The sequence below is a fragment of the Neobacillus sp. 114 genome (assembly GCF_030127045.1).
Classification (GTDB): Bacteria; Bacillota; Bacilli; order Bacillales; family Cytobacillaceae; genus Neobacillus; species Neobacillus rhizophilus.
On the sequence record NZ_CP126144.1, the window covers coordinates 170001 to 227671 of the forward strand.

49 protein-coding genes, 7 tRNA genes, 1 pseudogene and 1 other annotated feature (1 of these 58 only partly in view) are annotated in these 57671 nt (G+C 41.6%); of the genes and pseudogenes, 41 read left to right on the forward strand and 16 right to left on the reverse strand.

The window, feature by feature from the left end:
- Positions 1 to 23: 23 nt before the first annotated feature.
- The 14 genes from QNN06_RS00940 to glmS all read left to right on the forward strand — a co-directional run bounded on the left by QNN06_RS00940 (position 24) and on the right by glmS (position 9519).
- A tRNA-Thr gene (locus tag QNN06_RS00940) sits at positions 24 to 96 on the forward strand.
- Positions 97 to 120: 24 nt separating this feature from the next.
- A tRNA-Glu gene (locus QNN06_RS00945) sits at positions 121 to 195 on the forward strand.
- Positions 196 to 201: 6 nt separating this feature from the next.
- A tRNA-Val gene (locus QNN06_RS00950) sits at positions 202 to 277 on the forward strand.
- A 9-nt stretch (positions 278 to 286) separates the two neighbouring features.
- Positions 287 to 362: transfer RNA gene (locus QNN06_RS00955), tRNA-Thr, on the forward strand.
- A gap of 8 nt (positions 363 to 370) precedes the next feature.
- Positions 371 to 455, forward strand: a tRNA-Tyr gene (locus QNN06_RS00960).
- Positions 456 to 500: 45 nt separating this feature from the next.
- Positions 501 to 575: transfer RNA gene (locus QNN06_RS00965), tRNA-Gln, on the forward strand.
- 73 nt (positions 576 to 648) lie between these two features.
- Positions 649 to 721: transfer RNA gene (locus tag QNN06_RS00970), tRNA-Lys, on the forward strand.
- Between the two features lie 623 nt (positions 722 to 1344).
- A complete protein-coding gene (rocF, locus tag QNN06_RS00975) occupies positions 1345 to 2244 on the forward strand; it encodes an arginase (protein WP_217037428.1) in 900 nt (299 codons plus the stop codon).
- Positions 2245 to 2506: 262 nt separating this feature from the next.
- The gene (sigW, locus tag QNN06_RS00980; protein ID WP_213120988.1) at positions 2507 to 3070 is read left to right on the forward strand and encodes an RNA polymerase sigma factor SigW; all 564 of its coding nucleotides are present in this window, start codon (positions 2507 to 2509) and stop codon (positions 3068 to 3070) included.
- Positions 3071 to 3089: 19 nt separating this feature from the next.
- The gene (locus QNN06_RS00985; RefSeq protein WP_213120987.1) at positions 3090 to 3713 is read left to right on the forward strand and encodes an anti-sigma factor family protein; all 624 of its coding nucleotides are present in this window, start codon (positions 3090 to 3092) and stop codon (positions 3711 to 3713) included.
- A 126-nt stretch (positions 3714 to 3839) separates the two neighbouring features.
- Positions 3840 to 4667 carry a diadenylate cyclase CdaA gene (gene cdaA, locus QNN06_RS00990; RefSeq protein WP_213120986.1) on the forward strand — a complete coding sequence of 276 codons (828 nt, stop codon included), beginning with the start codon at positions 3840 to 3842 and terminating at the stop codon, positions 4665 to 4667.
- Entirely contained in the window at positions 4660 to 5877 is a 1218-nt protein-coding gene (locus QNN06_RS00995) for a CdaR family protein (RefSeq protein ID WP_217037429.1), read from the forward strand. The genes cdaA and QNN06_RS00995 overlap by 8 nt, the downstream gene beginning before the upstream one ends.
- 36 nt (positions 5878 to 5913) lie before the next feature.
- Complete coding sequence (glmM, locus tag QNN06_RS01000; protein ID WP_213120984.1) at positions 5914 to 7266, forward strand: phosphoglucosamine mutase; 1353 nt, start codon at positions 5914 to 5916, stop codon at positions 7264 to 7266.
- Positions 7267 to 7716: 450 nt separating this feature from the next.
- Positions 7717 to 9519: a glutamine--fructose-6-phosphate transaminase (isomerizing) gene (gene glmS / locus QNN06_RS01005; protein WP_284036759.1), complete on the forward strand. Its 1803-nt coding sequence runs from the start codon at positions 7717 to 7719 to the stop codon at positions 9517 to 9519.
- A gap of 150 nt (positions 9520 to 9669) precedes the next feature.
- On the opposite strand, the gene QNN06_RS01010 is transcribed toward glmS, so the two are convergent.
- Positions 9670 to 9879, reverse strand: coding sequence for a hypothetical protein (locus QNN06_RS01010; RefSeq protein ID WP_284036760.1), 210 nt, complete (start codon positions 9877 to 9879; stop codon positions 9670 to 9672).
- Between the two features lie 227 nt (positions 9880 to 10106).
- On the opposite strand from QNN06_RS01010, the gene QNN06_RS01015 reads away from it, so the two are divergent.
- From QNN06_RS01015 to phoU, 6 genes are all read left to right on the forward strand, one after another.
- Positions 10107 to 11018 carry a phosphate ABC transporter substrate-binding protein gene (locus tag QNN06_RS01015; protein WP_284036761.1) on the forward strand — a complete coding sequence of 304 codons (912 nt, stop codon included), beginning with the start codon at positions 10107 to 10109 and terminating at the stop codon, positions 11016 to 11018.
- A 76-nt stretch (positions 11019 to 11094) separates the two neighbouring features.
- Complete coding sequence (gene pstC, locus QNN06_RS01020; RefSeq protein WP_284036762.1) at positions 11095 to 12015, forward strand: phosphate ABC transporter permease subunit PstC; 921 nt, start codon at positions 11095 to 11097, stop codon at positions 12013 to 12015.
- Positions 12015 to 12902: a phosphate ABC transporter permease PstA gene (gene pstA / locus QNN06_RS01025; protein WP_213120979.1), complete on the forward strand. Its 888-nt coding sequence runs from the start codon at positions 12015 to 12017 to the stop codon at positions 12900 to 12902. Before pstC ends, pstA begins: the two co-directional genes overlap by 1 nt.
- A 28-nt stretch (positions 12903 to 12930) precedes the next feature.
- Complete coding sequence (pstB, locus tag QNN06_RS01030) at positions 12931 to 13740, forward strand: phosphate ABC transporter ATP-binding protein PstB (protein ID WP_213120991.1); 810 nt, start codon at positions 12931 to 12933, stop codon at positions 13738 to 13740.
- A 12-nt stretch (positions 13741 to 13752) separates the two neighbouring features.
- The gene (gene pstB / locus QNN06_RS01035; protein ID WP_213148173.1) at positions 13753 to 14526 is read left to right on the forward strand and encodes a phosphate ABC transporter ATP-binding protein PstB; all 774 of its coding nucleotides are present in this window, start codon (positions 13753 to 13755) and stop codon (positions 14524 to 14526) included.
- Between the two features lie 14 nt (positions 14527 to 14540).
- The gene (gene phoU / locus QNN06_RS01040; RefSeq protein WP_284036763.1) at positions 14541 to 15200 is read left to right on the forward strand and encodes a phosphate signaling complex protein PhoU; all 660 of its coding nucleotides are present in this window, start codon (positions 14541 to 14543) and stop codon (positions 15198 to 15200) included.
- A gap of 26 nt (positions 15201 to 15226) precedes the next feature.
- On the opposite strand, the gene QNN06_RS01045 is transcribed toward phoU, so the two are convergent.
- Entirely contained in the window at positions 15227 to 15409 is a 183-nt protein-coding gene (locus tag QNN06_RS01045) for a hypothetical protein (RefSeq protein ID WP_213120976.1), read from the reverse strand.
- A gap of 667 nt (positions 15410 to 16076) precedes the next feature.
- On the opposite strand from QNN06_RS01045, the gene QNN06_RS01050 reads away from it, so the two are divergent.
- Both QNN06_RS01050 and QNN06_RS31315 read left to right on the forward strand, forming a co-directional pair.
- Positions 16077 to 17006, forward strand: coding sequence for a phosphate ABC transporter substrate-binding protein (locus QNN06_RS01050; protein WP_213120975.1), 930 nt, complete (start codon positions 16077 to 16079; stop codon positions 17004 to 17006).
- Positions 17007 to 17419: 413 nt separating this feature from the next.
- Positions 17420 to 17521, forward strand: a pseudogene (locus tag QNN06_RS31315) (hypothetical protein); the annotation flags it as partial.
- Between the two features lie 357 nt (positions 17522 to 17878).
- On the opposite strand, the gene QNN06_RS01060 reads toward QNN06_RS31315, so the two are convergent.
- The 4 genes from QNN06_RS01060 to QNN06_RS01075 form a co-directional block, all read right to left on the reverse strand.
- Entirely contained in the window at positions 17879 to 18790 is a 912-nt protein-coding gene (locus tag QNN06_RS01060) for an EAL domain-containing protein (protein WP_284036765.1), read from the reverse strand.
- Between the two features lie 206 nt (positions 18791 to 18996).
- Positions 18997 to 22122 carry an efflux RND transporter permease subunit gene (locus tag QNN06_RS01065; RefSeq protein WP_284036766.1) on the reverse strand — a complete coding sequence of 1042 codons (3126 nt, stop codon included), beginning with the start codon at positions 22120 to 22122 and terminating at the stop codon, positions 18997 to 18999.
- A gap of 136 nt (positions 22123 to 22258) precedes the next feature.
- The gene (locus QNN06_RS01070) at positions 22259 to 24619 is read right to left on the reverse strand and encodes an alkaline phosphatase family protein (RefSeq protein WP_213120972.1); all 2361 of its coding nucleotides are present in this window, start codon (positions 24617 to 24619) and stop codon (positions 22259 to 22261) included.
- A 237-nt stretch (positions 24620 to 24856) separates the two neighbouring features.
- Positions 24857 to 26761: a PhoX family protein gene (locus QNN06_RS01075; RefSeq protein ID WP_213120971.1), complete on the reverse strand. Its 1905-nt coding sequence runs from the start codon at positions 26759 to 26761 to the stop codon at positions 24857 to 24859.
- Between the two features lie 394 nt (positions 26762 to 27155).
- Between QNN06_RS01075 and QNN06_RS01080 the strand changes: the two genes are divergently transcribed.
- Complete coding sequence (locus QNN06_RS01080) at positions 27156 to 29612, forward strand: bifunctional YncE family protein/alkaline phosphatase family protein (protein WP_284036767.1); 2457 nt, start codon at positions 27156 to 27158, stop codon at positions 29610 to 29612.
- Between the two features lie 206 nt (positions 29613 to 29818).
- Here the strand turns inward: QNN06_RS01080 and pnpS are convergent, their stop codons facing one another.
- From pnpS to QNN06_RS01095, 3 genes are all read right to left on the reverse strand, one after another.
- A complete protein-coding gene (gene pnpS / locus QNN06_RS01085; protein ID WP_284036768.1) occupies positions 29819 to 31228 on the reverse strand; it encodes a two-component system histidine kinase PnpS in 1410 nt (469 codons plus the stop codon).
- Positions 31225 to 31944, reverse strand: coding sequence for a response regulator transcription factor (locus tag QNN06_RS01090; RefSeq protein ID WP_213120968.1), 720 nt, complete (start codon positions 31942 to 31944; stop codon positions 31225 to 31227). The genes pnpS and QNN06_RS01090 overlap by 4 nt, the downstream gene beginning before the upstream one ends.
- Before the next feature lie 185 nt (positions 31945 to 32129).
- Entirely contained in the window at positions 32130 to 32966 is an 837-nt protein-coding gene (locus tag QNN06_RS01095) for an alpha/beta hydrolase (RefSeq protein ID WP_217037435.1), read from the reverse strand.
- A 173-nt stretch (positions 32967 to 33139) separates the two neighbouring features.
- Between QNN06_RS01095 and QNN06_RS01100 the strand changes: the two genes are divergently transcribed.
- Complete coding sequence (locus QNN06_RS01100) at positions 33140 to 33742, forward strand: DedA family protein (protein ID WP_284036769.1); 603 nt, start codon at positions 33140 to 33142, stop codon at positions 33740 to 33742.
- 1018 nt (positions 33743 to 34760) lie between these two features.
- On the opposite strand, the gene QNN06_RS01105 is transcribed toward QNN06_RS01100, so the two are convergent.
- Positions 34761 to 35315 (reverse strand): nuclease-related domain-containing protein, encoded by a 555-nt coding sequence (locus QNN06_RS01105; RefSeq protein ID WP_284036770.1) that lies wholly within the window; start codon positions 35313 to 35315, stop codon positions 34761 to 34763.
- 214 nt (positions 35316 to 35529) lie between these two features.
- Between QNN06_RS01105 and QNN06_RS01110 the strand changes: the two genes are divergently transcribed.
- The 7 genes from QNN06_RS01110 to QNN06_RS01140 all read left to right on the forward strand — a co-directional run bounded on the left by QNN06_RS01110 (position 35530) and on the right by QNN06_RS01140 (position 43520).
- Positions 35530 to 36087, forward strand: coding sequence for a DJ-1/PfpI family protein (locus QNN06_RS01110; protein WP_213120965.1), 558 nt, complete (start codon positions 35530 to 35532; stop codon positions 36085 to 36087).
- Between the two features lie 168 nt (positions 36088 to 36255).
- On the forward strand, positions 36256 to 37320 hold the full coding sequence (gene pdhA / locus QNN06_RS01115; RefSeq protein ID WP_284036771.1) for a pyruvate dehydrogenase (acetyl-transferring) E1 component subunit alpha: 1065 nt from the start codon (positions 36256 to 36258) through the stop codon (positions 37318 to 37320).
- Positions 37320 to 38300: an alpha-ketoacid dehydrogenase subunit beta gene (locus tag QNN06_RS01120; protein WP_217037438.1), complete on the forward strand. Its 981-nt coding sequence runs from the start codon at positions 37320 to 37322 to the stop codon at positions 38298 to 38300. Before pdhA ends, QNN06_RS01120 begins: the two co-directional genes overlap by 1 nt.
- 29 nt (positions 38301 to 38329) lie before the next feature.
- Complete coding sequence (locus tag QNN06_RS01125; RefSeq protein WP_284036772.1) at positions 38330 to 39706, forward strand: dihydrolipoamide acetyltransferase family protein; 1377 nt, start codon at positions 38330 to 38332, stop codon at positions 39704 to 39706.
- Positions 39707 to 39801: 95 nt separating this feature from the next.
- Positions 39802 to 41199, forward strand: a complete 1398-nt coding sequence (locus QNN06_RS01130; RefSeq protein ID WP_284036773.1) for an FAD-binding oxidoreductase — start codon at positions 39802 to 39804, stop codon at positions 41197 to 41199.
- Between the two features lie 142 nt (positions 41200 to 41341).
- A complete protein-coding gene (locus tag QNN06_RS01135) occupies positions 41342 to 42253 on the forward strand; it encodes a class I SAM-dependent methyltransferase (protein WP_213120960.1) in 912 nt (303 codons plus the stop codon).
- Positions 42254 to 42329: 76 nt separating this feature from the next.
- On the forward strand, positions 42330 to 43520 hold the full coding sequence (locus tag QNN06_RS01140) for a M14 family metallopeptidase (protein ID WP_284036774.1): 1191 nt from the start codon (positions 42330 to 42332) through the stop codon (positions 43518 to 43520).
- 534 nt (positions 43521 to 44054) lie between these two features.
- On the opposite strand, the gene QNN06_RS01145 is transcribed toward QNN06_RS01140, so the two are convergent.
- The gene (locus QNN06_RS01145; protein WP_284036775.1) at positions 44055 to 44960 is read right to left on the reverse strand and encodes a nuclease-related domain-containing protein; all 906 of its coding nucleotides are present in this window, start codon (positions 44958 to 44960) and stop codon (positions 44055 to 44057) included.
- 384 nt (positions 44961 to 45344) lie between these two features.
- A complete protein-coding gene (locus QNN06_RS01150) occupies positions 45345 to 45926 on the reverse strand; it encodes an undecaprenyl-diphosphatase (RefSeq protein ID WP_213120957.1) in 582 nt (193 codons plus the stop codon).
- 170 nt (positions 45927 to 46096) lie between these two features.
- On the opposite strand from QNN06_RS01150, the gene QNN06_RS01155 reads away from it, so the two are divergent.
- The 3 genes from QNN06_RS01155 to QNN06_RS01165 all read left to right on the forward strand — a co-directional run bounded on the left by QNN06_RS01155 (position 46097) and on the right by QNN06_RS01165 (position 47951).
- On the forward strand, positions 46097 to 46963 hold the full coding sequence (locus QNN06_RS01155) for an SPFH domain-containing protein (protein WP_213120956.1): 867 nt from the start codon (positions 46097 to 46099) through the stop codon (positions 46961 to 46963).
- A gap of 12 nt (positions 46964 to 46975) precedes the next feature.
- Positions 46976 to 47158 (forward strand): type II toxin-antitoxin system antitoxin, encoded by a 183-nt coding sequence (locus QNN06_RS01160; RefSeq protein ID WP_213120955.1) that lies wholly within the window; start codon positions 46976 to 46978, stop codon positions 47156 to 47158.
- A gap of 214 nt (positions 47159 to 47372) precedes the next feature.
- On the forward strand, positions 47373 to 47951 hold the full coding sequence (locus QNN06_RS01165) for a TetR/AcrR family transcriptional regulator (RefSeq protein ID WP_213120954.1): 579 nt from the start codon (positions 47373 to 47375) through the stop codon (positions 47949 to 47951).
- Positions 47952 to 47994: 43 nt separating this feature from the next.
- Here the strand turns inward: QNN06_RS01165 and QNN06_RS01170 are convergent, their stop codons facing one another.
- Positions 47995 to 48246, reverse strand: coding sequence for an alpha/beta-type small acid-soluble spore protein (locus QNN06_RS01170; protein WP_213120953.1), 252 nt, complete (start codon positions 48244 to 48246; stop codon positions 47995 to 47997).
- Between the two features lie 112 nt (positions 48247 to 48358).
- Positions 48359 to 48575 (forward strand) — a binding site (T-box leader).
- Positions 48576 to 48628: 53 nt separating this feature from the next.
- On the opposite strand from QNN06_RS01170, the gene argS reads away from it, so the two are divergent.
- The 6 genes from argS (at position 48629) to QNN06_RS01200 (ending at position 53776) form a co-directional block, all read left to right on the forward strand.
- Positions 48629 to 50326, forward strand: coding sequence for an arginine--tRNA ligase (argS, locus tag QNN06_RS01175; RefSeq protein ID WP_284036776.1), 1698 nt, complete (start codon positions 48629 to 48631; stop codon positions 50324 to 50326).
- Positions 50327 to 50396: 70 nt separating this feature from the next.
- Positions 50397 to 50867: a DinB family protein gene (locus QNN06_RS01180; RefSeq protein ID WP_213120951.1), complete on the forward strand. Its 471-nt coding sequence runs from the start codon at positions 50397 to 50399 to the stop codon at positions 50865 to 50867.
- Between the two features lie 95 nt (positions 50868 to 50962).
- Positions 50963 to 52159, forward strand: coding sequence for an MFS transporter (locus tag QNN06_RS01185; RefSeq protein WP_217037445.1), 1197 nt, complete (start codon positions 50963 to 50965; stop codon positions 52157 to 52159).
- Positions 52160 to 52218: 59 nt separating this feature from the next.
- Positions 52219 to 52737, forward strand: coding sequence for a methylated-DNA--[protein]-cysteine S-methyltransferase (locus QNN06_RS01190; RefSeq protein WP_213120949.1), 519 nt, complete (start codon positions 52219 to 52221; stop codon positions 52735 to 52737).
- 383 nt (positions 52738 to 53120) lie between these two features.
- On the forward strand, positions 53121 to 53462 hold the full coding sequence (locus QNN06_RS01195; protein WP_217037446.1) for a DMT family transporter: 342 nt from the start codon (positions 53121 to 53123) through the stop codon (positions 53460 to 53462).
- Complete coding sequence (locus QNN06_RS01200) at positions 53462 to 53776, forward strand: DMT family transporter (protein ID WP_213120947.1); 315 nt, start codon at positions 53462 to 53464, stop codon at positions 53774 to 53776. The genes QNN06_RS01195 and QNN06_RS01200 overlap by 1 nt, the downstream gene beginning before the upstream one ends.
- Before the next feature lie 38 nt (positions 53777 to 53814).
- Here QNN06_RS01200 and uptA read toward each other — a convergent pair whose 3' ends face one another.
- From uptA to mgtE, 3 genes are all read right to left on the reverse strand, one after another.
- A complete protein-coding gene (gene uptA, locus QNN06_RS01205) occupies positions 53815 to 54408 on the reverse strand; it encodes an undecaprenyl phosphate transporter UptA (protein ID WP_213120946.1) in 594 nt (197 codons plus the stop codon).
- A 143-nt stretch (positions 54409 to 54551) separates the two neighbouring features.
- Positions 54552 to 55736 carry an FtsW/RodA/SpoVE family cell cycle protein gene (locus QNN06_RS01210; protein ID WP_217037447.1) on the reverse strand — a complete coding sequence of 395 codons (1185 nt, stop codon included), beginning with the start codon at positions 55734 to 55736 and terminating at the stop codon, positions 54552 to 54554.
- A gap of 221 nt (positions 55737 to 55957) precedes the next feature.
- Positions 55958 to 57316: a magnesium transporter gene (gene mgtE / locus QNN06_RS01215; protein ID WP_284036777.1), complete on the reverse strand. Its 1359-nt coding sequence runs from the start codon at positions 57314 to 57316 to the stop codon at positions 55958 to 55960.
- 275 nt (positions 57317 to 57591) lie between these two features.
- Between mgtE and QNN06_RS01220 the strand changes: the two genes are divergently transcribed.
- Positions 57592 to 57671 carry the 5' portion of a hypothetical protein gene (locus QNN06_RS01220; RefSeq protein ID WP_213120943.1) on the forward strand. 697 nt of this gene lie beyond the right edge of the window, so 80 of the gene's 777 nt are visible here — the first part of the coding sequence; the start codon lies at positions 57592 to 57594; the stop codon falls past the right edge of the window.

Genomic DNA, 57671 nt, shown 5'->3' on the forward strand with positions numbered 1-57671 from the left:
TTTTTACCAACAAAGATAGCTGTGCTTCCATAGCTCAGTAGGTAGAGCACTTCCATGGTAAGGAAGAGGTCAGCGGTTCGAGCCCGCTTGGAAGCTTACCTGATTTTTATAATAGAATATGGCCCCTTGGTCAAGCGGTTAAGACACCGCCCTTTCACGGCGGTAACACGGGTTCGAATCCCGTAGGGGTCACCATTTATTGGAGGATTAGCTCAGCTGGGAGAGCATCTGCCTTACAAGCAGAGGGTCGGCGGTTCGATCCCGTCATCCTCCACCATATTATTATGCCGGCTTAGCTCAATTGGTAGAGCAACTGACTTGTAATCAGTAGGTTGAGGGTTCAAGTCCTTTAGCCGGCACCACTTTTTGTGGAGGGGTAGCGAAGTGGCTAAACGCGGCGGACTGTAAATCCGCTCCCTCAGGGTTCGGCGGTTCGAATCCGTCCCCCTCCACCATTTATATTTTTTCGATATTTGGACAAGCTAGAAATATTACATTATTGGGCTATAGCCAAGCGGTAAGGCAACGGACTTTGACTCCGTCACTCGTAGGTTCGAATCCTGCTAGCCCAGCCAAATCAAAACATCCCTGAATTATCTTCAGAGGATTTTGCGAAAAGTACCGATAGGTAGTTTGAGCAATGATAGTGAGCCATTAGCTCAGTCGGTAGAGCATCTGACTTTTAATCAGAGGGTCGAAGGTTCGAGTCCTTCATGGCTCATAATTTTTACGAGAAACCCGGGATATTGCATCCTCGGGTTTTTATTTTTTTTAAATGACGGTTTATGAAGGACATTTTCTGTTATCCTGCATATCATTTTGTCCTTCATGGGCGTTATGAAGGACATTTGTCGTTATCCAGGATATCATTTTGTCCTTCATCGGGGTTATGAGGGACATTTTCCGTTTTCCGGCATATCATTTTGTCCTTCATCGGGGTCATGAAGGACATTTGTCGTTATCCAGGATATCATTTTGTCCTTCATCGGGGTTATGAGGGACATTTTCCGTTATCCAGGATATCATTTTGTCCTTCATCGGGGTTATGAGGGACATTTTCCGTTATCCAAGGTATCATTTTGTCCTTCATCGGGCTAATGAAGGCCATTCCCCAGTATCTAGGATTCCAAAATGTCCTTCATCAAGTGTATGAAGGGCATTTTTCGATATCAAGCTGTTGTTTTGTCCTTTATCCCATTTATTAAGAACACACGCACCAATTCCGCCAACATTTAAATGTCTCCATCCCCCCGCCCCGCGCATATATATACAAATTTCTGTCGAGTTGAGTCATCAATATGAAAGCGGTTAAAATAGAGGCATAGACAATTAGGAGGAGACATAATGAAAAAGAAACTTTCGATTATTGGAATGCCTATGGACTTGGGACAGATGCGCCGCGGGGTTGATATGGGACCAAGTGCCATTCGATATGCTGGTATCAACGAACGCCTAAAGCCATTATTTTCAGAAATCCATGACATGGGAGATATTCCAATTGGAAGACCAGAGGTTGTCGTCGATAAAGAATCCAATCTAAGAAACTTAGACCTGGTTGCAGAAAAAAATACTCTACTTTCAGAAAAGGTTGATGAGGCCGTTAATGAAGGCTGGTTCCCGCTTGTTCTTGGCGGTGATCATAGTATTGCCATCGGCACATTAGCAGGTGTGGCTAAGCATTATCAAAACCTTGGTGTCATCTGGTACGATGCCCATGGTGACCTGAATACAGCAGAAACAAGCCCATCCGGAAATATCCATGGCATGCCTCTTGCGGTCAGCATTGGCTTGGGGCACCCATTATTAACAAATATCGGCGGCTATGCACCAAAAGTAAAGCCTGAGAATGTCGTCATTATCGGAGCACGCTCCCTTGATGAAGGAGAACGGATTCTAATTAAAGAAAGAGGCATCAAGGTTTACACCATGCACGAAATCGATCGCCTGGGAATGGCAAAGGTGATGGAAGAAACAATCGCTTACCTCAAGGAAAGAACCGATGGTGTTCACCTATCGCTTGACCTCGATGGCCTAGATCCAAGCGAATGCCCAGGCGTTGGGACACCGGTAATGGGTGGAATCAGCTACCGCGAAAGCCATCTTGCTATGGAAATGCTCGAGGAATCAAAATTAATTACCTCCGCAGAATTTGTTGAGGTTAATCCTATTCTCGATGAAAAAAATAAAACCGCCTCCATCGCTGTCGGACTAATGGGGTCATTATTTGGCGAAAAACTTCTATAAAAACCACACAGCAGCTGCCGAAACAAGGGCAGCTGCTAATTTTTTTCTACAGCTGCAATTTTTACAATTCATTTATTATTCCTCCACAAAACGTTCATAATTCCAATGTAACATTACTATTAGCACCTCTATGAATTCTTTTAGCAATTTTTACTAATACTTTGTTAAAATTATAGGTATTGAGAACTTTTTTTACCTAAAACGAAACCTTTTTGCTAACGATACGTATATCGGGTAGCAGCATTGGAGCTGAGGTAATTTAATGGAAGCTATAGTAAAAAAGAGAATAAAACAAGTCATTAAAGGCGACCAAGACGCATTTGGGGAAATTGTTGAAATATATAAAAACAGTGTTTTTCAGCTTTGCTTTCGAATGCTTGGGAACCGGCATGAGGCTGAGGATGCAGCACAAGAAGCCTTCATCCGCGCCTATGTGAATATAAAATCCTTTAACCAAGATTTAAAGTTCTCCACGTGGCTTTTTCGAATTGCCACCAATCTTTGTATCGACCGGATGCGCAAAAAGAAACCGGACCATTATTTAGATGCAGAGGTGGCCGGTACGGAAGGGCTGTCGATGTATTCGCAGATTCCATCCAATACCGAACTGCCGGAAAAGGAATTAGAAAGCATGGAACTGCAGGAGACAGTTCAAAAGGAAATTTTAAAACTCCCCGAAAAATATCGGTCAGCTATCGTATTAAAATATATGGAGGATTTGTCCTTAAACGAAATAAGTGAAATTCTCGACCTTCCGGTTGGAACAGTCAAAACAAGAATTCACCGCGGACGGGAAGCGTTGAAACAACAATTAAGGTATGTGTAAAAAAAGAGGTGAAACAAGAATGTGTCCAGACCATATCATCGAACTCATGCACGAATACTTGGACGAAGAAATTGATTTAGAAAAGGAGAAGGTTTTACGACTACACCTCCAAAACTGCAAAGACTGTGAAACGATTTTTTACGAACTGAAGAAAACGATCGCTTTTGTCAAAAGCGTTTCAAATATGCAGGCCCCAGCCAATTTTACAGCCAATGTTTTGGCACGTCTGCCGAAAGAAAAGAAGAAGGTACTAATGACACGCTGGTTTAAGAATCACCCAATTCTGACGGCCGCATCCTTATTTGTTGTCTTAATGGGTGGCAGCCTGATGTCAACGTGGAATCATGAGCGGGAGTTCTCTGTGACAAAACAACGGAATTTAATTGTCAAAAACAACACGGTCATTGTCCCAAAGGGAGAAGTTGTCAAGGGGGACGTTGTCGTCCGAAATGGAACACTCAGAATAGAAGGAGAAATCCAGGGAGATGCGACTGTCATCAATGGGGAAAAGTACCTCGCTTCTGCGGGCCATGTTACGGGCGATATTGAGGTAGTAAACGAAGTGTTTGATTGGATCTGGTACCAGATGAAAAAAACAGCCAAAGACGTAGTAGGTGTTTTTGACCAGACGGAAACTAAATAAATGACAAATCACTCAAAATGGAGTGATTTGTTTTTTTAAACAGTAACATATAATAAGTACAAGTTTAGTTTGTGATATAATGTATTGGTTATATTGTTTTACTAGCAAATTTACGGAGGAAAAACCATGCCGTTTGCCGATTGGACATTCTGGAAGTATATATCGAGTACAATTGATATTGTCCTTGTCTGGTATGTCATTTATAAATTAATTAATATTATTAAAGGAACCAAAGCGGTTCAGCTTTTAAAAGGAATTTTTGTTATTCTGCTTGTGAAGGTCGCCAGTGATTTTTTCGGGCTGACCACCTTGAGTTGGATGATGGAGCAGGTCATTACCTACGGATTCCTGGCCATTATCATTATTTTTCAGCCAGAGCTTAGAAGGGCTCTTGAGCAGTTGGGAAGAGGCCGGTTTTTCTCCAGGTCAAACAATCCTGAAGATGAGGATCAGGAGAAAACAGTGGAAGCCATTATGAAAGCAACAGATTATATGGCGAAACGGAGGATTGGCGCCCTTATCTCGATTGAAAGAGAAACAGGGATGAGCGATTACATAGAAACCGGTATTGGATTAAATTCAAGAATTTCTTCTGAATTGCTGATCAATATCTTCATTCCGAATACACCGCTTCATGACGGCGCAGTCATTATCCAAAGAAATAATGTGGCGGCAGCGGCGTGTTATCTGCCTTTATCGGAAAGCCCCTTTATTTCAAAAGAATTGGGAACCCGGCATAGGGCGGCTTTAGGAATAAGCGAAGTGACGGACAGTATCACGGTTGTCGTATCGGAGGAAACGGGCGCCATCTCGCTTACCAAAAACGGTGAACTGCACCGTGATTTAAAAGCGGATGAATTTCGCGAAATACTGACAAATGAACTGCTGGATCAGCACAAAACAAAACAAGCTTCTTCAGCTCGTTGGAACTGGAGGGGAAAAAGCAATGGATAAATTAATGGATACCCCATGGTTTATAAAAATCTTGGCGCTTCTATTGGCGGTTTTGTTATACTCCTCGGTTCCGCATGCCGGGAAAGATGTTTATGTGCCTGGGGAGCAAACGAGTGAGACCATAAAAGATATTCCGGTAAAGATTTATTATGATACTGAAAATCTAGTCGTCACGGGAGTACCATATACAGTCGATGTGGACCTCAAAGGGCCGATCACGCATATTCAATCGGCCAAGGCTTTACGAAACTTTGAGGTTTATGTGGATTTAACAAATGCCAAAATAGGACGGCAGAAGGTGAATCTGAAGGTTAAGGATTTATCCGATAAATTGCAGGCTTCCATTAAGCCGAACTCCGTTTATGTAACCATACAGGAAAAAATAGCAAAGGAATTTAAGGTAGAGGCAGAGTATAACCCAGGCCAAATTGAAGATGGATATGCTGCAGGAACCCCAGCAGTGGAACCGAAAAGAGTGAAAATTACTGGAGCCAAAAGTGAAATCGATCGAATTACGTATGTTAAGGCTGTCATTGAGGAAAAAGAAAAACTGAAGGAAACCACAACAAAAACGGCTCGGATTCAGGTTCTTGATAAGGATTTAAATAAACTGGATGTAACGGTGGAACCGGAAACCGTTAAGGTCACACTTCCAATCAAAGAAACAGCTAAAACGGTACCTATCAATATAGTTAGAAAAGGTTCGCCGCCATCCGGCGTGACAATAGAATCCATCGACCTAGATACAGCGGAGGCTGTCATCACAGGGGATGAAGATATATTAAAAAATACCGAAAGTGTCAGGGTAGAAGTGGATGTTAGTAAAATAAATGATAATACGACATTGGATTTGCCTGTTATTATTTCAAATGGCATCTCGAAGGTAACCCCGCAAATGGTAAAAGCCACTGTAAAGGTGAGCAAGCAGGCGGAAACAACTGTATCCGGAGTGCCGCTTAAGATTAAAGGCTTGGGGCCTAATTTGAAAGCGGACATTACCGACCCGGCAAACAAAGTGATTAATTTAATCGTAAATGGGCCAAGCACTGCCCTAAGCGGTCTCAGACCTGAAGATTTTAACGCATATGTTGATCTCTCAAGCCTTCCGGAAGGAAATCATGAAGTGAATATTCATATTGATGGCCCGCCGAATGTTAATTATAAGCCTGATAAATCTACAGCAAAAATAACGATAACAAACAATGCTTAATTCGGAGCAATAGATATAGAAGGAGCGGATAATAGAATGGGAAAATATTTTGGAACCGACGGAGTACGTGGAGTCGCAAACAGCGAATTAACTCCGGAGCTGGCCTTTAAACTAGGCCGGTTTGGCGGATATGTGTTAACAAAAGAACATGCCCGTCCAAAGGTTTTAATTGGACGTGATACCCGGATTTCCGGGCATATGCTAGAAGGCGCCCTTGTCGCCGGTTTGCTTTCGATTGGAGCCGAAGTTATGCGCCTTGGTGTTATTTCCACACCAGGTGTTGCCTATTTGACTAAAGCTTTAGGTGCACAGGCAGGTGTTATGATTTCTGCCTCTCATAATCCTGTTGCAGATAACGGAATTAAATTTTTCGGCCCGGATGGTTTTAAACTATCCGATGAGCAGGAATTAGAAATTGAAGGTTTGATGGACCTGTCAGATGATCAGCTGCCGCGTCCGACAGGGGCCGACCTTGGTCTTGTCATGGACTATTTCGAAGGCGGACAAAAATACCTGCAATATTTAAAGAATACGGTGGACGAAGATTTTTCCGGTATCCACGTTGCCTTAGACTGCGCCCACGGTGCCACATCTTCATTGGCGATGCATTTGTTTGCTGATTTGGATGCAGATTTGTCGACGATGGGAGCAGCTCCTAATGGCTTAAATATTAATGCCGGTGTGGGTTCAACCCATCCGGAAGCGCTGGCTGCTTTGTTGAAGGAAAAAGGGGCGGACGTTGGTTTGGCCTTTGACGGCGACGGTGACCGCCTAATTGCGATTGATGAAAAAGGGAACATCGTTGATGGCGACCATATCCTTTATATCTGTGGAAAATACATGAAGGAACAGGGCCGATTAAAGCATAATACGATAGTTTCAACCGTCATGAGCAACCTTGGTTTTTATAAAGCAGTAGAAAGCCAAGCCATTCAAAGTGTCCCTACGGCAGTGGGTGACCGCTATGTTGTCGAGGAAATGAAGAAAAATAACTATAACCTTGGCGGTGAGCAATCCGGTCATATTATTTTCCTTGATTATAATACGACTGGTGATGGTTTATTAACAGGCCTGCAGTTAGTGAATATTATGAAAGCAACTCAAAAGAAGCTTTCAGAACTAGCGGCCGAAATGAAAAAATACCCGCAGAAACTTGTCAATATTAGGGTTACAGACAAACACCATGTAACCGATAATGAAAAGGTAAAAGAGATTATTGCACAGGTGGAAAGCGAAATGGCTGGAAACGGACGCATTCTTGTTCGTCCGTCAGGAACAGAACCGCTTGTCCGCGTAATGGCAGAGGCATCTTCAGAGGAGCTTTGCGAAGAATATGTGAACCGCATTGCAGCTGTTGTTAAGGCGGAAATGGGTTTAAACGAAGAATAAAATTCGCTATATGCATAAGGGAACATCTAATTTCCTTATGCATATTTTATTATGTATGGTTTAAATTTTGCCATAAAGTTTTAAGTTGACGAACCAATGCGTATCATGTACTATTAACTTGCTTTGTTTAATAAAGCAATGTTATTGGAAGGGGGGCAGCGGTAGGACAGTTGTTTTACAAAAGCGCCAGAACTAGCCGAAAGAGGGTTTGGCTAGTTGACGAGGTGGAGGATTATCGAAATGTTCGGCGGATACCTCCCGGTTGAAACGCACAACCGTCAATTTCTTCCTTAAAACACGGAGGCAACTCGGTGCACAAAGGGGAGAAAATGCACATACTAAAATAATGTTGAAAAAGGTATAGACAGATACCTATAAAAAACAGAGATAAGGGGGCAGGTACGCCTCCAAAGCTTCTTGCCCCCTATATCAGGGAGGAAAAGAATTAATATGTGCGGAATTGTTGGATATATTGGAAATCTAGATTCGAAAGAAATTTTACTAAAAGGCTTAGAAAAGCTTGAATATAGAGGCTATGATTCAGCAGGTATAGCTGTTAAAAACGAAGACGGGATTCAAATTTTTAAGGAAAAAGGCCGCATCGCTGACCTTCGTAGCATTGTCGATGAAGATGTATTGGCACACGTTGGAATTGGCCATACACGTTGGGCAACACACGGAGTTCCAAGCAGAGGAAATTCCCACCCGCATCAAAGCGCATCCGGCCGCTTTACGCTTGTTCATAACGGCGTCATCGAAAACTATGATCTGCTAAAGCACGAATATTTAGCGGATGTTTCTTTCAAAAGTGAAACCGATACAGAAGTCATTGTGCAGCTTGTCGAGAAGTTTGCAAACGAAAGCCTAAGCGTATTAGAGGCTTTCCGCAAAACATTGACACTTTTGCATGGCTCTTATGCACTAGCGCTTTTGGATGCAGAAGACAACAACACCATTTATGTAGCAAAAAATAAAAGCCCGCTGCTTGTCGGCCTAGGGGACGGCTTCAATGTAGTCGCAAGCGATGCCATGGCGATGCTCCAAGTAACCGATCAGTTTGTTGAATTAATGGATAAAGAAATCGTCATTGTAACAAAAGATGCTGTGACCATTCAAAACTTAGATGGAGAAGTCATCAGCCGTGCGCCATACACAGCCGAGCTTGATGCCAGCGATATTGAAAAGGGAACATACCCTCACTATATGTTGAAGGAAATTGATGAGCAGCCTGCTGTTGTTCGTAAAATCATTCAACATTATCAAGATGAGCAGGGCAAGCTTGTGATTGACCGCGACATCATTGATGCTGTAAACGCTTCGGACCGCGTATATATCATTGCTGCGGGGACTTCTTATCACGCTGGACTTGTGGGTAAGCAGTTCATTGAAAAAATCGCAAAGATTCCTGTTGAAGTCCATATCTCCAGCGAATTTGGCTACAATATGCCACTTTTATCTGAAAAGCCATTGTTTGTGTTCATTTCACAAAGCGGTGAGACTGCCGACAGCCGTGCCGTACTCGTTCAGGTAAAAGAAATGGGCTATCCAGCATTGACGATTACAAACGTGCCTGGATCGACATTATCACGTGAAGCGGATTATACTTTATTGCTGCATGCCGGTCCAGAAATTGCAGTAGCTTCGACTAAGGCTTATACAGCACAGCTGGCAGTTCTTGCGATTTTAGCCGATGTGACCGCGAAGAGCCGCAGTTTAGAAGTTAGCTTTGATCTGATTCATGAGCTTGGCTTAGTTGCTAATGCGATGGATGTTCTATGTGACTCTAAGGAAATACTAGAAGTCATTGCCCGTGAATTCTTCTCAGTCACACGGAATGCTTTCTTTATCGGCCGCGGCATTGACTTTTATGTTGGTTTGGAAGGTGCTTTGAAGCTTAAGGAAATTTCTTATATTCAAGCAGAGGGCTTTGCTGGCGGGGAGTTAAAGCATGGAACGATTGCCTTAATCGAGGAAGGTACTCCGGTCATTGCACTTGCCACTCAGGAAAGCGTGAATTTAAGCATTCGCGGCAATGTGAAGGAAGTTGTTGCCCGCGGCGCCAATCCATGCATTATCTCAATGAACGGACTTAACATGGACGAAGACAGCTTTGTCCTTCCAGAAGTGCACGAATTATTAACACCACTTATCTCTGTCATACCATTACAAATCCTTGCCTACTATGCAGCCCTGCACCGCGACTGCGACGTTGACAAACCACGTAACCTCGCGAAGTCGGTAACAGTGGAGTAAGGCATGGAGACGGTTCTATTGCTTCAGTTTTTGAAGCAAAAGAGCCGTCTTTTTTTGTATTTGGGCGTAACTTGATGCGGAGAAGGGTTTTACCGGTTTCCCCCCAAAAGGAGACAGAAGAACCGTCCCATACATTTGTTCTAACGCTTGCTATTTTTTTATGGGAGGATTGTTACTATCAACATGAAAAGGAAGAAGATTGTCTTCTTTTTCTCCATAGAATTGTTCCTGAATTTCTTGATTTGCCTTTTCTGTTTCGGAACTTACCTGAGAGTATCTTGCACTATAATCTTTAAATTTTTGACTTAAATATTGATTTACTTCCTTTGCCTCATTTTTGTTTTGTTCACCTTCGGACATGCTAATCCCTCTCTTACCTTTTAATTTATTTTCCCTTCTAATGTTCAATTTTTTGAAAAAATAAATTCACAGAACGCCAAGGAATATTTTAGGCCAAGTTCAGTAAAGGTTGCTTGCTCTGAAATTTATTTTTTTATCTTACTTAAATATTTATCTTTAGCAAAGGCATCATAAAAAAGAATGATGCAATTCCTAATACTAAACCTTATCCGGGAGGAATTTTTCAAATGAAAAGTTTAAAAAGAATCAGCCTATTGATGACAATTGTTGCTTTAATGATATTTGCAGCTGCGTGCGCCGGAGGAGCGAAAAAAGACACAACTAAAGATACCGGTGATAAAGCCGGAAAAGAACTTTCTGGTTCCTTGGTCGTTTCTGGCTCTTCTGCCATGCAGCCCCTTGTAGCGGCAGCGGCGGAAGAATTTATGGCTAATAATCCTAAAGTAGATATTCAAGTAAACGCTGGCGGATCTGGTACTGGTTTATCACAGGTTGCGGAAGGATCTGTTCAAATCGGAAACTCTGATGTTTTCGCGGAAGAAAAACAAGGGATTCCAGCTGACCAATTAGTGGATCATAAAGTTGCGGTTGTTGGAATCACTGCTGCAGTTAACCCAGGTGTCGGAATTAAAGACATTTCAAAAGAAAACCTTATTAAGGTTTTTACAGGCAAAATTACAAACTGGAAAGATGTTGGCGGTAAGGATCAAAAAATCGTATTAGTCAACCGCCCTGATGCTTCAGGTACTCGTGCAGTATTCAATAAATTTGCTCTTGATGGAGCAACACCTGCGGAAGGAATTACAGAAGATTCATCCAACACGGTTAAAAAAATTGTTAATGAAACCGCTGGTGCAGTTGGTTATTTAGCTTTCTCATACTTTACAGATGATAAAGTAACTCCACTATCTATAGATGGCGTTGAACCAACAGATGAAAATGTCCAATCAGGCAAATTTCCAGTTTGGGCGTACGAACACTCTTATACCAAGGGTGAACCAAGCGGTGCAACAAAAGCATTTTTGGACTATTTAATGTCTGCTGATGTTCAAAACAAGTTATTAAAAGAGCAGGGCTATTTACCTGTAACAAAAATGAAGGTACAACGTGACGCGAAAGGTAATCAAACAAACAAATAGGTCGTATGTAGCAGTTAAAGGGTAAATGTGTCACCACATTTACCCTTATGACGTAGTTTTAGGGGGTTGGTGCAATATGGAAAAAGCGAGTTCTGCAAAAGATAGGCTGCTGAAGTCCGGCCAAGATTGGCTGGGTGGGGAATTTAGGGGAAAGGCCTTGGTCATCTTATGTGCTGTCATTATGATTTCTGCCACTATTGCCATTACGATATTTCTAGGGACAAAAGGGCTCCAATCCTTTATAAAAGATGGTATCAGCCTTATCGAATTCATAACTAGTAAGACTTGGAATCCTACGGATAAGGCTAATCCGAAATATGGTACACTGCCGTTTATTTTTGGCTCATTTGCCGTCACCTTTCTCTCGGCACTTGTTGCAGCGCCATTAGGGATTGGCGGGGCCATCTTTATGACAGAAATTGCCCCATCCTGGGGAAGAAAAATATTACAACCTGTGATTGAGTTGTTAGTTGGAATTCCTTCGGTTGTTTATGGGTTCATCGGGCTTTCCGTATTAGTCCCTTTTATCCGGGAAAATATAGGAGGACTTGGATTCAGCCTGCTATCCGGAACTATTGTTCTTTCCATTATGATTTTGCCAACAGTAACATCCATCGCTACCGATGCAATGGGTTCTCTGCCAGGGGTATTAAGAGAAGGTTCTTTTGCCTTGGGTGCCACCCGTTGGCAAACCATCAAAAAAGTACTTATTCCTGCTGCCATGCCATCACTGCTGACGGCCATCGTACTAGGAATGGCGAGAGCATTTGGTGAAGCGTTGGCAGTTCAAATGGTCATCGGAAACGTGAAAAATTTGCCTTCAAGCTTATTGGATGCTTCTGCCACGTTAACAACCATTATTACGTTAAACATGGGTCATACTACATATGGAAGTGTGGAAAATAATACCCTTTGGTCGATGGGATTGATCCTATTAGTCATGTCGTTCGCATTTATTCTCCTCATTCGTTATTTATCAGCAAGGAGGAAATTGTAATGAATACGAAAACCGCTGACCGAATAGCTACTGGTGTGTTCTATTGCATAGCACTTATTATCATTGCAATTCTTGTTAGTCTTTTTTACTATATTTTGGTTAACGGATTAAAAAATATATCGCTTGATTTCCTAACAACTCCCTCAAGCAACGTAAGAGCTGGAGGGGGAATCCGTGACCAATTGTTCAATTCCTTGTATGTTTTGGTCATTACGATGGTAATTGCCGTCCCATTAGGGTTGGGCGGAGGAATTTATATGGCGGAATATGCTAAACCTGGAAAGATTACTGATACTATTCGTTCTTGTATCGAAGTTCTAGCCTCTCTGCCTTCAATTGTGATTGGAATGTTTGGTTTATTGATGTTTGTTAATTTAACTGGATGGGGTTATACGATTTTAGGGGGGGCATTAGCTCTTACCGTATTCAATCTGCCAGTCATTGTGCGGGTGAGTGAGGATGCGATTCGGTCTGTTCCCCGGGAGTTAAAAGAGGCCAGCCTTGCATTAGGGATTACTCATTGGCACACCATTAAAACGGTAATTTTGCCTAGTGCATTTCCCACGATTTTAACCGGTATCATCCTTGCTTCGGGCCGTGTATTTGGGGAAGCAGCGGCATTATTATTTACTGCCGGCTTGTCTACACCAAGACTTGATTATGCAAACTGGAACCCCTTTTCTGCCACATCCCCATTAAATATTTTTCGTCCGGCGGAGACCTTGGCAGTACACATTTGGGCTGTCAATACTCAAGGCTTAATTCCTGATGTGGAAGAGGTCTCAAGCGGTGCGGCTGCAGTTTTAGTCCTTTCCGTATTAATTTTTAATTTATTGGCAAGATGGATTGGAAGTTTGATTCATCGCAAAATCACGGCAACTAAATAAAAGCAGGTGAAAAAACATGGCGACAGCAATGAAGCAAAGACCAGCCGAAACAGACTTGATTCAAAGTAAAGAAAATCAGCAACAAAATATGGTTTTGCATGTTAAAAACTTAGAAATTTTCTATGGAGAAAAACGAGCTGTTAATGGAATATCAATGGATATTGAGAAAAATTCAGTAACTGCCCTTATAGGTCCGTCTGGATGCGGTAAATCGACATTTTTGCGCAGTATTAACAGAATGAATGATTTGATACCCGGAGCAAGGGCAGAAGGGGAAATTATCTATGATGACCTAAATATATTATCAGAGCAAATAAATGTTGTAGCGTTACGGAAAGAAATCGGGATGGTCTTTCAAAAGCCGAATCCATTTCCAAAATCCATTTATGATAATATCACCCACGCTTTGAAGTTTGCAGGCATCAGAAAGAAAAGCAAGCTTGATGAAATCGTTGAGGAGAGTCTTCAGAAAGCAGCATTATGGGAGGAAGTAAAAGATCGTCTGCATAAATCCGCATTATCACTGTCTGGAGGGCAGCAGCAACGTCTCTGTATTGCTCGGACGATCGCTATGAAGCCAACTGTCATGCTCCTTGACGAGCCATCTTCAGCGCTGGATCCTATCTCGAATGCCAAGGTTGAGGATCTTATCGTGGAGTTGAAAAAGGACTATTCAATCATAATTGTTACTCATAATATGCAGCAAGCGTCTCGTATTTCTGATAAAACAGCCTTCTTCCTGAGCGGTGATTTGATAGAATATGACATCACAGATACGATATTTACGAATCCATCTGTCAAAAAAACAGAGGAATATATCTCGGGAAGATTCGGATAAGGGGGGAATGGTGTGACGTTTGCAACCTTAACCAGGAATGTATTTGATATAAAGGACCTTAATTTATGGTATGGTGAACATCATGCATTAAAGAATATTAATTTTCCGATTATCAAAAAAGAGGTCACAGCTATGATTGGTCCTTCCGGGTGTGGGAAGTCAACCTTTGTAAAGACGTTGAACTTGATGATTAATTATGTTTCGAATGTTAAGATGACGGGAGAAATCAATTTTAATGGCCACAATATATTAAATGAAAAATTGGACTTGGTAGAATTGCGGAAAAAGGTTGGAATGGTCTTTCAAAAAGGAAATCCCTTTCCACAGTCAATTTATGATAATGTCGCTTACGGACCCAGAATCCATGGAATCAAAAAAAAGAAGCATCTGGATGAGATTGTCACGAAATCATTGATGAACGTTGCTTTGTGGGATGAGGTGAAGGACAGGTTACATGCACCTGCTCTCGGGCTTTCGGGCGGCCAGCAGCAAAGGCTGTGTATTGCCAGGGCTCTTGCTACAAAACCAGAGGTCTTATTAATGGATGAGCCAACATCGGCCCTTGATCCCATTTCCACCTTGAAAATTGAAGAATTAATTTTGGAACTAAAGGAAAAATATACGATTGTCATTGTGACGCACAATATGCAGCAAGCCTCAAGGGTGTCGGATAAAACAGCTTTCTTTTTAATGGGAGAATTAATTGAACTCGATGAAACTTCAAAGATTTTCTCGAACCCAAGGGATGAACGGACTGAAGGGTATATTACAGGGAGATTTGGATAATAGGGGTGACAATAGTGAATACAAGGTCAAAATTCGATAGTCATTTAAAAGAATTAAAAGATATGCTGATGGAAATGGCCCGCAAATCGGAAAATGCCATTAAGGAAAGTATTAATGCCCTAATAAATCAAGATATTGATAAATCAAATGAGATTATTCAAAATGATACAATCATCGATGATTTGGAACATGAAATTAATAATAAAGCCATTATCCTAATTGCAAAGGAATCTCCCGTAGCAAGGGATCTCCGGAAAATCATTGTCGCTCTAAAAATATCATCAGAGGTCGAACGTATTGCTGATAATGCTGTTAATATTGCAAAATCAACGGTACATATCGGCAAAGAAAAACATATTAAAGAAATAATAGACATTCCGATTATGATGAATCTTGCATTGGAGATGCTAAGTGATTCTTTAAACGCCTTCCTCTCGGAAGATGTCGAACTGGCAAAGACGTGTGCAAAGAAAGACGATAAGGTCGATGAAATGTATGGAAAACTTATAAAAGAGCTTATGGGATATGTACAGAAATATCCTGATCATATTAATCAAATTAATCAGTTAGCATTTGTATGCAGATATATCGAAAGGATTGCGGACCACTCAACCAATATTGGTGAGCATGTTATTTACCTTGTGACCGGAGAACGTTATGATTTAAATGCTTAAGATTGTTCATTAGAATGATGATAGAGCTAATGAATATGTCTAATACCTGATAATTTAATTGAAAAGGACTTTTGCTTTTCATCCTTTAAAAAAAGGACTTGTTCTTTTAAATTAACACCGCAAACTTTACCTTTCAGTATCTTCAAAGTTCCATTTGTATCATAATCAATAGTAATCATGCGATTGTTAGTAAACTGTCTTAAAAACATGGATATCCTCCTTTTATGTTGAAATTGTTTTTCATGCTTATTGTAAAATCGGTTTATTAAGTCAGTATGAAAGATGTGTAAAAGATCTTTATGTTTTAGTTGAAGTTTCTAAATATATAAAAAGGACGTTCAAGTAAAAAGTTATACTTGGCGTCTTTTTTTAGATCCAAAAAAGAATAGTAAATTCATCAGATTGGCGAGAAAGGGTATTTTTCTCGGCAATTTTTTATTTTGTCAAAACCTGAATTATCCAATTTTTATTAATCATCCCTGCTAACAGGCCTGTTGATTTCCGCTCCGGGCACTCGCTTTCCGCGGGGAGGTCCTAGAGCCTCCTCGGCGCTTTGGCGCCTGTGGGGTCTCCAGTGACCTCTATATCCCGCAGGAGTCGAGTGCCCTCCTCTCCAATCAACAGACTTGTTGAAAAAGCCTTTTATTAATTACGCTATAACAAATTAACACGGAGAATCATTAAAGAAAATGGATAAAAAAAGGCTATCGATAGTTTCTCGACAGCCTGAAGAATTGTAAATTCATGATTCTCATTATTTAACTTATCTTTACATAACCTTTACAACCAATTAAAACCACGTTAATACTTTTGGACTATCTTTATATGTGTAAGGCAAATAAATATAATCAAACTTCCTGAGGAGGAACCAACGCAATGAAAAGCTTGAAAAAATTAAGCCTTCTTACATTATTTGCAGCATTAATGGTCATCATGGCAGCTTGTGGAGGCAGTGCTTCAACAGATAAGAAAGAGGAAAATACTAGCAAGGAAAAACCTAAAACTGAAGAAGTGAAAGAACTTTCCGGTTCATTAGTTGTTTCTGGTTCGTCTGCGATGCAGCCATTAGTAGCAGCGGCAGCTGAAGAATTCATGGCAAAAAATCCAAAAGTTGATATTCAAGTAAATGCAGGCGGATCTGGTACAGGCTTATCTCAAGTATCTGAAGGATCTGTTCAAATTGGTAACTCTGACGTTTTTGCTGAAGAAAAAATTCCTGATAAAGCAAGTGAACTTAAAGATCATAAAGTAGCTGTTGTAGGTATGACTGCTGCTGTTAACCCTAAAGTTGGAATTAAAGATATTAAAAAAGATGACTTAATCAAAGTATTCACTGGTAAAATCACAAACTGGAAAGAACTTGGCGGGAAAGATCAAAAAATCGTTCTTGTAAACCGTCCTGACTCTTCAGGTACTCGTGCTATTTTCAATAAGTTTGCTCTTGACGGTGCAACACCTGCTGAAGGCGTGACTGAGGATTCTTCAAACACTGTTAAAAAGATTATTAGCGAAACAGACGGTGCTATTGGCTACCTTGCATTCTCTTACTTCACTGATGATACTGTAACTCCACTTGCAATCGATGGCGTTGAAGCAACTGCAGAAAACGTTCAATCTGGTAAATTCCCAGTGTGGGCATACCAGCACTCATATACTAAAGGTGAGCCAACAGAAATTGCAAAAGCATTCCTTGACTACCTAATGAGTGACGATGTTCAAACAACTTTATTGAAAGAACAAGGTTACCTTCCTGTAACGAAAATGAAAGTAGAACGTGACGCTGAAGGAAAACAAAAAAATCTATAATGATTGACAAAAAAGGTAAATGCACTAGCATTTACCTTTTTTAATATTTAATGAACTAAAAAAGCATCCTAACTATGCTTTTCAGGGTGTCGAGAAACTATCGATAGCCATTTTTTTATCCACTTTCATTAACGATTAACCGCGTTAATTCGTTTCAATGTTATTAATAAAAGGCTTTTCAACAAGTCTGTTGATTGGCGCTCCAGGCACTTCGCGCACCTTAGGGCGTGACGGGGAGCCTCCTCGTCGCTTCGCTCCTGCGGGGTCTCCCCTGCCCCGTACTCCCGCAGGAGTCTTCGTGCCTTCCGCGCCAATCAACAGGTGTATTCAATAAAGTCCTTCAACTCCAATAAAATAAGCCAAAAGAGTATAGCCAAAGCCAAAGTGAATATGAATGACCACCTTCTTCGTTTGACAAATATATTGATTTCTCTTTTCTTCTTGAAAAAGTTCGACCTTTTTATAGTGAGGACAAAGGCCGCCCATACGATCCCCTCATTCTTTTTAAAATGATAAACAGGCTCTTCTTACTGCAGCCTGCCAAAATATGAAAAAGATTGCAACACACTTATCAAGGATGGAAAATGTGTGTTGCATAATTTAGGTTGATTTGCCTCCCTGTTTATTGGAGTGGAGGGCACTCGACTCCTGCGGGATATAGAGGTCACTGGAGACCCCAAGGCGCCAAAGCGCCGAGGAGGCTCCAGGAGCTCCCCGCGGAAAGCGAGTGCCCGGAGCGGAAATCAACAGGCCTGTTAGCAGGGATAATCAATAAAAATTTGGTAATTTAGGTTTGGACAAAATAAAAATTGCCGATAAAAATAACCTTTCTCGACAATTTGAAAAGCATCCCAACGATGCTTTTTTATGTTTTAGCTGGCTTCACCTTCAGTGGTTGCCTTCTGATGATTTATTGAATACTTAGGAAGAACCCCAGGTTTTACTTCCTCATGTGGTTTACCTAGTGCATAGCCTTGCCCGTAATGTACTCTTTGTTCACGTATAAAATCAAGTTCTTCCATTCTTTCTATTCCTTCGGCGATAATTTCCGTAGAAGATTGTTTTGCGTATTCGATGATTAATTTAACCAAGTGCTGCTGCTCGATATTTTGATCGATATTTTGAATGAGGGATCTATCAAGCTTAATAAATTCAGGCTTTAGATAAATTAATGTTTTAAGACTATTGTAGCCAGAGCCAACATCATCAATGGCGATTCGATATCCTTGGGAACGATAATTGGAAAGGACCTTTTCAAACAGTACAAAATCTGTAACAGCACTTCTCTCTGTTAATTCAAAAACAACCTGGTTTGGTTCAATTCCAAGCTCAGATAAGAGCTGAAGTGTTTCGCCGCTTTGATAATTGGAATCTAATAAAACATTAGGGTGGATATTAATAAATAGTAATGAGGTTCTTTGTCGGACATTCCCTTTTAAGCGATTAATAAAACGTTTAAGAGAAATATTTCTACAAAAACATTCAAATAAAAACACTTGATTCGATTGTCCAACAAATTCATAAAACGTATCGGTGTTTGGAAATAGATTCGTTGCAATAGGACGATTTAAGGCTTCATATCCAACCGTTTCTCCGGACTCTAATTTAAGAATAGGCTGAAAGAATGTATCTAATGCATTATTTTTCATTATTTTTTGTAATTCCTTCAATCTCTTATAATACAACACTTCTTTCTTTAGTCTGTTATTTAAGTGCTTAAAATAAGAATAAAAGATACTACTCCTAAACGTCGTAATTAAATGTCTGTTTTCTTGACTATCCATGTTAAGCGCACCTGCTTTAATATGATGATTATAATTTTAATTTACAAATATTAATCTAATGTAAATTTAACAATGGACTTTTGTTAATTTTTTGATGGACTTTCCATAATTGTAATGAAGGTGTGGTATAGAAGTGAATAAGAAAATAGGCTCGGAATGTACCGAGCCTTGGTGAATCCAATATGTCTGAGATATAGATAATACTTTTAAGCGGTAATTTGAAACTCTTGCTTGGCCTTATTTTTTGTAGCTCTTTTACTTAACCATTCATACATAATCGGAATGATCAACAGGCTGATAAGTGTAGAACTGATCATACCGCCTATTACGACCATACCTAGTGTTTGAGAAACGATTGTGTTCCCGTTGCTTGAAAAGGCTAAAGGGAGCAGGGTCAGGATGGTTGTTCCTGCAGTCATTAACACTGGTCTGACCCTTGAAGAGGTGCCGACCAGAATGGCCTGTTTTGCCTCCATCCCTTCCGCTAAATTCCGTTCAATTTTATCAACCAGGACTATTCCATTGGTGACCACGATTCCTGCCAGCATTAATATTCCAATCATTGCTGCGAGATTCCATTCCATTCCGAATAGAACCATGCTCCACACGGAACCTATCAATGCCAATGGAATGCAAATAAGAACTGATGCTGGAGCATGCCAGCCTCGGAAAACAGCACTGATAATCATAAGGACCAGTACAAGAGAGAGGGCAAGAGCGAGACTCATCTCTAATACCATCTGCTTCACTTGTTGAGAAATCCCTCCAATTGAATACTCAACACCTGAGGGAAGATCTAATCCGTTCATGGTTTCTTTTACTTGCTGGGTTACCTTTCCAATGTCCTTTGTAATAATATTACCTGTAACGGCGGCAAAAGGACGGCCATCCTGCTCACTTATAACAGTTTGCATGCTTGTCTCCAACGTCGTTATTTCCGCAAGCGACACCATTGACCCATCCTTGGCTGTAAACATTTCATGCCCCATTTTGGATAATATTGTTTTTTCAGGTTCAGGGTCAGTTGCTGTTAGGTTATGTTTAAAGCCATCAGCATGAATAGCTATGGGAGTTTCTATATTACCTGATAAAATCTTCAGGCTGTCGTCTTGGGGCAGGTAACCATTAATACGTTTAAGAACTTCATCAACATCTAGTCCCAAGCTTTGAATTTTTTCCTGATTAAGTGAAAGATAATGTTTTATTGGTGCATCCGCATCATTCGCTGCTCCTTCTACACTTAATCCTGGAATCATCTGCAGTTTGCTTTTAACCAAAATAGCAGCTGCTGCGAGTCCCTGTTGGTCTCCGCCAGTTAAAATAACTTTTAGCCTGGAATCATCTCCTGCTATATTTTGGTTGGAAACCGTATAGACCGCAGTAGTTGAAAGTCTCCCGAGCTGCTGACGCAATTCCTTAACGAAAGAATCAATGTCGGATTGGTCTTTAATCCCAACAGATACATTGGCGATATTTTGTTTTTGCATCCAGCCGCCGCCTTCATCAAAGACATCATCAAACATTGGGGTAAAGTTCGATCCAAGAGTCGATGAAAATGTGTCCACTTCATGGTTATTCTTTAAGATCGTTTCAATATTTTTCACTTCGGCATCGACATCTGACAGCTGTGCTCCTTCAGGGAGTTCAATTTGAATGGCAACATCCTTTGACGGCCCTCTTGGAAAAAAGTTGACCGGAAGAAATGTGGCCGCTAAGATTGTAATGGCAAAAAGGAAGACGGTAAGTGTTGCAATCAATTTTTTCTTCAAGAAAACCCACTGGAGGATTTTTTGAGCGCTTGTCTCCATATCCATTGGCTTTGTTATAAGCGGTTTTTTCCATAATAAATAGGCTAGTGCAGGCACGACTATAATTGAAACTGCAAGAGAGGTCACAAGGGAAATCACCACCGACCAGGCAAATCCGGAAAATGCGGAACTAATTATCCCGCCAATGATTGAAATAGGTAAAAACACAGCAACCGTAGTGGCTGTCGAGGAAACAATCGCAGGAACCATTTCGACAACACCCTTTGCCAATCCCTGAACCGCCATATGGCCGTTGTTTGTTTCCAACTGCTTTCTGTACATATTATCGATTACAACAATAGAATCATCGACCACACGGCCCATCGCGACGATTAATCCGGAAATGGTTAAGATATTCAAGCTGACATCCATGGCCTTCAGGATTGCAGTAGTGGTAAGAAGGCAGATTGGCAATGATAAGGAAATGATCAAGGTTGAACGGGCATTCCTGAAAAATAATAATACACAGATGACAGAGAACAAAATCCCCAATAGTCCTTCTTTAATTAACCCTTTTAATGAAGTGTTTATTTCTTGTCCCTGATCCAAAAAGATTGAAAGGTCTACGGCATCTGACTTGACTTCGGGTATGGCTTGAATCCGTTCGTTAATTCGTGCTGTTACATCCGTAACATTGGAAGAAGGCGTTTTTAAGACATCCAACAGAACGCTGGGTTGGCCTGCACTCCTTGAAACCGTTTGTAAATTAATGATACTGCTCTCAATGTTGGCTACTTCTTGTAAACTTACATCTACTCCGCCTTTAACCGGGATTTTTATTTTTTGCAGGTCAGTTTGATTTAAGGTCCAGCCTGTAATACGGATTGGCATGGTAATTTGTCCATCTGGACCACCCTGTTCTTTAATGGTTCCCTGTGGCCAAATGGGGTGGATAGATGTAAGTGCAGATTGAATATCTTTTGGTGTTAACCCGTATTTGTGGAGTGCATCTTCTTTTAATGTCAATAGGTATCCGGCATTCCCGGCACCCGTGACACGCACTTCCCTAACTCCTGGAACCCGTTTGATTTCATTTGCCACCTTTTCTTGAAGGGTTGTACGCAAAAGATTTTCATCGATATTTTCAGTTCCGCTTGTCAAACTTATTCTCATTACGGGAAAGGAGTTCGTACTGACCCTTGTTATCAAAGGTTCTTTTACATCGTTAGGAAATTTGACCTTTTCAACGGAAGCTTTTACTTCCTCTTCGGCCTTTTCCATATCCGTATGATTGGGAAAGTAAAGGCTTGCCATTAAACCGCCGTCAAACGAATTGGTTTCCAAATAATCCAGTTTATCAACCGAGCGGACAGCCTCCTCAACCTTTGCTGTAATCATTTGTTTGACTTGATCAGCTTGATAGTTGTCTGCTTGTATTGTGACCATAAGGGCCGTGTTATTAATAGGAGGGAGGTAGTCACGCTGCATCTGAAAGGCAGAAATGGCTCCCCATGCGATAATTAACACAACGCAGGTCAAAATCAAAATGGACCGTTTCATGGTCCCTTCAATAAATCGAATCATGTTAGAAATCCTTTCTTGTATATGAATAAATTGCATGCTTGAAAAGAAAAGGGAGGCCGACCAAAGGGGCAGGCCTCCCTGAAAAAATTGTATAAACATTTTCAATAGATTACTTTTAGTGTCTGAAACTTATAAGTTAATTAGCATTTTTTTTCTCTCCTGGATAAGGTTTATCACCTTTTGCGGATTTCCAAAGAATCTTGTTCAATTTTTCTGAGTCGGCATGATCTACTCCTGAAAAGTCTAGTTCTGCGGATTCTTTCGCCATCGGTGCATTTTGCCCATTTTTACGATCAAGCGGATAGGTTGGTTCTTCTACTTTAAATGACTCGAAATTAGGTTTATGTGTAAATGTGTTGATCATTGGAACTGCAGAGGCATCAAATTGTGTCATCGGCTTCATGCCCAAAATCATTTCCATTGTCCGTAGCATGGAGGTGGTATCATACAATGTGCTGTCTACAGTGCGTGTTTGTGTATAAGGGCTGATAACAAGAGATGTTGTGCGGTGAGCATCAACAGAATCCCAGCCATTTTGAGCATCATCTTCTGTGACAAAGATGGCGGTGTCTTTCCAATATGGCGAGTGACTTACCATATCGACAAGCTTACCAAGTGCATAATCGTTTTCCGCTACCATCGCTTGAGGGGTTAATTCTCCAACCTTTGTTCCGAGTGTATGGTCGTTTGGAAGACGAACAATTTGAAGTTGTGGAAGATTCCCGTTATCGACGAATTGCTTAAATTCATCTGCCCACGCATCAAAGCGGGTAAGATCTGATATTTTTAAATTGTAAGAAGGGTAGTCTGGATCAAAGTTATTACCCATGCTCGCTTCGGCAGCCACATATTTACCTGTTTTACTATCATAATTGACGAACTCTCCATAGCTTCTGAAAGATACACCCGAGCGAAGCGCATTCGTCCATAGGAATCCGGCTTTTGGATAGGCTGCTTCATTGCCGCCTTCAAAGTCATAAGCACGGTTACGTCCGGAATAGTTAGCCAGCCAGTTTTTCTCGACATAATCATTTGATTGTGCAGCTGTAGACCAGTTATGTCCTTGGGCGCTGATTTCTGCATTTGCATAGAAATTATCCAATAAGACGAATTGGTCCGCCAGCTTATGAATATTCGGTGTAATATCTTTTCCGAAGATGGTTAAGCTCGGGTCGCCATTTCCTTTTTCCATATCACCAAATACCTGGTCATAGGTGCGATTTTCTTTAATGACATAAATGACATGTTTAATTGGTGATTCTTGGCCCTCGAAGCGTGGGATAGGAAATTTTTCGCTTGCACTATATCCTGTTGGTTTAGCTATTTCATTATTTTTTTCGACTTGTTTTGTATATTTTTTCAGCTGCTTGTCATCCGGAATGTCGATAAAGGACATGGTTCCTTTGATCATACTCCCGATGTACTGGCCGTCCCGGTTAGAACCTGCTCCAAGCCCCTTGGCATTTAGCACCATGAGCTGGCCATCATGTAAATAGATTCCGCTTGGGTACCATGCAGTCGGAATTAACCCTTTCACTTCTCCTTTTTCCAAATCAATGACCGCCACGTCGTTATTTCCTCCATTGGAAACAAACAAAGTCTTGCCATCATTGCTTAGGGTAAGGGCATTTGGCTGGCTTCCCATTGGAGCATTTTTATAAGGGCTAAGCGATATCGTTTGGATTTCTTTTTGTTGTACTGGGTCAATGACGGAAACGGAATCACTGTCGGAATTGGTTACATAGATCATGCCATTCACGGAGTTCTCAACAATCGCATTTGGATGAAGGCCTGTTGGAATGGTATTTTTGATTTCGAGTGTTTCTGGGTCAACAACACTGATGCTGCTTTCTCCCCAGTTGCTGACATATAGTGATTTTCCATCGTTACTTAAAATAGCTGCGTAAGGATGCTTCCCAACACCAATTGTTTTTACGATTTGATTGGTGGCAAGATCTACTTTTGAAACGGAATGGTTTAAATTATTTGCAATAAAGAGGAACTTTCCATCCTTAGAAACGGAAATACCAGCAGGATAGAAGTTTGTTTTGCTGCTGTTTTGTAGCATGATTGGAGATTGTTCTGTTAATGTTCCATTATCAAAACCATAAACGCGAATTTTGTTATTGCCTCCGGCTGAAGCATAAACTGTTTTTCCATCTGGACTAAATGCAACCCCAAAATAAAGTGCTTCCGGAGATTTGTAAGGAATGGTCTGTATGACTTCTTGAGTTTGAACATCTACGACTTGAAGAGATTGTTCACCTTGTCCATCGTTGGAAACAATCAGATACCGATGATCCGGACTTAGCGCGCCACCCATCGGGAAATCGCCAAGCGTTACTTGTTTACCCGAAGGGGTAACAATCCATCCATGTGGAGTAACAGCCGTTCCATTTTCTTGGGGTCCAACCAATTGGGTGTAGCCGGCATAGGCAGATGTTGATCCAAGAATCAAAGTAGCCAGAGAAGCCGCCAGAATTTTCTTCTTTTTCATAAAACCCTCTCCCTTTTAATCAGTAATCTATTACATCATTAATCCTACTCCGTTTTTGTAAACTGGGAATTAAATAGAATTAAAAAGTATATAAATATAAATGGTAAAATTTGATTATTGACTCTACTAAATAGTAGTTTTGTCGTGTGTTTTTATCTAACTATGTAAAAAAACCCGGGAATCAATAGATTACCGGGTTTAAACCTTAGAAAATTCCTTACTATTTATAAATCTTAATCATTTTTTCAAATCTTCTAGTGAAGGCAGTCCGGAAATATAACCTATTCCACCAGTACGATTAATACCGATTTCTTTTTCCATTGCCTTTATTAGTTCCACTTTATCCACGGCAGAAATGTTCTTCGTATCTAATTCATCACCAGGATGTTGGAAATTGCTCATAATATAAGAGTGTCCTTTTAGATTATCTGCTGCAAATAAACCAGTTGATTCAGCCCCTGCTGGTACTGATAAAACTCTTGATAATTCCTTTGTATCAACATTATAGGCCCATACGAAGTTATTGGTATGCATTCCGCTGTCTTCACCAATGAACAATGTTCTTAATGCTTCGGAATAGCTTAAATTATCAGTATTGGCTACTGAATTCACATCTGCTGTATTTCCAAATGCATCTGCAGATGGCATGTCCTTCCCGGCAATAAGCCCAGACATTTTAGCCGCTACATACTCACTGTTTATCTTTTGGCCTTGACTGTCTTTTTGTCCAGCTGTTAAATCCAATTGATACGTAACACCAGATTTAATTTTTGGAAGATGGATATCATCGACTGGATCCGTGGAGCTTGCTTCCATACCTTTGCTTTGGTCGGAAATCGCAATGTATACTTTCTTGTCCTTTTCGTTTAGGGTTACGCCTTCCATTTTGTTAAATTCAGCTGTAGCTCCAAGCATTGCTGCATAACGGCGGGACTCTAAAAACGCTGCCGCTTTTTCCATACCAGGCTTCAATTTCAAGTATTCCGTTTTTCCGTAGGAATATTGCTTAACAGCTTTAAAGCCTTCCTTTGGCACGTCTGATGTTTCGAAGATATCACTGAACTTAACACCGCTGTCAATAATGGCTTTGACTTCCTTGTCCGTTGAATGGCCAAGATTAATCCATTCCAAATCACCTGCTCCGCCATTTTCTGTACCGGTTTGGTGGAATTTCGCTGCATAGAGTGTACCAGCAGATAAATCCTTCGCTTTATCTGCTACATACATAAACAACGTCGTATAGGATCCGTCATCTCCGAAGAAGGCAGTACGCTTATCAGGCATCATCTTCATTACTTCGTGCGAGAAACGTCCAGCACTGTAATGTTTTTCGACCGATGTAGAACCATCCTTGTTTACAGTAATTTCAGGAATGAATCCATAGAAATATGGATTTGCTTTTGAAGCATCCCCGAAATAAAGCTTTGCAAAGCTTTCTACTTGAGTTCTGGAAGAGGATGTTGAATCCAATTCAAAACTGCGGGCATCCGGCTCATATTCCTCAGAACCTAAATGGGTATTCCAAGGTGAAAGGGAACCGTTACAAGGAATCCATAGACCATTTACGCTTGAAAAATCAATCTTCTTTACCTGTTTCTGTGTTAGCTCACCGGTCTTATTATTTTGGTCAAGAGTTGTCAGGGACATAGATGCAGGAACAATTCCATATGCGGATTTGCCAGCAGCATCGATCGTTTGGTATTCATAATGAGTTACCATGTATTGTTTCCCGGCAATTGGCTTTAATAAACTATTGGAATCAGGAGCATCGGATACATAGTACGTTGGATTCCCTTCTACACTAGTATCCATGATTGGATTTCCGTTTACATCAATCGGAGTACCAGCAGGAATCAGCTCGCCTTTATTGATAGCCACTTTATCTTCAGATTTAAATAGTTTCTGATAAGTAAGCGGGAAGTTCTTTACTTCACCATTGCTATATTTTACATCTACTGATGCTTCTGTGTACGTTTTTACCATTTTATCAATAGTAGTAGGTGCTGGCATTCCGTTAAACTTAACAGAATCAATTTTTACTTGATTATTAGATGCAGCTGCCGCTGGAGTTAAGGCAGGAATTGTTAATGATAGAGCGAGGGCAATGGTCGTGCCTTTTTTGCCAATACGGAAATTTTTCATTATGATCCTCCTCAAAGATTCATTACTTTTTTCGTACATACCTATTAAACAGGAAAAATATTAAGGCAGTGTATATCTTTTGTTAAGAGAAATTAAAGAATTTGTAAATGCAAAAAACTCCAAACTATTTAACTGTTTTAGTGCTAATTTTATAAAACTTTTTTCCTGAAATTATCTACTAATGACAAAAAACAGTGTGGTTTTACCTATTAAGATGGCATCATTTTTGTTGGGAATTAAGCAGCGTGGTAAAGATTGATGAAATATTTCATGCCATTTGGTATTGATTGACATAAATTCCTTACAATATATTTAGTTTTCTATGGATTCAACTTAATAATTCAGGTTTATGCTTCTTTAAGTAAGAAAAAATTCTATAAAAGTGGGGATCTGGATGGAAAAGTTGAAAGGGAAACGTAAAAAAATCATTGCAGGAGCTGCGCTTGCATCCTTGCTATTCGGTTCAAGCGTATCGGCGGCGTATACTTGGTTCGCTGGTCCTCAGGAGGACGGTACAGCTGTTACGACCAATGGCTGGCACCTGACGCCTGCCGGAAAACAAGTGAATTTAGGGAATTTTCCGATTGGCGGAGCATTGTCTCCAGATGGAAAATACATCGTGGTCTCGAACGCCGGAATCGGGACACAATCATTGCAAGTTGTAGATACTGAAAAGAAAGAAGTTATACAGACCATATCTTATGATTGGCCTGAAGCCTTGTATATTGGTGTTGTCTTTAGCCCCGATGGGAAAAAAATGTACGCCTCCGCGGGCGGAAATAACAAAATTCGTGTTTTTGATTTTGCTGATAGCAAGCTTACTGAACAATCTCCGATTCAGATGAAGGACCAAAACCAAACGGATTTTTACCCAGCGGGAATTTCTATTTCACCTGATGGTAAACTTCTATATGTTGCAAATAATATGAATCATTCAGTATCTCGTATCAATCTAACCACCAATCAAATTGAAGGCACTTCTGTTGTTGGAAAAAGTCCATATGCAGCTTTTGTCAGCAGCGACGGAAACACTTTGTATGTCAGTAATTGGGGAGAGAGCAGCGTGACGGTCCTAAATGCAACGGATTTAAGCGTGAAAAAGACCATACCAGTAGGACTGCACCCAAATGCTATCGCAGAAAACCCGGTGGACGGATCCATTTATGTTGCCAATTCTGATAGTGACGAAATATCGGTAATTGATTCAAAGCGGCTGGAGGTAAAAGATACTGTTTCGCTCGCTCCATACCGTGGGGCACCTACTGGGACACAGCCAGATGCTTTAACTGTAAGTGAGGACGGGAAAACACTTTATGTGGCAAACACGCTGAACAACAACATAGCTGTTATCGATCTTGGGAATGGCACCGGCAAAATGAAGGCAAAGGTTAAAGGACTTATCCCAACTGGATGGTATCCGACAGGTGTTTACCTTGGCAAGAATGATAATCAGCTGATGGTTCATAATGCCAAAGGACTTGGAGCAGGACCAAACGGAGACTCCCATGAATGGCTTGGAAACATGATTAAAGGTACTATGTCATTTATTGATGTGCCTGACCAAGAACAGTTAAAAAAATATACCAAACAAACCAATGATAATAACCAGGTCAAAGAAGCAGAAGCCAATAGCTGGTGGAAAGACGCAGAAGGCAAAAAAGACTTCCCTATTCCCCGCTATCCTGGTAAAGGCAAATCACCTATTAAGCATGTGATATATGTAATTAAAGAAAATCAAACCTATGACCATGTTTTTGGAGATTTAGGTAAAGGAAATGGGGATCCCAGCCTGGCTCTGTATGGAAAGGAAGTAACACCGAACCATCATAAGCTTGCCAATCAGTTTGTTACGTTAGACAATTTTTATGCAGACGCTGAAGTGAGTGCAGATGGCCACAACTGGACAACAGCTGGTAAGGCGAATGATTATGTACAAAAGAACTGGCTTGCTAATTACTCCGGAAGAAACCGCGATTATGATTTTGATGGCGGCGGAGGAGGAAGTATTCTCGACGATGCTCCTTACACAAGATCTAAAGAGGGATATATTTGGGATATAGCAATGAAAGCCGGCCTAACCTTCCGTAATTACGGAGAATTCGCCTACAATTATGATCCAACAACGAAAACCTATTTGCCTAATAATCCAGGTACAACCAATTTTGGCGGCAATTACGATCCCTATTACCCAAGTTGGGATTTAAACATCTCGGACGTGACAAGATACAAAGAATGGGAAAAGGAATTTAGAGAATTTGAAAAGAATGGAAACCTTCCGCAATTAGAAGTGGTTTATTTACCAAACGACCATACAGGCGGTTCAAAGTGGGGTCCAGAGCAGATGGTTGCGCAAAATGATTACGCACTAGGTAAACTTGTAGAAACAGTAAGTCATTCAAAGTATTGGAAAGACACGGCTATTTTTGTAGTAGAGGATGACGCTCAGGGCGGCATAGACCATGTAGATGCCCATAGAAGCGTAGCGTTAGCCATCAGCCCTTACACGCAAATAGGCAAAGTGGATAGTACGTTCTATGATACACCTGCAATGCTGCGGACAATGGAGCTCATCTTGGGCTTGCAGCCAATGACTCAATTTGAGGCGGCAGCAATTCCGATGTTTAACTCCTTTACCGATCGGCCTAACTTTACAACTTATAACATGGAGCGAACAAAATACTGGACCGAAGAAGGTGACACTCAGTCTAGTCAGCAGCCTAAACCTGCGTCAAGCTCTCTATACCCTGCAGATATGGATTTCTCCAAACCGGACTCTGTAGACCGTAAGAAACTGAACGATGAAAACTGGAAGATTATCAAAGGTCACTATCCGAAGGAAAAGAATAAATAATAGAATTAAGTATTTTTCTTAGGAATCATTGTTAATTGAAAAAGGAGCTGACTTTGTGAGTAAAATTCTACTATTCTACTTATGGAGTCAGCCCCTTTTTTAACTAGCTGAGCTCAGAAAAAAACAGTTCGATTATATGAACTGTTTTTTTTTCTGAGTTAATATATCCTTACTATTAAACGCTCAAAAAAGTATAGATTCCCCATTTATTTTTTAAGTTCAATAATAAATTCGCTTCCTTCGCCAGGAGCACTTATTACACTGATTTGACCATGATGGGCTTCAATTAAATGTTTAACGATGGCCAAGCCAAGACCTGTGCCGCCGGAGTTTCTGCTTCTGGCACGGTCAACGCGGTAAAACCGCTCGAAAATACGTGGGATTTCTTCTTTTTTAATTCCTATGCCTGTATCTTTAACATGAACACGGACAGTTTCACCTTGCTCGAGAAGGATAACCCCTACATTCCCATTGCTTGGTGTATAAGTAATGGCATTGCCAATTAAATTGATAAACACTTGCTTTAGCCGATCTACATCCCCATGTATTTGCACGTGTTCCTCTGGACAAAGAAGCTCGAGGCTAATGTTCTTTTCCTCAGCCTTCCCTTGGAGGAGTGTAATAACATCTTCAAGCAATTTAAATAAATCGATTTTCTGTATGTTTAACTTGAAGCCTTGCTGTTCTATTTTTGAAAGATCCAAAAGGTCTTGTATGAGTGATTGGAGCCGTTCACTTTCTTTTAAAATAATGGACAGGAAGGATTCTAACGTCTCTTGATTGTTCATCGCACCGTCCAACAGAGTTTCAGTAAAACCTTTAATCGATGTAATCGGGGTTTTTAATTCATGTGAAACATTTGCCACAAAATCCTTTCGCATTTGCTCGAGCTTTTTAATTTCTGTAATATCGTGAAAGACGAGCAAAACACCTTTCCAAACATGATTTGTTCCAATAATCGGCACGCCGTATACAACAAAATATCTTCTTTCAATTAATAATGGAATGAGTAATTGTTTACTTACCTTTTGTTCTAGCCGAAAAACTTCAGTCACTAAATCACGAATTTCTTCCTGATCGATGACTTCGTAATACAGCTTATTTAAATAATCGGCTTGGCTTACTTGAAAAATATCAATAAATCCTTTATTTATTAAATTGATGTATCCCTTGCTATCAATTAGGACCAAACCCGCTCCCATATTTTCAATCAATACTTTTAGCTGCTCCTGTTGCATTTCTTGGGATTTAGCCAGTTCCTGAAGGTTTTGGGCCAGCCTATTAAGGGATTTACCTAACATTCCAGTTTTGTCCAGCCCATTTACGTTTGTTCTTGCCCGGTAATTTCCTTTGGCGAGTTCAATAGCGACATCTGTTGCTTCAACAACTGGTTTTGTAAACTTAGAAGTAATTCTTATTCCAAGAAAAATGATGACCACTACGGCAATGACAAGGAATAAGGCAATGCCCCATATGATTTTCATTTTTAGGCCATCGCTCATTGATTCTATATAGAAGCTTTTAAGCAGCTCACCAAGCAATATTCCTAAACCCACTAATACGAAGCTGATTAGGGTGATTAATGCCATTACTAACCTTGTCCTAAATATGGTCATTCGTCTTTATGCTCCTCAAGTTTATAGCCCAGTCCACGTAACGTTTTAATATAAACTGGCCGCTTTGTATCTTCCTCTATTTTTTCTCGTAAATGCGAGATGTTTACATCGACAATTCTAGTATCCCCTACAAAGTCATAATTCCAAACAGCACTGAGCAGCTGTTCGCGGGTTAACACTCGACCCTTATTTTGGGCTAGAAATAGAAGCAATTCAAATTCCTTTAATGTTAAATATAGCGGTTTTTTCTGAAGGTAGGCTTCATATCGTTCAGGATGGATGACTAGATTACCTATTACTATTTCCTGTTGCTCATCATTAGTCTTTTCGGAAGATTGTTCCGCTTGGGCTTGGATTCTTCTTAAGATTGCTTTTACTCTGGCAATTACTTCTCGCGGGCTGAATGGCTTTATCATATAATCGTCGGCGCCAAGCTCAAGACCTAATATGGTATCGAATACATCATCTTTAGCTGTTAACATGATAATAGGAGTCTTGATGTTTTCCAGACGAAGCTGTTTGCATACTTCCATTCCATCTAATTTTGGAAGCATTACATCTAAAACGATAATATCCGGTGACTCCTGTTCTGCTAACAGTTTTCCTTCTTCACCATCCATCGCTGTTATAACTTCAAAACCAGCCTGCTCCAAATTATATTGAAGAAGCGTCACAATAGACTGTTCATCATCTACAACAAGTACTTTAGTTTTCATAATACACCCCCATTCAAGAATACATACAAATTGTTAACCCTTTATTAGGGGAATGTAAATCTAAAGTAAAGACAATGTAAATAATTGAGACGTGGGGACGGTTCTTCTGCCTCAATATCAAAAAGTGAGTAAATAACAATAAAGAAAAAGGTAAGCCTCAGCTTACCATTTATCCAAAAGCGCTCTTACATTGAGTTATAAGTCTTCAGAAAATCCTCCACTGCTTTAGTCAAACTCATCGCTTCAGCCGAGTTATTATTTGAACCAAGCAGCTTGGTGATCTCCCGATGTGTTAATGAATGAGTTACAAATATATCTGCTGTATTGCCAGTTTTTTTTGTCTCTTCAATAAAATTAAAAACACTATTTCTGTTTTGGGTAACCAACAACATGGGCGGCAGGTGTTGATTAGCTGCATTAGCAGCAGGGGATGCCGCCATCCATGCTTGACGATCATGGCCAAAAACCTCTTTGTATTGCTCATTTTTAGGGAGAAACTTCACTAAGTCGATTGGTCCATCCAGATTTACTATGGATTGTACCGAGTTTGCTGGTATCCCCGCATGTTGCAAATAGCTTTGGTCCGTACCGATGAGCATGACCAAATGTCCGCCTGCAGAATGCCCCATTAAATTAATCCGCTTTTTGTCAATATGATATTGGTCAGTACGGTCGTAAACCCATTTCACCGCGGTAGAAATATCATTCGCCATGTCATTGTACGTTGCATTAGGGTGGAGCCGGTAATTTACGGATATGAATACATACCCTCTGTTTGTGTAAAAAGAGGGCTTATCCGATACATTAGATTTATCACCTCGCATCCAGCCTCCGCCATGAACATAAATGATAACAGGGTGATTTATGCTCTCTTTACCACTTGGTGCATAAATGTCTAATGTTTGCTTCACATCTGTCCCATAATGAATGTTCATATGTTTCAATTCTTGCCCATTGATAGATTGAGTAAAGGACATTGTTATAACCAAAGTAACGGACAATAGAAATAGTCTGAAAAGCATTGGCTTCATCTCTTTCTTCTTTTTAAAAAATAGATTGCCCTAATTATTGGTAAAACTATTCAAGGGTTTATTTAGTTCATATGAGAGATAAACGGAATTGCTAAATGCATGATTTGTGCGGTTTAATATCAATATAAAGAATGTTGAATTGTTTTAAATAGGCGGGGATAAGAGTGGTGCAGCATATAGATTATCTGCTTATGCATTATGGATATTTTGGTATCATTATTGCTTTAATCGGCGGCATTATTGGATTGCCGATACCTGATGAGGTGCTTTTGACCTATGTCGGTTATAATGTCTTCCAAGGGAAGATGGCGTTCCTAACCTCATTGGTTTGTGCTTTTATAGGGGCTGCTGGCGGTATTTCCCTTAGCTACTTAATTGGATATAAATTCGGGTTACCTCTGCTGTTAAAGTATGGCCCGAAAATTCACATTACCGAGGCAAAAATCAATCGAACCAGAAGGCTTTTTGAAAAATTTGGCCCGCCACTTTTAGTGGTCGGTTATTTTATCCCTGGAATCCGCCACCTAGCAGCCTACGTGGCCGCCATAAACAAATATCCATTTAAAAAGTTTATCGTTTTTGCCTATAGCGGTGCGCTATTGTGGACCTTTACATTCATTACATTAGGGAAAAAACTTGGGCAGGACTGGATCTTGGTTGAGAGATATTTATCTAAATACAGTATTTACATTATTTTGTTGGCACTCATCCTATTCGGCGGTTTTTATTTTTATTGGCGGCGAAAGGGAATGGTCGGAAAGGTGTAAAGCAGGGTTACTTACACTCTTTTATTTTGGAAATATAAAAAGTGGCCGTATAGAGAGATTATACATACCCGAACCCAAGTAAAAAACAAGAACAAGGTCACGTAGGGAAGTTCTACGTGCCTGAAACCCAGTAAAAAGTGAGCATGAGGTAACGTAGAGGGGTTCTACGTGCCCGAACCCAAGTAAAAAACAAGAACAGGGTCACGTAGGGAGGTTCTACGTGCCCAAACCCAAGTAAAAAACGAGAACAAGGTCACGTAGGGAGGTTCTACGTGCCCGGACCCAAGTAAAAAACGAGAACAAGGTTACGTAGGGAAGTTCTACGTGCCCGGACCCAAGTAAAAAACGAGAACAAGGTCACGTAGGAAAGTTCTACGTGCCCGGACCCAAGTAAAAAACGAGAACAAGGTCACGTAGGGAGGTTCTACGTGCCCGGACCCAAGTAAAAAACGAGAACAAGGTTACGTAGGGAAGTTCTACGTGCCCGGACCCAAGTAAAAAACGAGAACAAGGTTACGTAGGGAGGTTCTACGTGCCCGGATCCAAGTAAAAAACGAGAACAAGGTTACGTAGGAAAGTTCTACGTGCCCGGACCCAAGTAAAAAACGAGAACAAGGTTACGTAGGGAAGTTCTACCTGCCAGGACCCAAGAAAGAAAAACTAGAACAAGGTTTTATAAGCTTTCTATAATAAACGAAGCCGAGTAAATAGAAAGAATGGGCTCCGATTAATGATTTATTATTTATTTACTCGAAATAGTACCATCTACCATACCCAATCGTTCTAAAATACTTTTTTAATACCTGTCTAATAATCTTTTTAGAAACGGCTCCTCCACACCACTCATAAATAACAGTAGTTGTAATTTTCCTCTTTGGAAAAAGTAGCTTAAACTCCTCCACACAACGCAAAATCCCAAATTCAATCAACACTTGGTGGCCGCAATTATGGCACACCAACTTTCCGTCTACAACCAAAATCGAAAAAGATTGGCATTTATCACAAATCATATCCTTTTTTAATTGTTCATACGAATAAGCAGGCACCATTTCATAAGGGGACTCAATAAGGAATTTAATTGCGATGGAAAGATGATTGGGTAATTTCGAGGTACTTGATATAAGGTAAATTCGGGATTTATATGGACAAGGTGAGATACAACGTTACACTTGTAGCCGAGGCTATGGAGTAATTGGCGAAAATAGGATTCGCATCTCTCTAACTGGAGCAGTGGATTCTTTCGCTCCTCCCCATTGATGGAAAAGAATTTCCCGCCTTCATAATAGTAATCGCCTTCAAAGTTTTTTACATCATAAAGATTAATGGTTTCTTTAAAAATAATTGTCGTATCAATTTGGAAATAGGTGTTATTAAATTTGAAAAGCAAATCGTTTAAAACAAGTCCTTCACACCTGAGCTGTTCAGTTACCAGTTGGTCAAACATCACTTCTCCATCATAGCCCTTTTGTTTATTCTCATAATACCTCCTTTCTTGTTCAGTTAAATTTCCTCGTGCATTCAACAACCTCATAATTTTCAAAAAATCTGGCTCAACTCGGGGCTTATATGCCATAGTCAACGTCCTTTCTTTTCTCAAAAATCCACCTCAAGTTTACTAAAGATTTTCATCTTGGCATTAGTTTATTCTTGAACAATTTGTTAATTTTCTATCAAATCTTCGAGTGTCCAACTTCTCAAAAAAATAAAATTGGAAGGAAATAGAATTCGGGATTCAGAATATATAAATAAAGGGCAATGGCCCTATTTTTAGAGAGGAGGAATTTTCAATGTCAAAAAAGGTACTGATTTTAGCAGGGGACGCTGTAGAAGCGCTGGAGGTCTATTACCCATATTTTCGCTGCTTGGAAGAAGGGTTTGAGGTGCAAATCGCAGCCCCTTCGAAAAAGAAGCTGCAGACAGTCGTTCATGATTTTATCGGCTGGGATACTTATACGGAAAGCAAAGGATACTTAATCGAAGCCCAAACTGCTTTTGAGGATGTAAATCCTGAGGAATTCGACGGGCTGATTATTCCAGGAGGAAGGGCACCGGAATATATCCGCTTAAATGAGAATGTGCCGGGAATCGTTGCCCATTTCTTTGAGGCAAACAAACCAGTTGGTGCCATTTGCCATGCTAGTCTCGTTCTAACAACTGTACGCCAGTATATGGAAGGCCGCGAGTTAACTGCCTATATTGCCTGCAAACCAGATGTGGAAGCGGCAGGAGCGACTTATATTGAAAACCATCTCCATGTTCAAGGAAATCTCGTTTCCGGCCATGCCTGGCCAGACCTGCCTGGCTTTATGAGGGAATTTATTAAACAATTAAACCAAAATAAATAACAATTTAGGCAGGAGCGCAGCAATGCTTCTGCTTTTTTAAAATAAGTGTATTTTCTGAACCTTCGAACAACTGTATTGACAAAAACATAGATGGCATATATGCTAGTCGCAAGTATGGACAAATACCAGCAGGTGGAATTAGGGAGATTTTTAAAAGGAGGGACTTATATGTGGATTGAACCGAATGAATTGCCAGTCAACAAGGTTCAGTATTTGGATGAAAACGGAAAGCTGACAAACGGGGCGCCTGAGGTAAGTGATGACGAGTTAATTGCAATGTACAAATGGATGGTTCAAGCAAGAGTATTTGACCAAAGAGCCTTAAAGTTTCAGAGGCAGGGGAGAATTGGTACATATGCACCATTAAGCGGGCAAGAGGCAGCACAAGTTGGCAGCGCTTTCGCACTTGAGAGGCAGGATTGGATTTATCCAAGCTATCGGGAAGGGGCGGCGCTTTTTGTTCACGGGTTCCCGATGAAAAACTTTTTCCTTTATACGATGGGGCATTTAAAGGGAACTGATGCCGAAGGAGCCAATGTTTTTCCGGTGCAAATTATCATCGGTGCGCAGTGCCTTCATGCTGTAGGCGGGGCATGGGCAGGTAAATACCAAGGTGAAAACAGTGTCAGTGTGACCTATATCGGTGACGGCGGTACCTCCGAAGGTGATTTCCACGAGGCCCTCAACTTTGCCGGTGTTTACAAGCTTCCGATGGTCTTCTTCGTTCAGAATAACCAGTGGGCCATCAGTGTTCCGAGATCAAAACAAACGGCGAGCGGGACAATCGCGCAGAAGGCAGTTGCCTATGGAATCACTGGGATTCAGGTGGATGGCAATGACGTTCTCGCGGTTTACACGACAATGAAGCATGCGTTAGAGAGGGCGCGCAGCGGACAGCCTGTATTAGTTGAAGCTGTTACATACAGACAGGGCCCGCATACCACCGCGGATGACCCGACAAAATACCGAAATAAAAGCGATGTAGATGAGTGGCTCGCCAAGGATCCGCTCAAGCGAATAAAGGCGTTTTTACTTGAAAAAGGAATCTGGAATGAAGAGCTGGATCATAGAGAATTTGAATTAGCCGAACAAAAGGTCACAGAGGCTTTTGAAATGGCTGCAAATACTCCAAAAAGCAAAGTGGAAGATATATTTGAAATCGTTTATGAAAAAAAGACCAGCCAGCTTACTGAGCAGCAGCAATCTGTTTCATCAGAGGGGGTTTTGAAATAATGACCGCAATGACAATGATAGAGGCAATTAATTTTACCTTAAAGAAGGAAATGGAAAGAGACCAGAGAGTCATTTGCTTGGGTGAGGATATTGGAAAAAACGGCGGTGTGTTCCGGGCAACTGACGGTCTGCAGGCTATCTTTGGAGAAGATCGGGTAGTAGATACGCCAATTGCGGAATCGGCTATCGTTGGTACGGCAGTCGGCATGGCAGCAAGGGGCCTTCGGCCGGTGGCGGAAATCCAATTCTTTGGGTTTATTTATGAAGCGATGGATCAAATGGCATCGCAGGCAGCGAGACTCCGCTTTAGGTCTGGCGGGGTGCTGGGTGCGCCAATGGTCGTCCGTGCACCATATGGCGGGGGAGTCAAAACGCCGGAGCTGCATTCTGATAGTTTAGAAGGTTTATTTTTGCATTCACCGGGGCTGAAAGTGGTAATGCCAAGTTCCCCTTATGATGCCAAGGGGCTGTTAACCGCGGCCATCCGCGATAATGACCCAGTTTTATTTTTGGAGCCGATGAAGCTATACCGCGCCTTTAAACAGGAGGTGCCGGAAGAGGATTACTTGATTGAGATTGGCAAAGCCAAGGTTGTAAAAGAAGGCGAAGACCTAACGGTAATTACGTGGGGACAGACGGTACCGCTCGTAAGCAAGGTAGTTGAACAGTGGGAGCAGGAGCAGCCTATTTCGATTGAGATTATTGACCTGCGGACGGTGTCACCGATTGACGAGGATACCATCATTGCTTCCGTGCAAAAAACAGGACGAGCCATGATTGTTCATGAGGCGGTAAAAACCGGGGGACCGGGTGCTGAAATTTCCGCGATGATTAACGAAAAAGCGTTGTTCCATCTGTCGGCGCCAATTGTCCGGGTTACGAGCTTTGACACGCCTTATCCGGTGCCATCAGTGGAAGAAGACTGGCTTCCAAATGCAGACAGAATCAGCCAAGGGATTAGAGAGGTATTAGCACATTAATTTTTCAAAAATGGGAGTGGCATAAAAATATGGCTTATGAATTCCGTCTTCCTGATATTGGCGAAGGCTTACACGAAGCAGAGATTTTGACATGGTTTAAGGCGGCCGGTGACTATGTAAAAGAAAATGAGAACATCGTAGAGGTGCAAACCGATAAGGCTGTGGTGGAAATTTCGTCACCAGTCGGGGGAGTAGTACAATCCTTCGGCGCGGAAGTCGGCGAGGTTGTGAAGGTCGGCGAAGTTTTATTCACGGTTCTAGAGGACGTAAAGGCTGGAGCGGGAGTGCTGGTGTCAGCTGGTAAAACTTCCGGACAACATGAATCCATCCAGCAAGGCTCAAACGGGATCAATACATTACAACGAGAATCCACACAATTTGAACACACGAAACAAGTCTCCACACAAACCAATTCATTTACTCAACATAATTTACAACAAAATTCAGTAGGTATTTTACCAAAGAAACGCGTTATCGCAGCACCGTCTGTCAGAAAGCTGGCAAGGGAACTTGGTATCGATATTACCGAGGTTGTGTCAACAGGAAAAGGCGGAAAAGTGACGGAAAAGGACGTCAGGAACTTCAAGACACTCGCAGAGAAAGAGGCAGCGGCGACTGTTGCGACATTTGAGTTGCAGGAGGCAGCGGCAGTATCTGCGCCGTTTAAGTCTCCGTCAGAACGAGAAACAGCAGCGAGACTTGAAGAGGAAGTAAGGGAGCCAATCCGTGGCTTAAGGAAAAAAATCTACCAAAACATGAAAATATCAAAATCCACAGCTATCCACTGCAGCGGAATGGACGAGGTCGTTGTCACTAAGCTTGTTGACTTCAAGAAACAGCTGGAGCCGCATGCAGAAAGAGCTGGAGTCAAGCTTACATATCTTCCGTTTTTTGTGAAGGCCGCAGCTAAGGCACTAAGCCGGTATCCTATCTTTAACGCAACGGTAAACGATGAGAAGCTAGAAATTATCTACAAGAAAAACATTCATATTGGGGTTGCCGTGGCCACGGATGACGGCTTGCTCGTCCCGGTCATCAAACATGCTGACCAAAAGACGATTTTGGAAATAGCAGCGGAGCTTCAAGATCTATCAAAGCGGGCGAGAGAAAGAAAATTAAAACCGAATGAGCTTTCGGGCAGTACATTTACAATTTCGAGTACAGGCGGAAATGGCGGCTGGTTTGCCACTCCAATCATCAACTATCCAGAAGTCGCCATATTGGGCGTTCACAGCATCAAGAAAAAACCAATCGTCCAGGACGACCAAATCGTCATCGGTCAAGTCATGGGCATGTCCATCACCTTCGACCACCGCGTCATCGACGGGGCCCCTGCCAACGCCTTCATGGAAGAAATCGGCACCCTCATCGGAAACCCGGAACTATTCATCTTGGAAGGACGATAATTTGATAGGGTGAAATAATATGGTGTCAGGCACCGCGCGCGGACATTTGTCCGCGATGGGTAGACAGTTTGTGAATTTGTGAGGGGGGCGAGGTTGTGTGGCTGTATGATGAGTTGTTAAGGATTGTTGGGGATGCTGAGCGGGTTAGTGTGAATGGGGCGGTATTGGAGCAGCATAGTAAGGGGATTTCTTATCACTCGCCGCGGATGCCTGATGTGGTGGTTTTCCCGGCTACTAAGGAAGAGGTCAGCCGTATCATGCGGTTTGCTAATGAAAATAAGGTTGCGGTTGTCCCGTTTGGGGCGGGATCGAGCCTTGAGGGGCATATCATCCCTTTAAATGGCGGCATTAGTCTTGATTTTACGTTGATGAATGAAATTATCTCCGTTCGCCCTGATGATTTTATTGCCACGGTTCAGCCGGGGGTTACGAGAAATCAGCTAAACCAAGCGTTGAAAAAGTATGGACTCTTCTTTCCGGTCGACCCGGGAGCAGATGCGACAATAGGCGGCATGACGGCTACCAACGCGAGCGGGACGAATACAGTTAAGTATGGAGTAATGCGGGACCAGGTTCTCGGACTGGAGCTAGTCTTGGCAGACGGTTCCTCCATTCGCACTGGAGGATATTCGTATAAGTCATCAGCAGGATACAACTTAACCGGTTTATTTGTCGGCTCGGAAGGTACCCTAGGAGTATTTACAGAAATTATCCTGAAACTGCAAGGCATCCCTGAGACGACCATTGATATCAAAGCAACATTCCCATCGATTGAAGCAGCGGGAATAGCGGCCACTGTGCTTCTAAAAGCCGGCCTGCCGATCGGGAAGATTGAACTCGTTGATCAAAAAACAATCCAAGCCGTTAATGCCTTTAAAAACACATCTTATCGGGAGGAACCAACGCTGTTTATGGAATTTAGCGGAAGTGAACCGGAAGTCATGAACAGCCTCGAAATCGTCCAAGAAATTATCAAGGATGAGCAATGTGCCACCTTTGAATTCGAAAATGATTCCATTAAAAGAGCACAGCTTTGGGAGGCGCGCCACCAGGCTGCCCTGGCCATCATCGCAGCGAATCCTGGTAAGGGGCATATGGTAACGGATGTATGCGTACCGTTATCAGAGCTTTCCGATGCCTTACAACATACTAGAAAAATAGTTGACCAGTATGGAATTGATGCGGTCATTTTCGGCCATGTCGGCGACGGGAATTACCATGCCGTCTTTTCGGTGGACACGCAGGATGAAGGGCGCATGAAACAGGTCGATGAGGTTCATACGCAAATCGTTCAGTATGCCCTGTCCAAAGGGGGAACCTGTACAGGTGAGCACGGAATTGGCCTCGGCAAGAAGAAATTCCTTCAAGAGGAACACGGGGACACTCTTTTTATTATGAAGGGAATAAAAACAATGGTTGACCCTAACAATATTTTAAATCCAGGGAAGATTTTCGACGATGTACCTTTGTCAGCTCCATTTGAATTTAAATAAAATACACATTGACAAATAAAAATATTTGTGTTATAATAAAAAATTATGATATTGACGAGTAATGCCGGATGCCTTACTATTAACTCCTAGCGGATTTTTCGCTGGGAGTTTTTTCTTTTTTTAAAAAGAAGGGGGAATTGATTTGGAAAAAACAAAAGAAAGTTTGACTGCGTTAGTAAGCTGCTTTGCCAGAGGCTATCATGCATCTACATCGAGTCGTCCAATTTTTCAAGACAATATGGCTAATGCTCTTTTGCTTGAGGAGGAAAAGCAATTGATTGGCGCCAATTGGGCCAACGCCATTGCCTTCTTTGATCCGGGAACAAAATTGACTGCCTTTGAGGAAAAATTAGCCTGGGTCATGAATAATCAGACGGTTCCGCAATTGGTCAGCAGGGCAAGATATGCAGAGGATGCGCTAATGGCAGCTATTGAACGTGGTGTCCGGCAATATGTGATTTTAGGTGCCGGATTTGATACCTTTTCGTTAAGGCAGTTGGATATACCCGAAGATTTCACTATCTATGAAGTCGACCATCCCGCAACTCAAGCTTTTAAACAAAATCGGCTTCAAGAACTAGGCATGGACCTGCCAGCCAACGTAAAATTTGTCCCCGTAGATTTTAAACACAATTCACTTCAAAACGAACTCAAAAAATACGGTTATGATCCGCAAAAGTTAAGCTTTTTTAGTTTGCTTGGTGTGGTGATGTACCTCGAGAAAAAAGGCTTTTTTCAACTTTTGTCGACCATTTCGGCGATGTCTATTAATGGAACTTCTTTCGTATTCGATTACCTAGATGATGCTGCGTTTGACGACCGGTTTGCCTCCAAAAGATTGATTCAGATGCGGCAAATTACTGCGCAAACGGGAGAACCAATGAAAACAGGCTTTGACCCGTTGGAACTAGACCTGGAACTGCAGAATTGTAACATGCTCGTGTATGAAAACCTGGCTCCTGCTAATATCGAAGATTTATATTTTTCCAACAGAGAAGATGGTCTCCACGCTTTTGATCATTTTCACTTCGCTCATCTGGCCGTGCATAAATAACTGGCGGCAAATTAATATTTCAGGAATGCGCGCATACATTTTTATTGATACCAATTTTTAGCTGTAGGAGGCATTCATGGATATTATCGTTAGGCGTGGGGACTCTTTATGGTACTTCAGCCAATTGTTTCATCTAGATTTACAGCTTATCTTGGATTCAAATCGGGGCATTGACCCCGATAAAATTTCCGTCGGACAGCGAATTAGAATTCCTGGCTTTGTTGTACAGGACTACCAGGTTCAGCAGGGGGATTCCTTATGGGCCATTGCCCGCAATCGGAATCTGGGCGTGGATGCCTTATTACTTGTTAATCAACATATTAACCCGAATCAGCTGGAGATTGGGCAAATGATAAAGGTGCCGATCAGGATTACCTGGAGATTGGTCCAAGGAAAGCAGAATTACGATTTCAGCAGAACGATGAAGGATATAGGGCGATTGCAGAGCGTATATCCATTTATGGAGGTAAACGCAATCGGGAAATCAGTTCTCGGAAACGAGTTATCTGAGCTGCGGATGGGAAAGGGGTCAAAGAGAATTCATTATAATGCATCCTTTCATGCCAACGAGTGGATTACGACAGCGGTGTTAATGACATTTTTAAACGATTACCTGTTGTCGCTGACTAATCAAAATCCGATCCGCGGTCTTGAGATGTCCCGTTTGTATCAGCAAACCTCCTTATCGGTGGTACCTATGGTCAATCCGGATGGGGTTAATCTCGTTTTGCATGGACCACCTGAAAATCCTGAATGGAAAAATAGAGTCGTCGAATTCAACAAAGGAAGCACGGATTTTACCGGCTGGAAAGCGAATATCCGGGGCATCGATTTGAATGATCAGTTCCCGGCACGCTGGGAGCTGGAACGGGCACGAAATCCCAAAGTGCCGGGCCCGCGCGATTATGGCGGCGAGAAGCTGTTGTCAGAACCGGAAGCTATCGCGATGGCAGACTTAACTCGGGAACGTGATTATGCCAGAGTCTTTGCCTTCCATACCCAGGGCGAGGAAATCTATTGGGGCTTTGAGAATATGGAGCCGCCGGAATCTGAGGGGATGGTCAATGAGTTAAGCAGGGTAAGCGGGTATAAACCTGTTAAAATCCTCGAGAGCTATGCCGGCTATAAAGACTGGTTTATCCAGGATTGGCAGCGGCCGGGCTTCACGGTCGAACTTGGCCACGGGGTGAACCCGCTCCCGCTCTCGCAGTTTGATGAAATTTATCAGAAGGCTTTGGGGATTTTTTTGGCTGGGTTGTATCTTTGAATTTTTGAGGCAGTCGCTTGTTGTGGGGAGTGACTGCCTGTTTTTGATTTTGGTCAATGAAGGCCAAATCCACCCACGCCAAAGATGAAAATGTCCTTCATAAAGTCGATGAAGACCAAAACCACCCGAGGCAAGTGGAAAAATGTCCTTCATAAGGACGATGAGGACCAAAACTATACGAGTCAAGTGGGGAAATGTCCTTCATAAAGTTGATGAAGACCAAAACCATCCGAGGCAAGTGGAGAAATGTCCTTCATAAAGTCGATGAAGACCAAAACCACCCGGGGCAAGTGGAAAAATGTCCTTCATAAGGCCGATGAGGACCAAAACCACCCGAGTCAAGTGGGGAAATGTCCTTCATAAAGCCGATTAGGACCAAAACCACCCGAGTCAAGTGGAAAAATGTCCTTCATAAAGTTGATGAATACCAAAACCATCCAAAGCAATGGGAGATGATGTCCATCATTAGGACAAGACCCCCAAAGGGCAAACAAAACCCCAAAAAAGCTACCTGTTTTTAAGCTATCTTAATCTTTATTCGTAGTATGTCCATTGGTGAACCCCGACTCTTTTATATTTCTTTTCTAGAATCCGTCGAACCCTCTTCTTATCCACCCCCCCACCACACCACTCAAACACCAAATTAGTAGTAATCTTGAAATCCGGAAATAGCAGCCGCAGTTCCTCCACATGCCGCAATATCGCCGACTCAACCTTTTCCTCGTGCCCGCAATCAACGCAAACACACCGCTGGCCAACAACTGAAACCTCGAACGACAAGCAATTCGCGCATGTGAGTCCTTTTCGGCACTGGCAGTAGGCATAAGGAGGCAACTTTGAATAAGGATTTTCTTCCTGATGAAGGGATAATAGTTTTTCTACGAATTTCCTATGTTTATTATTCAGCGCAACCGGGGCCGCTTCTAATTTCCGCATATAAGTGTTAAGTTGGGTTGGAAAAATGATAGGTACCTCTCGAGGAGCTTGGTAAAGGGTGAATTCGGGGTTAACATGGACAACTTTTCCCACAACGATGAATTTAAATCCTAACTTTTCCAGCAATTGACGAAACATAGACTCGCAACGATCCAATTGAGCTAAGGGGTCTTTTCGTTCTTTCTTATTAGAATCATAGAACTTACCATCTTCATAAAAAAAATCCCCTGTAAAATTTTTCACTTCATTCAACGAGATAATATCTTGAAAAATAATCAACGAATCGATTTGGAACGTAGTACCATTTAATTCAAATAGTAAATCGTGTAACACATAGCAATCGCATTGAAGCTTGTCCGTTAAAGACTGAAAAAACATCTCACCTTCAAAGCCGCTTTTCAACTTTTGGTAATTCCATCTATCATCTGGCAGTAACTCCATCCTCGTATTTAGAGAACGGTAAATTTTAAATCTCTTCGATTCAGCGAGCGGTTTTAAATTCACATCCGACCACATCCTGTTCTAAAAATAAACTCCAAGTCCATTTTAAACGGAATCGGCCAACCCCACCGCCCCAAGAAATGAATATTTTGTTAACCTTCTAAAAATATCGACAATCATAATGAGCAGATATTGTTATTTAAGTTAATTAAACGTTTGAATAGTATAATACATTTTTTGGATGTTTTTAATTAAACGATTGAATAGTATAACATAAAAAAAGGGAACTCCTGCCAATAAAAGACTTCCCCCTGTTCCAAAATTTAATTAAACGTCTGATTAGTAAAGCACAGTTGTCACTTCGGTTTAATCAAACGATTGAATAGTATAGTACAAATATAAACGCTTGGATTTTTAATCCAAGCGTTCCTTTTCGCTATTTAAATATTAAAGCTCTTCATATTTCGTCCGGTTTGGAATGTTTTGTTCTCCTGCTATGTTTTGCATAAATTTAAGTCCCGGAACGAACCGGTGCACAACTAGAGCAGATATGATACTAAGGATAGCAGCGACCAAAACATCTCCTGGATAATGAACCCCTACCCATATCCGCGAAAACCCAACAAGCACAGCCAACAGAATCCACAAGAAACTCCAGCCTCTTCTGAAAAGCCAGAACGTCACGCATAGGGAGAAAAATATCATCGTATGGTCGCTAGGGAAGGAATTGTCGACTGCTTTCTCGATAAGTTTATTGACGTTGGACAGTTCGGCGAAGGGTTGATTATTGGAGTGGAGCATTCCTGCCAGTTTTCCTAGACCTTCTGCCAATAACAAGGTGAAAATCGAGCAAATGACCATCACTTTATTTTTTCGGCCGCCAATAAACAAGTACAACAACAAAGCCAATATTAACACATACAGCGTGTATTCAGCGATAACCATAATGGGGGGATTTAAAAAGTCGTATTGTTTCCCCAAATTATTAATCATTCGAAACACATTAATATTAATTTCCATAAAAGACATGTTAAATTTGTAACCTCCGAATCTACAGATAAATGGATTATACTATAAAGCCGGTGAAAATGTTACCCGAAAAAACAGCAAATATGGGAGGATATCCCTTCCTTTATTGATACCAAAATGATATCATAATGATATAGATGGAAAAATTTTTCAAAAGGGGAGTGGTTGGGATGAGAGAGAAAGATATGTTCAGAATTAATGGATTTTTAGGGGTATTATTGTTTCTGTTAATCGGGGCGGCAGTAGTATTTTCATTCAGGCAATTTACCTTAACTGAAAGTCCTGTATCTTTTGTCCTTGCAGTGATAGGTGTTGTGGTGCTGTTTCTCCTGCTTTCCGGGTTCACTGTCATTCAGCCGAATCAAGCAAAGGTATTTACTTTATTTGGCCGCTATCTCGGAGTAATCAAGCACGAAGGATTTTGGTTGACGATTCCTTTAACGATAAGAAAAACAGTATCCCTCAGGGTAATAAACTTTAATAGTGATAAATTAAAGGTAAATGATTTGGAAGGAAATCCGATTGAAATTGCTGCGGTTGTTGTATATAAGGTGTTTGATTCAGCCAAAGCTGTTTTTGACGTTGAAAACTACAAAACGTTTGTGCATACGCAAAGTGAAACAGGCCTGCGCCATATCGCCAGCCAATACCCATATGACAATGTCAACAATGATTATGAAGTATCGTTAAGGCAGCACTCGGATGAGGTTGGTGACGAGTTGACAAAGGACCTCCAAAAACGCTTGGAATTAGCCGGTGTGGAAATTATTGAAGCAAGGATCATGCATCTGGCGTATTCAAGTGAAATTGCCCATGCGATGTTGCAACGTCAGCAGGCAAAAGCGGTCCTCGCAGCGCGCAAGGTCATTGTTGAAGGTGCGGTATCCATGGTCAAATCGGCAATTGATCAATTAAAGGATGAAGGAATTGTTGAACTGGATGAGGAAAAGAAAGCGCAAATGGTGAATAATTTAATGGTTGCCATCGTTTCTGATAAGGGAAGCCAGCCAGTAATTAATACAGGATCGATTTATTAAGGTAGTGATGATGTGGCCGATAAGAAGCGATTTTTACTGCGCGTCGATCAGAAAATATATGATGCCTTGGAGAAATGGGCAGATGATGAATTCCGCAGTGTGAATGCCCAGATTGAACTGATTATAAAAAAAGCATTAAAGGATGCCGGAAGATTAAAAAACTCAAAGGCGCCCGGAGAAAAAGAAGAAGATTAAAACCGGAGGCAAACCGCCTCCGGTTTTTTAACAGCATAGTGTCTGAGATTTGACACTGTATGATCTTATAATTATTGACTAGCCAAATTCCCACAAGTTTTACATTCTTCCAAAAACATTCCAGATAAATTTGAAACCGAATTCAAGCTGTGCTATAGTAAAAGCATATTAATTGACCGTAGAACCAAATTAGTCAATGAGAAGGATGTGCGCTATGGCACCTGATCGCAGAAGAATGATTGTGGAGGCAGCAACTAAGTCTTTTTCCTTGTTTGGCTATAAAGCAACGACCATGGACCAAGTTGCCAAGCTTGCAAACGTCGGAAAGGGAACCATATATACATTTTTTAAAAATAAAGAGGAGTTATTCGAAGAAATCATTTCTTCTTTAGTGAAGGAAATGATTGCGGAGGCGGATTCTGTCATTAACCCGGAATTGCCCTTTACGGAAAATGTCCATCGGGCCCTTTATCGTTTACTAGAATTCCGCTCTAGGCACCAATTAATGATTAAATTGGTACAAGAAGAGGCTGAAATGGGAACTCTAGCAGTTTCGGAAATGCTCCAGCATGTGGAGGACGAAATTATCGGTTATTTAAAGGAAAAAATCGAAACGGCTATTGCTAAGGGAGCAATACCAGCGGTGAACTCGGAAATAACTAGTTTTCTTTTGCTGAAAATGTATATCGCCTTGGTTTCGGATTGGGAAAAAAATCATGACCCGTTAAGCTCTGAGCAAATTGCGGAAATTATGAAGGTATTTTTGTTGAAGGGGCTTCCAAAAGGAACGTAACGCGATAAAGCACTGGGGGAAAGTCCCCAGTGCTTTATTTGGGTTATTTTTTGCTTAGGTTTTGCTGAGCCATTTTGACGAGTTCGCGGACCATGCTGCCGCCAAGCCTGCCGCCAACCTTGCCGGCTTGTTCCGAGGTCAGCTTGCCGTTATAGCCTTTTGACAAGGGCACGCCAACTTCTTCAGCTGCCTCGAATTTGGCATCCTCAGGACGCTGTGCCTGCACGACCTTAGCCTTTAACTGATCTAACCCGCCTCTCGCCTCTGGGACAAGTATTTTGTTTCTTCTCGCCATGAAAATCCCTCCTTTATGATTAGAATTTCCATAACGGAAAAATTCATCAAAAACATCTGCAAGGGCTGGATAAATCCGTTTCTTTCCAGTATAATAACCAATAATTAAGCGAATAAATTCGGTGAAAAAGAGAGTAGTTATCTCGGAAGTTCAAGCGAGTCAGGGGTGGTGGAAGCCTGATACGGAGCAGATAATGAAACGCACTTTGGAGAAGCGCCCTTGAAAATAGTAGAGGGTGCCGGAGAATCCTCCGTTAACAAAGATCAAAGCCGGTTCAAGTATGAACAATTAGAGTGGTACCGCGGGAATTTCAAACTCTCGTCTCTTTGTATAGAGACGGGAGTTTTTTGCATTTATATAAAAATGAAGGAGGTCATAGGAAATGAACTTTAAGAAAGAGCTTGCAGAAGTCTTACATCAAGCATTAGAAGGCGAATTAGCCTCCCAAAATATTGAGCAGTTAATTGAAAAACCAAAAAATCAGGACCATGGGGATTTAGCTTTCCCGTGTTTTTCACTCGCGAAACTGAAGCGTAAGGCACCGAATTTAATTGCCCAAGAGTTAAGCGAAAAAATCCAGTCCCCCACTTTTGAAAAAATAGAAGTGGTCGGAGCCTATCTTAACGTGTTTTTAAATAAAAGGCTTGTCGCGGAACAAATCATTAACAACATTATTAATGAAAAGGGCCAATATGGTGCCCATGATTTTGGCCAGGGTGGCAATGTTACCATTGACATGTCATCTCCTAATATCGCCAAACCGTTTTCAATGGGGCACCTGCGTTCAACTGTTATTGGAAATGCCATTGCCTTAATTCTTGAAAAATGCGGCTACAAGCCAATCAAAATCAACCATCTTGGCGACTGGGGCACCCAGTTCGGAAAGTTGATTTCCGCCTATAAACGCTGGGGAGATGAGGAAAAGGTCAAGGCAAATCCAATCAAGGAACTGCTTGCCCTGTATATTAAATTCCATGCAGAGGCGGAAACGAATCCGGCTCTTGAAGACGAAGGACGCGGCTGGTTTAAAAAGCTAGAAGATGGTGACCAAGAAGCGCACTCCTTATGGCAATGGTTCCGTGATGAATCCCTAAAGGAGTTCTCAAGAATTTATCAGCTCATGAACGTGGAATTTGACTCCTATGCCGGGGAAGCTTTTTACAATGATAAAATGGATCGTGTTGTCCAGCTTCTTGAGGAAAAACAACTGCTCGTGGAATCTGACCAGGCCCAGGTTGTCGAACTGACCGAAGAGGAGCTTCCGCCATGCCTAATTAAAAAATCGGACGGTGCGACGCTGTATGCCACTCGTGATCTAGCGGCTGCTATCTACCGGAAAGAAAATTACGACTTCGTACAATCCTTATATGTCGTCGGCCATGAGCAAAGCCTTCATTTTAAGCAGCTGATTGCGGTATTGAATAAAGCTGGCTTCGAGTGGGCCGATAAAATGGTCCATATTCCATTTGGGATGATGTTAAAAGACGGCAAGAAAATGTCGACCCGTAAAGGCAAGGTTGTCCTCTTGGAGGAAGTTTTGAACGAATCAATCGCGATGGCTCGGCATAATATTGAGGAAAAAAATCCAAATCTGGCGGACAAAGATGGAGTGGCCAAGCAGGTCGGTGTCGGTGCAGTTATTTTTCACGACCTAAAAAACAACCGGATGAACGATATTGAATTTTCCTTAGAGGAAATGCTTCGTTTTGAAGGGGAAACAGGCCCTTATGTGCAGTATACATTTGCGAGAGCCAGCTCAATATTACGAAAAGCTGGATGGAAGGCGGAGACAGCACTGGCGGCCGTCTATCAGACTACATGGGAAAACGAATGGAAGGTCATCAGCATGTTAATGGAATTTTCCAACGCCATTAAGCGTGCATGCGAAAACTACGACCCATCACAAGTCGCTAAATACATTGTCGACCTTGCCCAAGTCTTTAATAAATACTATGCCGAAGTTAAAGTGCTGGAGGAAAGCGAGGAGCAAAATGCACGCCTGGCACTTGTCTACTCTGTAACAATCGTTCTTAAAGAAGGCCTCCGTCTCTTAGGAATTGAAGCTCCTGAAGAAATGTAAGAGCATTTTATTTAAATATTGGGAAAAATGGGATAAAATAAAAGGTAGATAATGATTGGAGGGCTAAGGGATGAGTGAGGTATTATTAAAAAGTTTTGCAACCGCGAGGAGTTACTTGTTAAATAATGTAGAGGCGCTGGATGAAAATATTGTAGATATCCAGCCGGAAGGATTTAATAATACAATCCACTGGCATGTGGGCCATGTGTTAACTGTTGCTGAACAATTTATGTTTGGCTTTCCAAAAAAGTCTGCTATTTTACCAGCCAATTATTTAGAGCTATTTGGCAAAGGTACAAAACCGGCCGATTGGAATGGCGAGGTCCCATCTGTTCAGGAATTGACGGCTCAGTTAAAGGAACAGTTTAAACGAATCCAAGAAATTCCGGTTGAGAGTTTTGCAGAGAAACTAAAAGCACCATTTCTTGGCCAAGAAACGTACGGCGAACTGACGAGCTTTGCGATCTTTCATGAATCTATGCACTTAGGGCAAATTGCAGCGATGAAACGAGTTGTCCAAGCGGCTGCTCAAGTAAAATAAATAATAGTGAAATTTCGTTTCTGCTTACTATGTAGAAACGATTTTTCGTTCTATATAGGGAAACATAGAAAAAGAGAGGACGTCTAAAAATCTTTATGGATATTCAGCAGGAAAGACCGAAAGAAAGAATTTGGACAAAGGATTTTGTCCTTATTATATTCGCTAATTTTTTTATCTTCCTTGGATTTCAAATGACATTGCCTACGATTCCGCTTTTTGTTGAAAAACTGGGCGGCAATGACCAGCTAATTGGTTTTGTTATTGGTATTTTTACCTTTTCTGCACTGCTTCTCCGCCCCTTTGCCGGGAAAGCACTCGAGACAAAGGGGAGAGGGTTTGTATATTTATTGGGGTTGGCGATTTTTGTACTATCAGTGGGATCGTTTGGCTTCCTGACAAGCTTTGCCTTCTTATTTGTGATGCGTGTTGTCCAAGGGGTAGGCTGGGGCTTTTCCACCACCGCATCGGGAACCATCGCCACCGATTTAATTCCGGCATCCCGGCGAGGAGAGGGGATGGGCTATTATGGGCTGTCGGGGAATCTTGCCCTCGCCTTTGGTCCGGCGCTAGGCTTGGTTTTAGCCGGGGTATTGAAGTTTGAAACATTTTTTCTAATCTGTTCGGGTTTAGGGCTGATTGCCTTATTATTGTCATCAAGAATAACCTATAAAAAGGTGGAGCCGAGACAGGAAAAGCCAAAGGGGAGGCTTGATTTTTACGAAAAAAGCGCCCTAAAGCCATCGATGCTGATGTTCTTTTTGACCGTTACCTTTGGCGGTATAGCGTCATTTCTCCCTCTTTATACGGCCCAAAAACAGATTGAAGGAATTGAATGGTATTTTCTGATTTATGCCATTGCCTTAATGATTACGAGAACCTTTGCAGGACAGTTATACGATCGAAAGGGGCATCAGGCAGTATATATTCCCGGGACGTTGTTAATTTTAGCGGCGATGTTATTGTTATCATGGCTTCCCAACAGCACTATTCTATTTGCTGCAGCAGGCCTGTACGGCCTTGGCTTTGGCACTGTTCAGCCTGCACTACAGGCGTGGTCCATTGAAAAGACCCCCATTAACCGCAGAGGGATGGCCAACGCTACCTTTTTCTCCTTTTTTGATTTGGGAATCGGTATAGGAGCAATGGTCTTTGGACAAATCGGCCATCTATTGGGCTATAGCAGCATCTATAAAGCAGCCGCATTCTCTGTATTCGTTTCAATGCTCTTGTATGTCTTTTTCATATATAAAGAAAAAATGAATAAGGAAAAACCTAATCGAAGATTTGCTTAGGCAAGTCTTCTTTATTTTTTGTATAATAAACATAAATACAAGGTTCGGGAGCGATTACGATGAGTTTAGGCTTTGCTGTCTATCAGTCCCCAGTTGGAACATTGCGCATTATTGCAGACGAAACGGGTTTGAAAAGAATTGAATTGTTTGAAGAGGACTGGGTTAAGTTTTTGGAAGAAAACCCTGATTTACAAGAGGATACAGCCCTTTGCCAGGAAGCGGTCCGGCAATTGGATGAATATTTCAGCGGCCAGCGCCGTGATTTTGACTTACCGCTTTCCGTCGAGGGGACCGAATTTCGCAGGAAGGTTTGGGATGCACTGCTTAGGATTCCTTATGGTGAAGTTCGCAGTTATGCGGATGTCGCGGAAACAATTGGCAATCCGAAAGCGGTCAGGGCCGTCGGACAAGCCAACCGGGCGAACCAGCTGCCGATCATTATCCCGTGTCATCGGGTAATTGGAAAAGGTGGAAGCCTAACCGGCTACGCCGGCAGTAATACTCCGATTAAACAGCAACTGCTTGAACTCGAAGGCCGCAAAATGAAAGAAGAAGCGCCGCATAAGGTGATGCTCTAGGTTTGGTTTGAGTTTGGTTTGAAATGGTCGAAACTGCTAACCAATTTTATAAATAAATTGTGCTATAATGGCAGTATCAATTAAATAGCTGAAAAGTTTTCTAGGGTTCCGTGGCGCGGGTGCGTGCGCTAGTCTGGTCCGAGAGAAAACGCACAGATTGGATAGCTGTCTAGCTTCAGCGCCTAGGGGCTCGGGGTCACAAGCCAATCCGTCAAGAAGGTTAAAGAACAACCTTCTCGCCGGCTCGTCTTGTGCCTGTCACTCCTGGTCAAGGCGCTTCCGCTTTTCTGTGTACACGGAGGGATAAAAGCCTGGGAGAAACTGCTAATCAGTTATCTCCGGGCTTTTTTGTTTGTTCCGGTATTGGGGAAGGAGTGAATGAAATGAATTTAGATTGGATCAAGGTGTTTTTTGCGGCGTTTTTTGAAGTGTTTTGGGTGGTAGGATTAAAGCATGCTGATAATGTTTGGGAATGGGCCGGTACGGTTGTATCTATAATTATCAGTTTCTACGCTTTAATTGCTGCGGGGAATAAACTCCCTGTAGGTACGGTATATGCAGTTTTTGTAGGATTAGGCACAGCCGGTACGATTATTTCGGATATTCTCTTTTTTGGGGAACCGTTTGATCTAGTAAAAATCCTTTTAATACTCGTGCTGCTGGCAGGAGTGGTTGGCTTGAAATTAGTAACGAAAGATTCTGCTGAGGAAGGGGCTGATTCCTGATGGCTTGGGTTTCACTAATGTTGGCGGGTTTTTTTGAGATGTTTGGTGTTGCGATGATTAACAAAGTGCATAGGGACCGAAACTGGCAATCCTTTGTGTTATTGGTGATTGGCTTCGGCGGCAGTTTCTTATTTCTCGCTAATGCGATGAAAACATTACCGATGGGCACAGCCTACGCCATTTGGACAGGTATAGGTGCATCAGGCGGGGCGTTATTAGGTATGTTATTTTATGGTGAATCGAGGGAATGGAAGAGAATTCTGTTTATTGCCATGGTATTGGGTGCCGCGGTGGGGTTGAAGGTTGTTTCCTAGTTTGCCTTTCATTATCCAAAGAAAACCACTGACAAAGTCTAGTCAGTGGTTTTCTTCGTCTTTTTAATTAAAAAGTAGATAACTCCCAATACAACTGCTGCAATCAGGATTGGCATGACGTATGGCTGAGACGCTTCTTTAATATGCGACCAGTTTGCACCCAATGTCTTGCCCAACACAAGAAACAATATGGTCCACGGGATAATCGCTGCCACGGTATAAAGAGTGAACTTTAGCGCAGACATTTTCGCAATTCCAGCAGGAATGGAAATCGCGTGGCGGACAACAGGGATAAATCTGGCTGTAAAAATGACGCCTACGCCATATTTCTCAAACCAATGCTCCGCTACATCAATATGCTTCTTTTTAATTAGGACATACTTTCCGTATTTCTCCAAAAATGGCCGTCCGCCATAATAGCCCGCCCAATATAAAAACAACTGAGCAAGTGTTCCGCCGATGGTCCCGGCAATTACGGCCCCGACAAAATTAATTTTTCCAAGTGAAATCATGTAGCCGCCATATCCTAAAACGAATTCGCTTGGGATGACTTCAATCATTAATCCCAAAGCAATCCCGAAATAACCTAACTGTGAGAGAAAATCCAATACTGAAAAAATAAACTCTGTCATAGCACACCTTCACTTATGTAAATAATAGTCACTCTAATCAGTTTATAATAGTTTGTCTCATAATGAAATATATATGGTCTTTTTCATCGAGACATTCCATTCAAAAAGAAAAAGCAGCTTAATTGCCGCTGCCTCATAGACAATCAGGAACTTAATGATTTTTCTGTAGAAAACATATAGTTTCGGTGATGATAGCGGATGCTGTAGACAAGACCCATCGCAAACATATTCCCCATCAGCGAACTTCCGCCGTAGCTGATAAAGGGCAGGGGAATTCCGGTAATCGGAAGCACTTGAATCGTCATGCCGACATTTTGGAACACATGAAAGGTAATCATGCAGATAATGCCGGTGCAAACATATGTATTGAACGGCTCATTTGTATCCAGTGCGGTTTTAATTAAATGGTAAATAAGCAAAAAGTACAGTCCGATGAGAACGCTGCCGCCGACAAAGCCGTATTCCTCACCGATCACACTAAAAATAAAATCTGTATGGGCCTCGGGGACATAAACCACCCCATTGCTGAAGCCTTTACCAGATATAAGACCTGACCCGATTGCTTTTAATGACTGCAGCAGATGAAAGCTTGATCCGGATGAATGATTAGCCGGGTCAAGCCAGGAATATATTCGATTGAATTGATAGGTCTCCACAAGGAGATATTTTTCAAGAATTTCCGGTTTATTTAACACAAGATAAAAGATTAGGGCAACAAACGAAGCGCCAACACTGCAAATGGGCAAGATGATTTTCCACGAAATGCCGGAAACAAGGATAACGCCGGCCAAAATCGCCATGATGACCAGGGCTGTCCCTAAGTCTTCAATTACGATTAAGCCAAGCGGCACCGCGGTAATAAGGCCAAGCTTAAGCAACAACAGCAGGTCGGTCGTCAGCGTTTTTTCAATATACTTTTCATGATGAGCGGCCACTGCCCGGCTTAAGGCCAAGATTAAAAAGATTTTGACGAACTCTGAGGGCTGGATGGTCCCAATGCCTTTAATTACAAACCAGTTTTTCGAGCCATTCCTTTCGGGTGCAATACTTGGCGGGGCAACCGCTAACAGGATTAGCAGGAAAATCCCAAAGCCATATAGAACCCAGGCAAGTTTGCGGTACTGATAGCTGTCGAAAAGAATGGATCCCAAAACAATGGCAGCGCCGACTACATACCAAAAGACCTGCATAATCAGGAAATTCCGTTCCCCGTATTGACCGGTCGATTGGGCACTGTAAATTGCTAGGCAGCTGATAAGAAAGAAAAGAAATAATAATAATGTTAATGTCCAATCAAAACGGTCAGCTTTTTTTATCTCTGTATCCATAGACCACACCTTATTTTTAGCAATTATTTAAGCTAATCAGAATTTATGTTCATAAATTCTGAACGCATAAATTCAACTACGCCTCTGTCTTCGTCCTAACGGACTTGCCAATCGGTGAGTTTCCATTTATATCAGACTAACAAAGAAATGGTAAGCCCACAACAACATAGGCAAAATCTGTCATATTATTTAACGATTTTAACAAAGAAAAAGTTTCAGTATCACATTAAATAATGAAGAAACATCGTCGCTATCCCGAAATAAGTGAGTAGGGAAAAAATATCATTTAAGGTGGTAATCAGCGGCCCTGAGGCCACTGCAGGGTCAATTTTCATACGGTAAAGAATGATCGGAATGATGGTCCCGGCAAGCGTTCCGATGATTAGAGTGAAAAACAGTGAGCTGCCGACTACAAATCCTAACGTCAGGCTTCCCTGCCAAATATACGCAATGACAGATATTAATATCGCACACGTTGCGCCAATGGAAATTCCAACTCCGAGCTCCCTCATGATTAAACGAAAGATGACCTTTTTATCTATATCGTGAGAGATTAGTCCTCTGACAACGACAGCAAGTGATTGCGTTCCTGTGTTACCGGTCATTCCGGCAATCATCGGCATGAAAAAGGTCAGGGCAACAACCTGCTTAAGGGTATCCTCAAAGCTTGAAATAATGCGGCCAGAAATAAGCCCAATGAACAGCAGCAGGATAAGCCACGGAAGCCTGCGCGCTGCAGCAACGAGCGTTTTCGTATCAAAGTCGATCGCTTTACCTGATGCAGACAGCTTCTCGATATCTTCATTTGCTTCCCTAATTACGACATCGATGACGTCATCAACCGTAATAATCCCGAGTAGCACATGATCATCATCGACAACCGGTACAGAGATAAAGTCGTAGCGTTCAACAGTCTTGGCCACCTCTTCTTGGTCTGTTGTGACGGTAACAGAAATAACCCGTTCAAACATAATGTTGTCAATCCTGTCGCCTTCACCGGCCAGCAGTAAATCGCGGTAGGATACAACTCCCACCAGCTTGCTTTCTTCATCAATGACATATAAATAATTCAGCGTTTCCGCAAACTCGGCAAACGATTTAAGCTTATCAACTGCTTCCCTGACGGTATAATAGTTGCGAATCCAAACAAACCGGTTCGTCATAATTCTTCCCGCTGTTTCAGGTGGATAACTCATGATATCCTTGACGGCATTAGATTCCTTTGTATCCATTTCCGAAAGGAGGGAATCTATTTTTTCAGGGGACAATTCATGCAGAAGCGTGGCCAAATCATCATTGTCCATTAAATCCAGGACCTTGCTGGATTTCTCAATCCCTAGCATATTCAACAATTCAAGCTGCTCGGATTTTTCCAGCTCTTCCATCAGGTCGGCAAGAAGATCATATTTTAAATGAAGTAGAAACCGGCTCTTTTGCTTTTCTGGCAACTCCTTGTAAATCGCCGCGACATCGTAGGGCTGAAGTTCATCCAGAGCAGCTTCGAATTCCGCCTTTTTATTTTCAGTTAATGTTTTGATAATATATAAACTTATTTCCTCATGCGTCATATCTTTAACCAAGGTTGATCACTCCTTTCCTAGACCAGATCGCTATAAATTAAATAAGGCGGGAAAACATAGAATAGTCAATATGGTTAATCCATAGTATACGTCATTATGGGTAATACCTTTAGGTTAAATCATTAATCAAATATTATTATTTGTAAAAGAAATGAAATAAGCTATTTTTCCTATTTTTTGATAAAATGAGGAGGTATTGTCTATAAGCATTTGGAAGTTTCATGGAAACTGGGACTGATAAAATATAAAACATGTTTGAACGGAGGAGTTTGGCGTTGAAAAAGCATCATCAAGACATACGGGACCTTATTTATTTACATTTAAATCAATCAGACCAGTATGTTTTATCCTATGG

What these genes read in the sequence shown, in the direction of transcription:
- glmS (WP_284036759.1), top strand. Translation starts at nt 7,717, where the DNA reads ATGTGCGGAATTGTTGGATATATTGGAAATCTAGATTCGAAAGAAATT.
- QNN06_RS01075 (WP_213120971.1), bottom strand. Translation starts at nt 26,761, where the DNA reads ATGAAAAATTTCCGTATTGGCAAAAAAGGCACGACCATTGCCCTCGCT.
- QNN06_RS01185 (WP_217037445.1), top strand. Translation starts at nt 50,963, where the DNA reads ATGGATATTCAGCAGGAAAGACCGAAAGAAAGAATTTGGACAAAGGAT.
- QNN06_RS01110 (WP_213120965.1), top strand. Translation starts at nt 35,530, where the DNA reads ATGTCAAAAAAGGTACTGATTTTAGCAGGGGACGCTGTAGAAGCGCTG.
- QNN06_RS01200 (WP_213120947.1), top strand. Translation starts at nt 53,462, where the DNA reads ATGGCTTGGGTTTCACTAATGTTGGCGGGTTTTTTTGAGATGTTTGGT.
- QNN06_RS01050 (WP_213120975.1), top strand. Translation starts at nt 16,077, where the DNA reads ATGAAAAGCTTGAAAAAATTAAGCCTTCTTACATTATTTGCAGCATTA.
- QNN06_RS00985 (WP_213120987.1), top strand. Translation starts at nt 3,090, where the DNA reads ATGTGTCCAGACCATATCATCGAACTCATGCACGAATACTTGGACGAA.
- QNN06_RS01090 (WP_213120968.1), bottom strand. Translation starts at nt 31,944, where the DNA reads ATGAAAACTAAAGTACTTGTTGTAGATGATGAACAGTCTATTGTGACG.
- pstC (WP_284036762.1), top strand. Translation starts at nt 11,095, where the DNA reads ATGGAAAAAGCGAGTTCTGCAAAAGATAGGCTGCTGAAGTCCGGCCAA.
- QNN06_RS01190 (WP_213120949.1), top strand. Translation starts at nt 52,219, where the DNA reads ATGAGTTTAGGCTTTGCTGTCTATCAGTCCCCAGTTGGAACATTGCGC.
- cdaA (WP_213120986.1), top strand. Translation starts at nt 3,840, where the DNA reads ATGCCGTTTGCCGATTGGACATTCTGGAAGTATATATCGAGTACAATT.
- pdhA (WP_284036771.1), top strand. Translation starts at nt 36,256, where the DNA reads ATGTGGATTGAACCGAATGAATTGCCAGTCAACAAGGTTCAGTATTTG.
- QNN06_RS01045 (WP_213120976.1), bottom strand. Translation starts at nt 15,409, where the DNA reads ATGTTTTTAAGACAGTTTACTAACAATCGCATGATTACTATTGATTAT.
- QNN06_RS00995 (WP_217037429.1), top strand. Translation starts at nt 4,660, where the DNA reads ATGGATAAATTAATGGATACCCCATGGTTTATAAAAATCTTGGCGCTT.
- argS (WP_284036776.1), top strand. Translation starts at nt 48,629, where the DNA reads ATGAACTTTAAGAAAGAGCTTGCAGAAGTCTTACATCAAGCATTAGAA.
- QNN06_RS01150 (WP_213120957.1), bottom strand. Translation starts at nt 45,926, where the DNA reads ATGTCTTTTATGGAAATTAATATTAATGTGTTTCGAATGATTAATAAT.
- rocF (WP_217037428.1), top strand. Translation starts at nt 1,345, where the DNA reads ATGAAAAAGAAACTTTCGATTATTGGAATGCCTATGGACTTGGGACAG.
- pstB (WP_213120991.1), top strand. Translation starts at nt 12,931, where the DNA reads ATGAAGCAAAGACCAGCCGAAACAGACTTGATTCAAAGTAAAGAAAAT.
- QNN06_RS01140 (WP_284036774.1), top strand. Translation starts at nt 42,330, where the DNA reads ATGGATATTATCGTTAGGCGTGGGGACTCTTTATGGTACTTCAGCCAA.
- pstA (WP_213120979.1), top strand. Translation starts at nt 12,015, where the DNA reads ATGAATACGAAAACCGCTGACCGAATAGCTACTGGTGTGTTCTATTGC.
- sigW (WP_213120988.1), top strand. Translation starts at nt 2,507, where the DNA reads ATGGAAGCTATAGTAAAAAAGAGAATAAAACAAGTCATTAAAGGCGAC.
- QNN06_RS01155 (WP_213120956.1), top strand. Translation starts at nt 46,097, where the DNA reads ATGAGAGAGAAAGATATGTTCAGAATTAATGGATTTTTAGGGGTATTA.
- QNN06_RS01195 (WP_217037446.1), top strand. Translation starts at nt 53,121, where the DNA reads ATGAATTTAGATTGGATCAAGGTGTTTTTTGCGGCGTTTTTTGAAGTG.
- QNN06_RS01060 (WP_284036765.1), bottom strand. Translation starts at nt 18,790, where the DNA reads ATGGATAGTCAAGAAAACAGACATTTAATTACGACGTTTAGGAGTAGT.
- QNN06_RS01065 (WP_284036766.1), bottom strand. Translation starts at nt 22,122, where the DNA reads ATGATTCGATTTATTGAAGGGACCATGAAACGGTCCATTTTGATTTTG.
- QNN06_RS01015 (WP_284036761.1), top strand. Translation starts at nt 10,107, where the DNA reads ATGAAAAGTTTAAAAAGAATCAGCCTATTGATGACAATTGTTGCTTTA.
- QNN06_RS01170 (WP_213120953.1), bottom strand. Translation starts at nt 48,246, where the DNA reads ATGGCGAGAAGAAACAAAATACTTGTCCCAGAGGCGAGAGGCGGGTTA.
- QNN06_RS01080 (WP_284036767.1), top strand. Translation starts at nt 27,156, where the DNA reads ATGGAAAAGTTGAAAGGGAAACGTAAAAAAATCATTGCAGGAGCTGCG.
- QNN06_RS01210 (WP_217037447.1), bottom strand. Translation starts at nt 55,736, where the DNA reads ATGGATACAGAGATAAAAAAAGCTGACCGTTTTGATTGGACATTAACA.
- QNN06_RS01010 (WP_284036760.1), bottom strand. Translation starts at nt 9,879, where the DNA reads ATGTCCGAAGGTGAACAAAACAAAAATGAGGCAAAGGAAGTAAATCAA.
- pnpS (WP_284036768.1), bottom strand. Translation starts at nt 31,228, where the DNA reads ATGACCATATTTAGGACAAGGTTAGTAATGGCATTAATCACCCTAATC.
- QNN06_RS01125 (WP_284036772.1), top strand. Translation starts at nt 38,330, where the DNA reads ATGGCTTATGAATTCCGTCTTCCTGATATTGGCGAAGGCTTACACGAA.
- glmM (WP_213120984.1), top strand. Translation starts at nt 5,914, where the DNA reads ATGGGAAAATATTTTGGAACCGACGGAGTACGTGGAGTCGCAAACAGC.
- QNN06_RS01070 (WP_213120972.1), bottom strand. Translation starts at nt 24,619, where the DNA reads ATGAAAAAGAAGAAAATTCTGGCGGCTTCTCTGGCTACTTTGATTCTT.
- QNN06_RS01105 (WP_284036770.1), bottom strand. Translation starts at nt 35,315, where the DNA reads ATGGCATATAAGCCCCGAGTTGAGCCAGATTTTTTGAAAATTATGAGG.
- uptA (WP_213120946.1), bottom strand. Translation starts at nt 54,408, where the DNA reads ATGACAGAGTTTATTTTTTCAGTATTGGATTTTCTCTCACAGTTAGGT.
- QNN06_RS01120 (WP_217037438.1), top strand. Translation starts at nt 37,320, where the DNA reads ATGACCGCAATGACAATGATAGAGGCAATTAATTTTACCTTAAAGAAG.
- QNN06_RS01095 (WP_217037435.1), bottom strand. Translation starts at nt 32,966, where the DNA reads ATGCTTTTCAGACTATTTCTATTGTCCGTTACTTTGGTTATAACAATG.
- QNN06_RS01180 (WP_213120951.1), top strand. Translation starts at nt 50,397, where the DNA reads ATGAGTGAGGTATTATTAAAAAGTTTTGCAACCGCGAGGAGTTACTTG.
- QNN06_RS01165 (WP_213120954.1), top strand. Translation starts at nt 47,373, where the DNA reads ATGGCACCTGATCGCAGAAGAATGATTGTGGAGGCAGCAACTAAGTCT.